General features: G+C 60.6%; 53 protein-coding genes (2 of these 53 cut by a window edge). 33 read left to right on the top strand and 20 right to left on the bottom strand.

Translation table 11 applies throughout. The features are described 5' to 3' along the window. From H4I92_RS17095 to H4I92_RS15505, 6 genes are all read left to right on the top strand, one after another. A protein-coding gene (locus H4I92_RS17095) for an O-antigen ligase family protein (protein WP_143512726.1) crosses the window boundary here: on the top strand, nt 1-745 show its 3' portion. Its footprint begins 653 nt before the window's first position; only the last 745 of its 1,398 coding nucleotides appear in the window; its start codon lies off the left edge, out of view; it ends in the stop codon at nt 743-745. An 80-nt stretch (nt 746-825) separates the two neighbouring features. Then, the gene (locus tag H4I92_RS15525) at nt 826-1,710 is read left to right on the top strand and encodes a glycosyltransferase (protein WP_077531435.1); all 885 of its coding nucleotides are present in this window, start codon (nt 826-828) and stop codon (nt 1,708-1,710) included. An 84-nt stretch (nt 1,711-1,794) separates the two neighbouring features. Then, nucleotides 1,795-3,291, top strand: a complete 1,497-nt coding sequence (locus tag H4I92_RS15520) for a lipopolysaccharide biosynthesis protein (RefSeq protein ID WP_179105739.1) — start codon at nt 1,795-1,797, stop codon at nt 3,289-3,291. 39 nt (nt 3,292-3,330) lie between these two features. Beyond that, nucleotides 3,331-3,690 carry a hypothetical protein gene (locus H4I92_RS15515; RefSeq protein ID WP_077531433.1) on the top strand — a complete coding sequence of 120 codons (360 nt, stop codon included), beginning with the start codon at nt 3,331-3,333 and terminating at the stop codon, nt 3,688-3,690. 67 nt (nt 3,691-3,757) lie between these two features. Continuing rightward, entirely contained in the window at nt 3,758-4,984 is a 1,227-nt protein-coding gene (locus tag H4I92_RS15510; protein WP_077531432.1) for a glycosyltransferase family 2 protein, read from the top strand. A gap of 123 nt (nt 4,985-5,107) precedes the next feature. After that, entirely contained in the window at nt 5,108-5,851 is a 744-nt protein-coding gene (locus H4I92_RS15505; RefSeq protein WP_077531431.1) for an FkbM family methyltransferase, read from the top strand. Between the two features lie 84 nt (nt 5,852-5,935). Here H4I92_RS15505 and H4I92_RS15500 read toward each other — a convergent pair whose 3' ends face one another. Next, the gene (locus tag H4I92_RS15500) at nt 5,936-7,054 is read right to left on the bottom strand and encodes a hypothetical protein (protein ID WP_077531430.1); all 1,119 of its coding nucleotides are present in this window, start codon (nt 7,052-7,054) and stop codon (nt 5,936-5,938) included. 191 nt (nt 7,055-7,245) lie between these two features. Between H4I92_RS15500 and H4I92_RS15495 the strand changes: the two genes are divergently transcribed. Beyond that, nucleotides 7,246-8,439, top strand: coding sequence for a glycosyltransferase family 2 protein (locus H4I92_RS15495; protein WP_179105738.1), 1,194 nt, complete (start codon nt 7,246-7,248; stop codon nt 8,437-8,439). 4 nt (nt 8,440-8,443) lie between these two features. Here H4I92_RS15495 and H4I92_RS15490 read toward each other — a convergent pair whose 3' ends face one another. After that, entirely contained in the window at nt 8,444-9,274 is an 831-nt protein-coding gene (locus tag H4I92_RS15490; protein WP_077531428.1) for a sulfotransferase domain-containing protein, read from the bottom strand. Between the two features lie 389 nt (nt 9,275-9,663). Here H4I92_RS15490 and H4I92_RS15485 point away from each other — a divergent pair, with 389 nt between their 5' ends. The 4 genes from H4I92_RS15485 to msrA all read left to right on the top strand — a co-directional run bounded on the left by H4I92_RS15485 (nt 9,664) and on the right by msrA (nt 13,535). Next, nucleotides 9,664-10,575 (top strand): glycosyltransferase family 2 protein, encoded by a 912-nt coding sequence (locus H4I92_RS15485; RefSeq protein WP_077531427.1) that lies wholly within the window; start codon nt 9,664-9,666, stop codon nt 10,573-10,575. A 42-nt stretch (nt 10,576-10,617) separates the two neighbouring features. Beyond that, the gene (locus tag H4I92_RS15480; RefSeq protein WP_179105737.1) at nt 10,618-12,165 is read left to right on the top strand and encodes an exosortase/archaeosortase family protein; all 1,548 of its coding nucleotides are present in this window, start codon (nt 10,618-10,620) and stop codon (nt 12,163-12,165) included. A gap of 279 nt (nt 12,166-12,444) precedes the next feature. Then, on the top strand, nt 12,445-12,939 hold the full coding sequence (gene msrB, locus H4I92_RS15475; protein ID WP_245800948.1) for a peptide-methionine (R)-S-oxide reductase MsrB: 495 nt from the start codon (nt 12,445-12,447) through the stop codon (nt 12,937-12,939). 5 nt (nt 12,940-12,944) lie between these two features. Next, on the top strand, nt 12,945-13,535 hold the full coding sequence (msrA, locus tag H4I92_RS15470; protein WP_245800946.1) for a peptide-methionine (S)-S-oxide reductase MsrA: 591 nt from the start codon (nt 12,945-12,947) through the stop codon (nt 13,533-13,535). Here the strand turns inward: msrA and H4I92_RS15465 are convergent. Next, nucleotides 13,532-14,464, bottom strand: a complete 933-nt coding sequence (locus tag H4I92_RS15465) for a DMT family transporter (protein ID WP_245800945.1) — start codon at nt 14,462-14,464, stop codon at nt 13,532-13,534. The genes msrA and H4I92_RS15465 overlap by 4 nt on opposite strands. Before the next feature lie 97 nt (nt 14,465-14,561). Here H4I92_RS15465 and H4I92_RS15460 point away from each other — a divergent pair, with 97 nt between their 5' ends. After that, nucleotides 14,562-14,942: a PilZ domain-containing protein gene (locus tag H4I92_RS15460; RefSeq protein ID WP_077531804.1), complete on the top strand. Its 381-nt coding sequence runs from the start codon at nt 14,562-14,564 to the stop codon at nt 14,940-14,942. A gap of 14 nt (nt 14,943-14,956) precedes the next feature. Here H4I92_RS15460 and H4I92_RS15455 read toward each other — a convergent pair whose 3' ends face one another. The 3 genes from H4I92_RS15455 to H4I92_RS15445 form a co-directional block, all read right to left on the bottom strand. After that, nucleotides 14,957-16,789, bottom strand: a complete 1,833-nt coding sequence (locus H4I92_RS15455) for a putative bifunctional diguanylate cyclase/phosphodiesterase (protein ID WP_179105736.1) — start codon at nt 16,787-16,789, stop codon at nt 14,957-14,959. A gap of 212 nt (nt 16,790-17,001) precedes the next feature. Continuing rightward, the gene (locus H4I92_RS15450) at nt 17,002-17,499 is read right to left on the bottom strand and encodes a helix-hairpin-helix domain-containing protein (protein WP_077531421.1); all 498 of its coding nucleotides are present in this window, start codon (nt 17,497-17,499) and stop codon (nt 17,002-17,004) included. Nucleotides 17,500-17,574: 75 nt separating this feature from the next. Continuing rightward, on the bottom strand, nt 17,575-19,104 hold the full coding sequence (locus tag H4I92_RS15445; RefSeq protein WP_077531420.1) for a bifunctional GNAT family N-acetyltransferase/carbon-nitrogen hydrolase family protein: 1,530 nt from the start codon (nt 19,102-19,104) through the stop codon (nt 17,575-17,577). 132 nt (nt 19,105-19,236) lie between these two features. On the opposite strand from H4I92_RS15445, the gene H4I92_RS15440 reads away from it, so the two are divergent. Then, on the top strand, nt 19,237-21,123 hold the full coding sequence (locus H4I92_RS15440; protein WP_179105735.1) for a methyl-accepting chemotaxis protein: 1,887 nt from the start codon (nt 19,237-19,239) through the stop codon (nt 21,121-21,123). Between the two features lie 13 nt (nt 21,124-21,136). Further along, nucleotides 21,137-21,673 (top strand): YiiD C-terminal domain-containing protein, encoded by a 537-nt coding sequence (locus H4I92_RS15435; protein WP_077531419.1) that lies wholly within the window; start codon nt 21,137-21,139, stop codon nt 21,671-21,673. A 6-nt stretch (nt 21,674-21,679) separates the two neighbouring features. On the opposite strand, the gene H4I92_RS15430 is transcribed toward H4I92_RS15435, so the two are convergent. Next, nucleotides 21,680-23,686, bottom strand: coding sequence for a transglycosylase SLT domain-containing protein (locus tag H4I92_RS15430; protein WP_077531418.1), 2,007 nt, complete (start codon nt 23,684-23,686; stop codon nt 21,680-21,682). Nucleotides 23,687-24,094: 408 nt separating this feature from the next. Between H4I92_RS15430 and H4I92_RS16975 the strand changes: the two genes are divergently transcribed. From H4I92_RS16975 to H4I92_RS15420, 3 genes are all read left to right on the top strand, one after another. Further along, nucleotides 24,095-24,229 carry a hypothetical protein gene (locus H4I92_RS16975; protein ID WP_262411522.1) on the top strand — a complete coding sequence of 45 codons (135 nt, stop codon included), beginning with the start codon at nt 24,095-24,097 and terminating at the stop codon, nt 24,227-24,229. A gap of 143 nt (nt 24,230-24,372) precedes the next feature. Next, the gene (locus tag H4I92_RS15425) at nt 24,373-25,380 is read left to right on the top strand and encodes an Acg family FMN-binding oxidoreductase (protein WP_218668235.1); all 1,008 of its coding nucleotides are present in this window, start codon (nt 24,373-24,375) and stop codon (nt 25,378-25,380) included. A gap of 1 nt (nt 25,381) precedes the next feature. Then, complete coding sequence (locus tag H4I92_RS15420; protein ID WP_077531416.1) at nt 25,382-26,335, top strand: M23 family metallopeptidase; 954 nt, start codon at nt 25,382-25,384, stop codon at nt 26,333-26,335. A 235-nt stretch (nt 26,336-26,570) separates the two neighbouring features. Here H4I92_RS15420 and acuI read toward each other — a convergent pair whose 3' ends face one another. Both acuI and acuR read right to left on the bottom strand, forming a co-directional pair. Further along, entirely contained in the window at nt 26,571-27,551 is a 981-nt protein-coding gene (gene acuI / locus H4I92_RS15415) for an acrylyl-CoA reductase (NADPH) (protein WP_077531415.1), read from the bottom strand. 46 nt (nt 27,552-27,597) lie between these two features. Beyond that, nucleotides 27,598-28,230, bottom strand: coding sequence for an acrylate utilization transcriptional regulator AcuR (gene acuR, locus H4I92_RS15410; protein WP_077531414.1), 633 nt, complete (start codon nt 28,228-28,230; stop codon nt 27,598-27,600). 161 nt (nt 28,231-28,391) lie between these two features. Between acuR and H4I92_RS15405 the strand changes: the two genes are divergently transcribed. From H4I92_RS15405 to H4I92_RS15375, 7 genes are all read left to right on the top strand, one after another. Beyond that, the gene (locus tag H4I92_RS15405; RefSeq protein WP_077531413.1) at nt 28,392-28,802 is read left to right on the top strand and encodes an ACT domain-containing protein; all 411 of its coding nucleotides are present in this window, start codon (nt 28,392-28,394) and stop codon (nt 28,800-28,802) included. 324 nt (nt 28,803-29,126) lie between these two features. Continuing rightward, entirely contained in the window at nt 29,127-29,342 is a 216-nt protein-coding gene (locus H4I92_RS15400) for a helix-turn-helix domain-containing protein (RefSeq protein WP_077531412.1), read from the top strand. 56 nt (nt 29,343-29,398) lie between these two features. Then, the gene (locus H4I92_RS15395) at nt 29,399-30,589 is read left to right on the top strand and encodes a 1-acyl-sn-glycerol-3-phosphate acyltransferase (protein WP_077531411.1); all 1,191 of its coding nucleotides are present in this window, start codon (nt 29,399-29,401) and stop codon (nt 30,587-30,589) included. After that, nucleotides 30,589-31,341 (top strand): SDR family oxidoreductase, encoded by a 753-nt coding sequence (locus H4I92_RS15390; RefSeq protein ID WP_077531410.1) that lies wholly within the window; start codon nt 30,589-30,591, stop codon nt 31,339-31,341. Before H4I92_RS15395 ends, H4I92_RS15390 begins: the two co-directional genes overlap by 1 nt. Before the next feature lie 113 nt (nt 31,342-31,454). Next, nucleotides 31,455-33,518 carry a TonB-dependent receptor plug domain-containing protein gene (locus H4I92_RS15385; protein WP_179105734.1) on the top strand — a complete coding sequence of 688 codons (2,064 nt, stop codon included), beginning with the start codon at nt 31,455-31,457 and terminating at the stop codon, nt 33,516-33,518. A 110-nt stretch (nt 33,519-33,628) separates the two neighbouring features. Then, nucleotides 33,629-34,480 carry a hypothetical protein gene (locus tag H4I92_RS15380; protein ID WP_077531408.1) on the top strand — a complete coding sequence of 284 codons (852 nt, stop codon included), beginning with the start codon at nt 33,629-33,631 and terminating at the stop codon, nt 34,478-34,480. After that, on the top strand, nt 34,477-36,408 hold the full coding sequence (locus tag H4I92_RS15375) for an ATP-binding protein (protein WP_077531407.1): 1,932 nt from the start codon (nt 34,477-34,479) through the stop codon (nt 36,406-36,408). The genes H4I92_RS15380 and H4I92_RS15375 overlap by 4 nt, the downstream gene beginning before the upstream one ends. An 8-nt stretch (nt 36,409-36,416) precedes the next feature. Here the strand turns inward: H4I92_RS15375 and gorA are convergent, their stop codons facing one another. From gorA to gspE, 10 genes are read right to left on the bottom strand one after another with little or no spacing between them, the layout of a single operon-like run. Then, a complete protein-coding gene (gorA, locus tag H4I92_RS15370; protein ID WP_077531406.1) occupies nt 36,417-37,781 on the bottom strand; it encodes a glutathione-disulfide reductase in 1,365 nt (454 codons plus the stop codon). Between the two features lie 13 nt (nt 37,782-37,794). Beyond that, nucleotides 37,795-38,313, bottom strand: coding sequence for a type II secretion system protein GspM (gene gspM / locus H4I92_RS15365; RefSeq protein WP_077531405.1), 519 nt, complete (start codon nt 38,311-38,313; stop codon nt 37,795-37,797). Between the two features lie 5 nt (nt 38,314-38,318). Beyond that, nucleotides 38,319-39,608 (bottom strand): type II secretion system protein GspL, encoded by a 1,290-nt coding sequence (gspL, locus tag H4I92_RS15360; protein WP_077531404.1) that lies wholly within the window; start codon nt 39,606-39,608, stop codon nt 38,319-38,321. A gap of 34 nt (nt 39,609-39,642) precedes the next feature. After that, on the bottom strand, nt 39,643-40,689 hold the full coding sequence (gspK, locus tag H4I92_RS15355) for a type II secretion system minor pseudopilin GspK (RefSeq protein WP_077531403.1): 1,047 nt from the start codon (nt 40,687-40,689) through the stop codon (nt 39,643-39,645). Then, entirely contained in the window at nt 40,686-41,426 is a 741-nt protein-coding gene (gene gspJ / locus H4I92_RS15350) for a type II secretion system minor pseudopilin GspJ (protein ID WP_077531402.1), read from the bottom strand. The genes gspK and gspJ overlap by 4 nt, the downstream gene beginning before the upstream one ends. Then, complete coding sequence (gene gspI / locus H4I92_RS15345) at nt 41,423-41,812, bottom strand: type II secretion system minor pseudopilin GspI (RefSeq protein WP_179105733.1); 390 nt, start codon at nt 41,810-41,812, stop codon at nt 41,423-41,425. The genes gspJ and gspI overlap by 4 nt, the downstream gene beginning before the upstream one ends. Further along, nucleotides 41,812-42,354, bottom strand: coding sequence for a type II secretion system minor pseudopilin GspH (gene gspH / locus H4I92_RS15340; protein ID WP_179105732.1), 543 nt, complete (start codon nt 42,352-42,354; stop codon nt 41,812-41,814). Before gspH ends, gspI begins: the two co-directional genes overlap by 1 nt. A 7-nt stretch (nt 42,355-42,361) precedes the next feature. Then, on the bottom strand, nt 42,362-42,805 hold the full coding sequence (gspG, locus tag H4I92_RS15335) for a type II secretion system major pseudopilin GspG (protein ID WP_077531399.1): 444 nt from the start codon (nt 42,803-42,805) through the stop codon (nt 42,362-42,364). Between the two features lie 7 nt (nt 42,806-42,812). Beyond that, complete coding sequence (gene gspF / locus H4I92_RS15330; RefSeq protein WP_077531398.1) at nt 42,813-44,021, bottom strand: type II secretion system inner membrane protein GspF; 1,209 nt, start codon at nt 44,019-44,021, stop codon at nt 42,813-42,815. A gap of 3 nt (nt 44,022-44,024) precedes the next feature. Then, on the bottom strand, nt 44,025-45,524 hold the full coding sequence (gspE, locus tag H4I92_RS15325; protein ID WP_077531397.1) for a type II secretion system ATPase GspE: 1,500 nt from the start codon (nt 45,522-45,524) through the stop codon (nt 44,025-44,027). A 96-nt stretch (nt 45,525-45,620) separates the two neighbouring features. On the opposite strand from gspE, the gene H4I92_RS15320 reads away from it, so the two are divergent. The 9 genes from H4I92_RS15320 (at nt 45,621) to H4I92_RS15280 (ending at nt 56,112) form a co-directional block, all read left to right on the top strand. After that, the gene (locus H4I92_RS15320; protein ID WP_077531396.1) at nt 45,621-46,253 is read left to right on the top strand and encodes a type II secretion system protein N; all 633 of its coding nucleotides are present in this window, start codon (nt 45,621-45,623) and stop codon (nt 46,251-46,253) included. 15 nt (nt 46,254-46,268) lie between these two features. Beyond that, nucleotides 46,269-46,901, top strand: coding sequence for a transglutaminase-like cysteine peptidase (locus H4I92_RS15315; RefSeq protein WP_077531395.1), 633 nt, complete (start codon nt 46,269-46,271; stop codon nt 46,899-46,901). Between the two features lie 78 nt (nt 46,902-46,979). After that, nucleotides 46,980-47,363 carry a MerR family transcriptional regulator gene (locus H4I92_RS15310; protein WP_077531394.1) on the top strand — a complete coding sequence of 128 codons (384 nt, stop codon included), beginning with the start codon at nt 46,980-46,982 and terminating at the stop codon, nt 47,361-47,363. Between the two features lie 26 nt (nt 47,364-47,389). Next, nucleotides 47,390-48,553, top strand: a complete 1,164-nt coding sequence (locus H4I92_RS15305) for an isovaleryl-CoA dehydrogenase (protein WP_077531393.1) — start codon at nt 47,390-47,392, stop codon at nt 48,551-48,553. Between the two features lie 3 nt (nt 48,554-48,556). Continuing rightward, nucleotides 48,557-50,164, top strand: coding sequence for a carboxyl transferase domain-containing protein (locus tag H4I92_RS15300; protein ID WP_077531392.1), 1,608 nt, complete (start codon nt 48,557-48,559; stop codon nt 50,162-50,164). A gap of 10 nt (nt 50,165-50,174) precedes the next feature. Next, nucleotides 50,175-50,972: an enoyl-CoA hydratase-related protein gene (locus tag H4I92_RS15295; protein ID WP_218668234.1), complete on the top strand. Its 798-nt coding sequence runs from the start codon at nt 50,175-50,177 to the stop codon at nt 50,970-50,972. Between the two features lie 3 nt (nt 50,973-50,975). Next, nucleotides 50,976-53,021, top strand: a complete 2,046-nt coding sequence (locus H4I92_RS15290; protein WP_077531391.1) for an acetyl/propionyl/methylcrotonyl-CoA carboxylase subunit alpha — start codon at nt 50,976-50,978, stop codon at nt 53,019-53,021. Beyond that, a complete protein-coding gene (locus H4I92_RS15285) occupies nt 53,018-53,908 on the top strand; it encodes a hydroxymethylglutaryl-CoA lyase (protein ID WP_077531390.1) in 891 nt (296 codons plus the stop codon). Before H4I92_RS15290 ends, H4I92_RS15285 begins: the two co-directional genes overlap by 4 nt. Before the next feature lie 230 nt (nt 53,909-54,138). Further along, nucleotides 54,139-56,112: an acetoacetate--CoA ligase gene (locus H4I92_RS15280; RefSeq protein WP_077531389.1), complete on the top strand. Its 1,974-nt coding sequence runs from the start codon at nt 54,139-54,141 to the stop codon at nt 56,110-56,112. Between the two features lie 3 nt (nt 56,113-56,115). Here H4I92_RS15280 and H4I92_RS15275 read toward each other — a convergent pair whose 3' ends face one another. Next, nucleotides 56,116-56,786: the final stretch of a cation:proton antiporter family protein gene (locus H4I92_RS15275; protein ID WP_077531388.1), read on the bottom strand. Its footprint extends 895 nt past the window's final position; only the last 671 of its 1,566 coding nucleotides appear in the window; its start codon lies off the right edge, out of view — the gene reads right to left on this strand; it ends in the stop codon at nt 56,116-56,118.

The raw sequence follows: 56,786 nt of genomic DNA, 5'->3' as shown, positions 1-56,786 counted from the left end.
GCCAACGTTTCTTTACGCGCTTGTCCTCACGAGTTCGCGCGGCGCGTTTATTACCTTTCTCGTACTGTTGTTCTTCATGTTCAGGGATGCGAAGCGGAAAGTGCTTCTCACAGCTGTGGTGCTAGTCGGTGCGGTTGTGGCCTGGGGCCAGATGTCCGATTTCCATCAGGACCGCTACCTGTCGCTGATCAGTGAGGATACGCAAAACAGCGGCACGGTCGAGGGGCGTTTCGAAGGCATGAAGACGGAGTTCCTGCTCGGGCTTCAGCGACCGATTGTTGGTCATGGCGTGGGAACCACCTCGGAAGCCAAGGTGAACAAGTTGGGCGCGCGAAGCCAAGCCGCGCACAACTTCTACGCGGAGCTGCTGATCGAAGTGGGGATCATCGGGTTTATCATCGTCATGACCTATATCGTCAGGCTGTATAGGCTGGTGCGTCGCAATCTGGCGCGATTGCGGGAAGCCATGGAGTCCGGTGCGGAGATCGACAGCTTCAAGTACCGGCTTAACAAGGCGCTTTTGGCGGTTTTCTGGATCTATGCCGTCTACAGCATCAACTATTACGGCCTGTCTCAGGAATACTGGTACCTCTATGGAGGGATTTGTGTCGCCTTTGCTCGTTCCCTTGCCCGCGACTTCTCTCAGGCGGGTGATGGGCTGAGAGACCGTGATACACGAGATTTTCGGTCACGATGGCCTGCGGCCCCGGGCCCACGGACTCGTGAGCCGTTCCAAGGTCAGTGAGCCGATCTGGGCATAGCAGTTTTATCTGAAGTGCTCCATCGGTACGCTGTATCTCGGTTACGCGATTAAGGAAGCGGTTCATGACTAGCGGTCCACTCGTCAGTATTGTGACTCCCACCTTCAACAGGGCCGACTATCTGCGGGTAGCCATCGACAGCGTGTTGGCGCAGACGTACGCCAATTTCGAGCACCTGATCGTGGACGATGGTTCGACGGACGACACGGCGGGCGTCGTCGCTTCCTATGGTGATGAGCGCCTTCGGTATTTCCGTCAGGAGAACCAGGGGCAGAGCGTTGCGAGGAATGTTGGCATCGAGAACAGCCGCGGCGAGTTCATCTGTTTTCTGGACTCTGACAACGCCTGGATGCCTGACAAGCTGCGCCAGCAGCTCGAGGCCTTTGAAAGCCATCCGGAGGCCGGTGTCGTCTACGGTGACATCATCTCCATTGATGCGGAAGGCAATGAGTTCTCCAGGCGCAACATGCGGCGGCGCAGCGGCTGGATCACCGAGGCCCTGCTCGGTGATAACTTCGTGAGCATGAACACCACCATGACGCGCACTGAGCTATTGCGCCGGGTGGGCGGCTTCGACCCCGCCGACCGCTATGCGGAGGACTATGGCCTGTGGCTGCGTGTCTCACTCCATGCGCCCTTCGCCTACGTCCCCGAGTGCTGGGCCTACTACCGGATCATGGAAAACCAGATCTCCAGCGACAAGTTGACTCGCCTGGATGCAAACGAGTCCCTGATTCAGTCGTTCATCCAGGAGCACGCCGATCAACTGGATGCCCGGCAGGTGCGCGACGCACTATCCCGTTTTCACGAGCGCAAGGGGCGTCATGAGGCCAGCGGTGGCCGGCGACGGGGAGCCCTTGCGTCAGGCCTGCGCACTGTGCGCTATGCGCCCGGCCGAATGGGGGCGTGGCGGTCATTCCTGCGCATTCTGTTTGATGTGGCCCGTTAGTATGATGGGCATGCTTGGAGTTCCCTGCCGAATTCTGTGCCTTGTAACCGCGGCTGCGGGGCACTGATGCTTCGAAGCCTCCTCATGAGTACTGCGTCCAACGGTTCCCGCTTCGCCGTAACGACGATCATCACCCTGGTGATGACGCCGGTGTATATCCATGAACTGGGGAACTACGACTACGGCATCTGGGAAATCATGATGTCCGTGGTCGGCTACCTCGGCCTCCTGGATATGGGGTTGCGGCCGACCATCTCGCGCTTCACCGCCTACTTGAACAGGAGTGATGATCCCGCAGAACAGAGTGCGCTCTTTGCCACATCGCTTTGCATGATGGCGGCGGTGGGCTTGCTGATCAGCATGGCGCTACTGACCTGGTCGATGACCTTTCCGGGCGTGCTTGCTCCCGATAGTGATTCCGCAGGCCGTTACGCGACGCTGATCCAGATCTTCGCGGTTCACGTTGTTCTGTCGTTTCCCTATTTCTCGCTCGAGAGCACGTACGAGGGGCGGCTCTTCTATACAACCAAGAACAATATCTCCATTGGCCACTCGATTATCAGTGCAACCTTTCTCTACCACTATCTCCCGCAGTTCGATCCACTGCTGTTGCTGATTACGGTCAATGTTGTCGTGACCGCATCGAAGCTGGTGCTGCTCTTTGCCATCCTGCACGCACCTTCCTATGGCGCGTATCGATTCCATCCCGGGCACTTCAGCCCATCGATGATGTTCCGTATGCTCCGTTTCGGGGGCAAGGCCCTGGCGCAGGGAATCGCCGGACAAGTGTCAAAACGCGCAGACCCGCTCATCATCGGGGCCTTTCTTGGCCCGCAAAAGATCGTCTTTTTCAACCTCGGTTCCATGCTGCTGGACAGGGTCAAAGAATCGACGCAGATCATGGGTCATGCATTCATGCCCGCGTTTTCGACACTACATTCCGCAAGTGACCAGAAAACGATGGATCAGTATTTCCAGACTGGTACGAAGTACATTTATGGCCTCGCGGCGGCTTCCTGTGCGGGGCTGGCTGCAATAGGGGACATATTCATCAGTCTCTGGATCGGCCCGGAGTACGGCGAAGAGGCGCGCCCGATTATCTGGATCCTGGCGGCGACTGCACTGGTCGGGGGGGCGTTGCCGCTGCACAATCGCTTTCTCATGGCGCTTAACAGCCATGGGATACTGGCAATCATTTACTCAGCGCGAGCGGTGATCAACGTGGTTCTGACGCTGCTACTGATCGGGCCGTTTGGCCTTGTCGGGGTCGCATCCGCGACGCTCATCGCGCATCTCGTGACGGCACCATTCGTGTGGGCTGCGGTTTTCAGGCATTTGGCCATGTCTCCGACAACCTATGCCCGCTCCACTCTGTTGCCGATCCTTGTGTCAACAATGATGATGATGACCTGTGTCGTTGTCGCGCTGCAGCTCTTCCCAATGGATAGCTGGTACCAGCTTCTGGGAATCGTTGCTCTTGGTGTCGTTGTCTATGTTCCGCTTTTCGTCTTTGGTGTGCTCGATTCCGATGACCGACGCAACCTGAGCGGGGCCATCGGGAAGATCAGAAAGGCCTTTTGATCGTGATGATGCTTTCATGACTGAGAGTGAAGCGCCGCTATGGCAGCCCGCCCACTCATCAGTATCGTGACTCCGGCCTATAACTGGGCCTATTATCGCGTCATGGAAAACCAGATCTCCAGCGACAACCTGACCCGCCTGGATGCGAACGAGTCCCTGATTCAATCGTTTATTCACGAACACGCCGATCAACTGGATGCCCGGCAGGTGCGCGAAACGCTATCGCGCTTCTACGGCCGCAAGGGGCGTCATGAGGCTAGCGATGGCCGGCGCTGGATCGCTCTTGTCTCAGGGATGCGCTCTGTACGCTATGGTCCCGGGCTAAAAGAGGCGTGGCGGTCATTCCTGCGCATTCTGTTTGATATCGTCCGTGGAAACGGGGTAGAACCCGTGGGCTAATAGCAAAGAAGTTGTTTTATGCTAGCTTAATAAACTGAGCCTTCTGTGCGACAAGCAAAGGAACAGCATGTCCAATTCATCAGTAAGTGTGATCATCCCAACATTCAATCGCGCCGGCTACCTGGAACAGGCGCTGAAGAGTTTTCTTCAACAATCCATGGTGCCGGATGAGATTATCGTCGTAGATGACGGTTCTACGGACGGAACGCGTGACGTACTGGATAGGTGGTCATCGAACGTCGTTGTTCTGTATCAGGAAAACGCTGGTAGGCCCAGGGCATTGAATAACGCGTTGCAATACGCAACGGGGGATTATCTTTGGTTCTTCGACGATGATGATCTGCCATTCCAGGATGCGCTTGAGCGGCATATGGAAGCGCTTTCATCGGACCCCGGCGCCGGTTTTACGTACAGCCCCCCTTATATTTCCGATACAGACGAGCAAGGCCAGATAAAACCACGTCACGCTTCAAGGCTCCCGGAGTTTGAAAGGGATTACCACCTGCTTGAGGTGATGTTTCGCATCTTTTGTCTGCTACAGGGCTCGCTCTTTCGTGCAAGTGTGATTTCGGATATAGGCGAGTTCAGGGAAGACCTGATCCGTAATATGGACGTTGATTACGCCATCCGAGTAGCGAGGCGGTACCGAGGAGCGAGGATTGAAAATCCAACCTTCTATCTGCGTAAGCATGAGGGCGCTCGGGGAACAGCGAATCAGCGCTTCGATGTGCGTGATAAAGAACGTCATTGGTTCATGGCGGACCAGGTGATATATCCTCATTTCTATAAAGTCATGGACTTGGAGGAGTATGTCCCTGCCTCGGCGAAGAACGGTCTCAATCAGAAAGAATGTGAAAGCCTGGGCCGGCTGATACGCGCGAATATCATGGCGCGTCGAGGCCTGTGGCAATATGTGTACTCCGATCTTGAATCCCTGCCCAGCGACATTGGCCCCAGGGTACGTAACAGTCCGGCGCTGCGCTTTTGTTTAGCACACCCATGGATTCGTCCACATGGGGCTGCGGCACTTGCACGTGACAGGTCAACGATTCGAACGTTGCGACGTCTTTTTAAAGAAAAGTCGCTCGAAAGTATGGCGAGCCAGTGGGTAAGGTCGATGTATTACAGTTTGCGGAAGTCGTCGATTACACAATCACGAATAGCGTACGCCAGACTATTAATGGCCGTCTTGTCCCTGGTCAGTGTTCCGCGGGCGCTGCATTTGGGCCGGCGACGAGCCGCAGGTTTCTTTCGACCAACTTTCGGTCGTGCTTCGAGGCGCAGTGGCCGTTGAAAAGCGAATAATAGGGTCTGCTTGCTAAAGGTGATGAGGGTACCGGCGGCGGCCCTCCTACCTCTACCCAGCCACACCAAAGTGCTGCAGTTATCACCTGAACTCAGAAAAGGGAATTAAATCATGGCACTACGAAAGGTACTTCGTAATTTTTTCTTTTTAATAGCAAGAAAGTTAGGAGTTGTAGCTATTCCCGAATGGCGGTTAGACTCATATTTTCTTGCAATGAGGATCAGAAAAATAATCTCTGAGTATAAAATTGACTGCATTTTCGATGTTGGCGCAAATATTGGTCAATATCGCGATTTTCTGAGAACAAATGTAGGCTATGATGGTTTAATAATTTCCTTTGAACCAGATCCTCAAAATCTTGAAACACTTCATGAGGCGCAGAAAAAAGACAAACAATGGTTCGTTTATGACTACGCCCTTGGCAGGGATAGAAAACCGCTTGATTTCCATATAATGAAAAAAAGTGTTTTCAATTCATTTCTTGAGCCTGATAGTTCGGAGACAGAAAAATTTAAGAATAACTCAGTAATAAAGACAATAAGACTTGAAACAGTCAGGCTCGATGAAGTAATCGAAAATATAAAAAAGACACATACATTTAGAAATGTATTTTTAAAACTCGATACGCAGGGGTTTGATCTGGAAGTGTTCGATGGAGCATCTGGGTTACTTAATCTAATTCAGGGGGTTCAAACTGAAGTATCAGTCATGCCGATATATAAAAATATGCCAACTTTTGAGGATTCTCTCGAAGCATTCAAGTCAAAAGGCTTCGAAGTAAGCGGGTTATATTCGTTAAGTGAATCAAGATTTCCACACGCTATCGAGTTCGATTGCATTTATCTACCCAAGTGAGTGCGTTAATGGGCTACGGAACCTCTGTAAAAGTCCTCGAATTTGCAATAATTGCTCTAGATTGCTGAATTCAGGCCCAAAAGGTCATGAGTTACGCGCCCTTTGGCGCCGATCCCAGGCAGATAAAAAGCGATCCGCAATGAGTGCGAGGCGGCGCTTAAACGTGCGTTGGTGTCTTAGGGGATTACCCTCCACATCGTAGCCCCGCGTATACAGGTTACCTCGGAGGAATCTGCGAAAGAGCCTATAGCCGTGTGAAAGTAGGGACCGGATATAACGGTGCCGCAAAGAACGGGCGCACCAGTCGTTGTATCCGGTAAGAGCAGTGTTTTCAAAAAAGGCGATCCATTCGTCCTCGATGTCCCGAAAACTGACGGTTTCGCCGAGTTGCTCGGCGCGCAGACGTAAACGGTGGTACAAGCCAGGTGTTTCTTTGATAACCCTTATGTGATCCAGTAATTCTTCGGCATTGATGACGTGGATGAAATCGTCTTCTGATTGTCGGTAGTGATGGAAAGCGGGTTCAGAACCGACGAAGGCTAAACACCCAGCGCGCCAGGCGTTGAACAGTTTCGCAGGCGGCTTGCCGGCCAGGAAATAGGGCAGGCCGTCCCGGACGGCGATGACAGCGTCGATGTCCGAGTAATCGTGCCATTGCTCTCGTTCCTCCTGGATGACGAGCTCGACGCCCAGGGCCTGGAGTTGTTCGGTAAACTCCGGGGTGCGGAAGCAGGCTGCGAGGTTCTTTCTCGGTCCAAAGAAGCCAATGCGCTCAAACCTGTCGCCGCGTTCAGGATCTCGCGGGATCAGTGCCGGTTGTGGCCAGTGCGGGAGATAGTAAACACCCGGCGCGTCGACGACGGCAGGGCTCTGGACGACTTCCAGGTCCGAGACGAAGGTCCGCTCTCGATCTGCGCGAATGGCGACGTTAAAGGAGCGCCATAACCCGGGGGCATTGGCAATATCGTCTCGGTGAGCGATACAGAGTGCGCCGGGAACAAAATGATCAACTAGTTTTACCGGATAGCCACGGCGACGCAATCGCGTATAGGTACTGATAATCCAGGCATCCTGACCATTGCGGCAGCCAAGAAGCACTTGATCGAGCCCGTGGCGATCGATTTTCTGGTCCAGGTTCTGCCAGTCCGAAAGGCCTCGATGTACAAAGTATACGGGTTGCTCCCGCCATGGATTCTCAGTCATCCCCAACTCTATTCCTTGTTGCGCTCACAGTATCCGTTGCATGGACCTCATGCTGGGCAGCCGCTACCATGCCATTCGAGCTAAAGAGTGCCATCAAGATACGTTATCTGTGCGGTCGGTGCCAATGAATCCAGTCTTGATCAATGCCCCTGCTTGGATTGTCCGCCGTACGTAAACAAGGAAATGCGCTAATGAGACCTCTTGTTTCCATCGTCATGCCGGTATTCAACGTAGAGGATATCCTGCGGGAGTGTCTGGACTCCGTACTCGCGCAAACCTTTACCGATTTTGAGCTCATTTGCATTGATGATGGCTCCACGGATGCCTCGGGCGAGATTCTTGATGCCTACGCGGCTTCGGATCAGCGGATGCGTGTGGTGCATCAGGACAATCGGGGGCAGTATCCGACTCGCAATGTGGGTCTGGAGCTGGTACGCGGCAAGTATATGCTCTCCGTCGACTGTGACGACGTGGTGGCACCCGCATTCGTCGAGCGGCTTGTTCACCGTGCAGAGACGGATAGCGCCGATATTACCCTGGTGGGCTGGGACTACCTCAGTGGGCCTTATCGATCACCGGACGTCCGCCGCTGGAATCTCCGGAAGTGGCAGCGCGGGGAATACACCGACGGCTTCCCCATGGCTTTCGGTTATGTCTGGATGAAACTGTACCGCGTGGACTTTTTGCACCGGCATGGCCTTCGGTTCCGTGAAGAGTTCTACAGCAAGGCGGACGTAATCTTCCACTGGAAGACAATGTCCCTGGCGGAACAGGTAAGCGTGGTGCCGGAGCCCCTGTATCACTACCGCGTGCACGCGAACTCGGTGACCGGCACCATCGGGCCAAGGTTTATCCAGGTGATTCATGTCATGGAGGCGATAAGGGAGGATCTCCAAGAGTTGGGGGATCCCAAGGGGCTCCTGCGGGCATGGTATCCGTTTGCACTGGGGTTCATCCGTGGCGCTTACTTCCAGCTCGCCCCCGAGCACCGTCCTGCGATGGAGGAGGAGCTGAGGAAGTTCCTCCAGCGCCTCGGTGGGGAGGGGCGGGCGATACTGCGGCGGCCGGGGAGCGTTCCCCATGATGTGCGCTATTTCTACCGCGCCCTGGAGTCTCCTGGCAACGCCTTCTGGTTCGGGACGCTGTATGGCTGGCGCAAGGCGTTGGCCCAGGCGTTGCGCCGTGTGCTTCTGCCGCGCCCGGTTCGCCGGCGCCTGCTCTCCGTAGCGCGGGCGCAGTCCTACAACCTCTCAACTTCCTCTATTCACGACCTCAGGGATTCTGTTGATGAGCTCAACGAGACGGTGGATCGTCTGGCGGCGGAGAATTATCGGCTGCGCCAGGCTGCTGGGGAGCAATCCGTTGAGAGCGTAGCGTCTCGTTAGCGGGTTACCAGGGCAGTTCCCGGTCGAGAAGATGGGCCAGTCGCTGGTTGTGGGGTGCGTAGTAGCGACGCAGCTCTTCCATTTCGTCCTCGGATACCGAAATGTCCCAGAATCCGCTTTGCTTGACCCACTCGGGAACGTACTCGCGGGCCAGACGCTGCAGCCGGCCCGGAAGCCGGGACAGGCGGTAATCAAAGGGGGATCGGCGCTTGTTGTAGCGCGCGTCCATATGTTCCGGCTGGAAGCTGTCGTCAACACCGATGTGGCGGAAAACCCCGTAGAGCGTGTCCAGGCGTGCATCGCCGGTGAGATCGTCCTCGTAGATCAGGATCTGGAAACGCTCCCGTGGGAAATACCTGAACCACCGTTCCAGGTTTTCAGCGTAGTGGCCCATGGAGAGAATTCCCCACTGGTCACCCACCTCGCTGATGCGTCGGTTGGGGCTGACTCGGTTGGCGCCGATGTGGTGGAAGTACGAGGAGACAGCACGGCTCACCGGATCCCGCAGGATGGCGATGAGCTGGACGTCCGGAAAATGCTGGGCCACGCGGGCGGGAACATTCGGTGTTGCCTCGAACCCGCGCGCTTCGCTGTGCGCTTCCCGCACCCAGAGGTAATCCGGTGTGAACTCGCCAACCGCCCTGGTTCGTTCATCGCCCTGGAAGTGAGCCAGGTACCAGTCGAGGCCCTTTTGGTAATGGCGATTGAAAAAGTGCGGCTCTTTGGGGTTCGCACAGCAGACCTCTGGGTGCTGTTCTACCATGCGGTAGAGCCACGATGTGCCGGCCTTCTGTATGCCGATGCACAGGAATGTCGGTTGCGCGCCTGAATTCATGTTGTCGCTTTGGTTTGAATGGTTTGATGACCTTCAACGATGCCTGCGATTGGCCTGAGTTTCCAGTTGGTTTGAGAGGCCATTATCCATTGAAACGGTCTTCGTGCCAGCTCTCCAGAGCTGGAATCGTAACACGGCCCCTCAACGGTAACCAGCGTGCCGTCCCTCCCAACACTGCGGAACATCTTCTTTCGAGAGACTCTCCTGCAAGCTCATCGCGGCAGTATCATGGTCCTCGCTCCCGGGTGGTGCGTCGTCTGCGCAAAGCTTCCGAAATGCATTTCGCAGCAAGCGCTTAGTTTGGAAAGATGAGATGAGGCGTTATCAAGAGAATGATACTGTGGTTCGTGAAATAGTCAGGGAAGTAGAGTGCCTAGTGGAGATGACCCATGAGCGGTGACCGTCAGGGCGGTGAAAGGCCTCTTGTCAGCCTTATCCTGGTCACGGCAAACAGGGCGGAATGGCTGGACGACGTACTGGATGCCATTCAAGCCCAACAGGAAGACCTTTGGGAGCTGATAGCGGTGGACTGCGGCTCCGAGGACGGTACATTTGAGGTGCTTGAAGGGCGCGCTACTGGTGATTCCCGTTTCCGGGTACAGTCCATTGACGAGACGGATAAAGCCATTGGGCGGCGCCAGGCGCTCAGTAAGGCCAGGGGGCAGTACCTGGCATTTCCAGACCCCAACAGTCTCTGGTCTCCTGAGTTTCTGACCCAGCTTCGCAAGAAGCTCGACCAGAGCCCTGAAAAGACGGGAATAACCTGTGCGCCATCGGATGTACTTGGAAGCGGGGACGAGGTACGTTGGACGTTTCCGGGAGATCTCCGATACCAAACCATGGTCCAGGATCTGTTCGAGAAGCCCCAGCTTGTGCTTTCGGCGTTAATGGTCCGCCGTAATGTCTTAAAGCCTTTGGAAAAAACCGGGATGCGGTTCTGGTTAGCTAACGACCATGCGTTGTTGATCTGGCTGACGTTCAAAACAGCCCTTGAGCCGTGTGGGGGGACATCACTGGTGAATATCCGGCCCATTCAAGGTCAATGTCCGGCCTATCTTGACCCTGTTTCTGAAGCTCGGGGAGAGGCTCTGGAATATGCCCTGGAAAACCTTCCCAGAGTGGTCCCATCCCGCTTTGCCCGCCGCTGTCTGGCCGGTTTTTACAGGAGACGCTCAGTTTCCCTCGTTGTGAATGGAGGCACGGGGGATGCCTTGGGTTGTGCTTTACGGGCATTAATGTACCGCCCTCTGTGGCCCCGCGCATGGAAGCAGCTTCTGTCTATTGTTGTGAAAGGCCACTGAGCGCAGAATCCGGTTAACAATTACCCACAGGGAATGACGCACATGGAGGGTACCCCAAGCAGCTCCGGCCGCTTGAATCGTTTGGCCCCGGCGCTGATGCTTCTGGCACTGCTTGGCAGCACGGCCGGCTCCTGGTGGCTGACCATGGACCGCTGGATGAAGCTCGACGAATCCTATTCCCATGGGTTCCTTCTTCTGGCGGTTTCCCTGTTCCTTACGTGGCAGGCGTGGCGCCGGGAACGCCCTGTAGTGGGCTTTTATCCACTCTGGCTGGTTCCCTTCGTTCTGGGGCTGGCGGGGTACGCAATAGGGGATCTGCTCGGGGTTCAGGCACTGCGTCAGCTTGCGCTCGTCCCGCTGATACTCGTGGGCCTGGCCGTTCTCTGGGGCTGGCGTCAGCTTGTGCCTTTCCTGATCCCCATAGGCGTTCTGTTCTTTGCGATGCCGGTCTGGGATTTCATCAGCTGGCCGCTGCAGCTCATGACGACCTCCGTGAACCAGCTTCTTCTTGGTGCCTACGGGGTCGATTTTGAGGTGGAAGGGGTTTTTGTCTACCTCATCGGTATTGGTGCCTTCGAGATTGCCAATGGCTGCTCCGGGCTGCGGTATCTGCTGGTGGGGATGACCCTGAGCGCGCTTTACGGCCACCTGAACCTCCAGCGCTGGTCCAGCCGCATTCTGCTCCTGGTTGTTGGCGTTGCCTTTTCGTTGATGGCGAACTGGATCCGCGTATTCATCATCATCCTGGCTGGCTATCTGACGGATATGGAAACCAGCCTGATTCAGGATCATGACGCCTTCGGCTGGTGGGTGTTTGCCGGCACGCTGGTGCCGCTGTTCCTGATCGCGCGCCTGATTGAGGGCAGGCCGGGTGAGCGCGAGGCCCAGGTTGACGACGGTGATTGCGCTCCGGCCCAGCCGCTTCGCCGGCACAGTGATCGTTGGGCCATGGGCGTTACCGTGGCGCTGCCCCTGGTCATGGTGCTGTTCTTCTCCAGCAGCCAGGCCCAGGTTGAGACGCGGATGCAGACCTATTCGCTGGACCCGCTATCCTCGGAGAGCTGGGCCCCTCTGTTCCAGCGGCAACTGGCCGATTGGCGCCCACATATGAAGGGGACGGATCGCTCTCTGGAGAAAACCTTCTTCCGTAAGGACAGCGGGGAGCCGGGGGAAGACCGTGTGACGGGGTTTGTGGGGCTCTACACCTACAAGCCCCAGCGGGGTGGGCATGAAGCAGTGATGTACGGGAATCGGCTGTATGATCGGGGAAACTGGCTTCCGGAGAAAACCTTCAGTGTGGATGCCGGCGACGGCATTCAATGGCAGGGCCTGACCCTCAGGCGTCGTGGCACCGATGAGCAGTACCTGCACTTGGCCTACAGCTATTACGTGGAGAGCTTCTGGGAAACCGACGAGATCCGCGCCAAGCTGGCGCAACTGCTCGGTACCTTCAATGCCCGTTCGGACGGGTCACTGATGGTTGTGGGGATTCACTGCGGTGAGTGCGATGGTCAGGCTACGGTTTCCGAAATGGCTGCAGAAGTGCGGCCTGAACTCCGGCAAGCCGTCGACGGATTCGCAAGCGAGTAGCTCGATTTTATCGATGCCGAATATCCGGCTGTTTGCTGCCTCTATCCGTTTTATTGACAAAAACTCAGACCCAAGCAATAACCCCCCTCTCGCTAACCGCCTGCAGTCGAAGGCCTCCATCCATCACTGCAATCCCTTTGCCCGCGTAGTTAAGAATGGGCCGATGGCCATTCCAATCCCAACCCCACTCCTTGTTCGTATAATGGGGAACCAAACCGGATCAGAGAGACGAGCATGAGGCGCAGGAATTTCATTACAGCTCTTCTCGGGGGCGCAGTGATGGCTCATTTTCCAGCCACATGGGCCTCAACACGTGACGTCCGCTATTTCCATGATATGGCCGTGCCGGGTGACCAGCGTGACTCGTTGGCCCGGGAAGCAGGGTGGTGGCGGGGAAAAGTATCGGAAGACGCCTGGCGGATCTTGTTCGAAGAGGCAACGGAGCCGGCTGGCTCAAGCCCACTGAATGGGGAGGACCGCAAGGGCACCTTCGTCTGCGCGGCCTGTTATCTGCCGCTGTTCAGCTCCGACACCAAGTACGAATCCGGCACCGGCTGGCCGAGCTTCTGGGCTGCATACGAGAAACACATGGATACCAAGACGGACTACAAGGCCTTCTGGCCCCGGACGGAGTATCACTGCGTCCGTTGTGGTGGCCACCAGGGGCACATTTTTGATGACGGCCCGGATCCGACCGGAAAACGCTGGTGTAACAACGGTCTGGCGCTTAGATTTGTACCGGAAGGTGAAGCGCTTCCGGCCTTGAGGGGGTGATGACAATGCGGATTCTGATCCCGCTGTTGTTCTCGTTGACGGTTATGGCGGGCCATGCCCAAGACCAGGACGGAACCAGAACGGCGGTATTTGCCGGGGGCTGTTTCTGGTGCATGGAGCCGCCCTACGACAAGCTCGACGGCGTTACGGACACCACTAGCGGCTATGCCGGGGGTGAGCTTCAGGATCCCACCTATGAAGAGGTGAGTTCCGGGAAGACGGAGCACCTGGAAGTGGTCCGGGTGCGATACAACCCGGATGAGGTCACCTATGAAAGGCTGCTGGAGGTGTTCTGGCGCAATATCGACCCCCTGGATGATGGCGGGCAGTTCTGTGATCGGGGTTACCAGTACACCACGGCAATCTTTACCCAGTCTGGGGCTCAGCGGGAGACGGCCGAAGCCTCAAAGCAGGCACTGGTTGAGTCAGGGCGGTTTGAGCAGGAGATCGTGACGCCCGTGAGGGAACTGGAAGCCTTCTATCCGGCCGAGGACTACCACCAGAACTATTACGACAAGAACCCCGTCCGCTACTGGTATTATCGCACGAGCTGCGGGCGTGATTCCCGGCTCGAGGAACTCTGGAGCGAGGGCTAGACGCCCCTGAGATCCTGTATGAGGGCGCGCACCGTGTGCCAGCGGTTGACCAGCAGCGCTGCGAGGATCAACGCGCAGCCGGCGACCTGCTGCAGTACCATGGTTTCGCCGAACCATCCCGCCGCAAAAAGCGCAACCCAGACCGGTTCCATGGAAAGGATTACAACTCCGTGGCTGTGTGCGGCCAGGCTCTGGGCCCAGGTCTGCACGAAGAACCGGGCCGCAGTTCCCACAATGGCACTGAGCACGATCCAGAGCACCAGATTGCTGCCGAAGTCACTGAACGTCGGTTGCCAGGGTTCCAGCAGTAGTGAGAGCACCAGGGTGACGATGCCCACCATGGTCAGCCCGATCGTGGTCAGCGGGAAGACGGGCAGGGCGGCTCGGTGTGACCGGCGGCCCGCGGGGTTGCTGTTGGCGGCCCTGGAATTGAGCGTGAAATAGAAGGCGAGGATGACGGCGGCGAGCAGGAAAAACAGCTGGCCCGCTTCCGGATCGAACCCGTCATTGAGCGAGAGCAGGCCAAGGCCTGCCATGGCCACCGGGAGGGCCAGCCAAGTGGTGATGGGCTGTTCTTCGGCGAACACGAGTCGCGCAATGATGGGCACGAAGACCACGTTCAGACTGATGATGAAGGCGCCTTCGCCGATGTGGCTGGTCAGGTGCAGACCGGTCACCCAGCAGCTCATGCCGGCACCAAAGACCACCCCCACGCGCGCGGCCCGGAGGAACTGCTCACGGGTCAGGCCTGCAAGCTGCTGCCAGCCGAAAGCGGCCAGAACACCACCGGCGAGCAGGAATCGCAGAGACAGGAACAGCAGCGGCGGCATGGCGAGCACGGCTTCGCGCGAGAACATCCAGCTGATGGCGGCCAGCAGTGCCGCTGCAACAAACAGCAGGTCGGATTTGGCGGTATTCGAAACGGGCAAAACAGCGGCCACTTCACAGTGTAAATGGAGTGCGGACTTTACCCCCTGAGAACCCTCGACCACAATACAGAAAGATACCGACAGGAGACTTTTCAGGATGAACGAGCGCCGTCGTGAGCAGCGACTGCCATGGGTATCCATGGATGCCAGGATCAAGGTCCGGAAGGGGCTTATTGGGTCCGCATGGGTTGACGTCGAGGTTGTGGACTACAACCGGCTTGGCATTGGGATCATTGCGGCGGATGATCTGCTCAAACCGGACAGCAGGGTACAGGTCAGCCTGCGTCTGAATACGGAAGTGGGCGAGATCACTGTAGACCAGGTGGCGGCCAGTGTTCGCCACTCCCAGACGGATGAGCACGGCTATTTCTTTGGGCTGGAGTTTGAGAAAGAGCCTTCCGAGGGCGTGCGTGAATCACTGCAGCGCATCGAGGGGATTCTGAACCGCCATCAGGGGCTGGCGGAAAAAGTGCAGTAACCCGTTTCCGGGGCTCAGGCCTTGAGTTCCCGCTCGCTCTCGTCGCTGAAGTAGCGATAGAGTTCGTCGAAACTCATGGGCGGGGCGTAGCGGTAGCCCTGTACCAGTGAGCACCCGTGCATGCGCAGGAAGTACTCCTGCTGTTCCGTTTCCACGCCTTCTGCCACCACCTGCTTTTCCATCTGCTGGGCAATGCCGATGATGGCGGTGGCGATGTCCGTATTGGGGCCATCTTCCGGGATTTCCTTCACAAAGGTCTGGCCAATCTTGAGCATATCCACAGGCAGCGATCGCAGCTGCTGAAGGCTGCTGTACCCTGTTCCGAAGTCATCAAGGGTGATGGTGGCGCCGGTCCTCCGGATACGCGCAAGCTGACCCCGCGCCACCTCTGGTTCTTCCGACAGCATGCCCTCATGGATGTCGATCTCCAGAAAGCGCGGCTCCAGGCCGGAGGTGCGCAGGGCAAAGTCGATCACGTTCTCCAGCCCCGGATCCCGGAACTGGCGGGCGGAGATATTGACGGCCACGCGCACGCCACGGCCCAGCAACTGGTGCAGCAGCTTGATCTGCATGCAGGCCTGCTGCAGCACCCAGTTGCCCAGGGGCATGATCAGGCCCGTCTCCTCGGCGACCGGTATGAACTCATCGGGCAGTATCTCGCCCCGCTCCGGGTGCTGCCAGCGTATCAGGGCCTCCATCGCGGTGATGTCGCCCGTGTTGAGATCAACCTGCGGCTGGAACAGCAGGAAGAATTCTTCGCGCCGGAGCCCGTGGCGCAGCTCGCGCTCCAGCGTCATCAGCTGCTCGGCGCGATCATTCAGGCTCTCGGTATAGAAATCGTACTGGTCACGGCCCTTGTCCTTGGCGCGGTACAGGGCGAGGTCGGCGTTTTTCATCAGCGTCTCGGGTGATTCACCGTCGGCCGGCGCCGTGGTGATACCGATACTGGTCGAGATAAGTACTTCCTGGCCCTTGAGCCGGATCGGTGCCTTGAGGCTGGCCTGGATGTTCTCGGCGATCATGGTCAGATCCTTGGTATCCGAGACATCGTGCAGGAGTATGGTGAATTCGTCGCCGCCCAGGCGCGCGACCGTATCCTGGGCCCGCACACAGGACTTAAGGCGGTCGGCCACTGTCAGGAGCAGCATGTCCCCGGCATCGTGGCCCAGGTTGTCATTGACCTGTTTGAACTGGTCGAGATCCAGAAAGAGCAGGGCGATCTGGTTCTGGCGACGGACAACGCTCTGCAGCGCCTGCTCCAGACGGTCCTGGAACAGGCGCCGGTTTGCCAGGTTGGTCAGGCTGTCGAAGAGTGCCAGCTGTTCCATGCGTTCATGGGCCAGCTTGAGCTCTGTGATGTCCACTGCGGAGACGATGTAGTTGGCGGGTTTGCCGTCATCATCAAGTACGGAGGAGGTGGTCACCGCGGTCCACAGCGGTGTGCTGCCATTGGTGCGGCACAGCAGTTCGCCCTTCCAGTGCGGCTGGAGGCAGTCCAGGAAGTTGGTCAGAACCCCGGTTTCAGTGCCGGCGAGGTTCACCGTGGCACTGAGGATAGCTACCGAGTGGCCAAGGACCTCGTCCCTGGAGAAGGCGGTGAGCTGGCAGAAACGGTCGTTGACGAACTCGATGTGGCCCTGGGCATCCGTGATCAGGATCATGGCGCCGCTGTTCATGACGGCGCTGGAAAACTTGGTCAGCGTGGTTTCACGTTCGACCTGCTCCCTGCGTGAACGTGCGAGCCGGAAGCTGAGCACAACCGTGGCCGCAATCAGGGCTACGGTGACCACGACGGCCGTTACCGTCGCGGCCAGAGTCAGCCAGACTGGAAGTGTTCCCAGTGCCATCAGCGCCATCCTTTGTTATTTCCTTGTGCGGATGCTTCAGCTTCCACACTAGACAAGATCCTTTCTATCGTAGGGAATTACGTCACACTTGGCTTGGCATATACGAAGATTTTACGTGTTAACGCACGTTAATGGGTGTATCCAAAGGTAACGTTTGCCCTGGTAGGAAGGAAACCGGGGCCATGACTGGCCCCGAGCGCAGGTGCTGGTGATTACAGCAGCTTTTTCGCTTCCGCCTGCCAGTTGGGAAAGCTCTTGAGCTTGCGGAACTCTTCGAGCTTCTTGCTGTCATCCTCGGAGGGATTGGCCAGCTGGCTGATGGAGGTGATGCCCTTGGCCTGCATCTTCTTCGCAGTAGCCGGCCCGATGCCCTTGATCTGAGTCAGATCATTCTTGCCGGCCGTGCTGGACTTTGCGGCTTTGCCGGAACCAGAGCCCGCCTTGGAAGCGCTGCTGCTGGAGCTGCTTTTGCCCGCAGACTGCTTCTTGCTGGCCGTGGACTGGCTTGCGGCCTTCGGCTTGGCGCCACCCGATGCACCGGATTTCTGGTTATCGGAGGGCTTGTCGCTGAAGCCGGCCCGTTCCATAAGCTGTTCACGCAGGTCATTCACCTGATTCTGCAGGGTATCGATCCGCTTGAGCGCATCGTTGACCAGCTGTTCCACACGCTCGACCAGCGAACTGATGCCGAGTTTCTTTTTCTTGCCCATCGGTATTTCTCCCTGAATATGCCTGTGAGTCAGAGCCCTTAAAGCTCGATCAGTCTAACATTTCACCAGCGTGGGTCACCCCCGCCATTTGAGTTCGTAGAGATCCGGCCGACGATCCTTGAGATTGGTTACGGACCCCTCCGCCCGGATCACCTTCAGCTTGTCCAGATCCAGGTCCGAGAACATGATCATCTCGGTATTCGGTGTGGACTCGGACATCACCGCATCATGGGGGAAGGCGAAGTCACTGGGCGAGAACACCGAGGACTGGGCGTACTGCACGTCCAGGCTTTCCACCCGGGGAAGGTTGCCCACGCTGCCGGTGATGACCACGTAGCATTCGTTCTCCACGGCCCGGGCCTGGGCACAGTTGCGCACGCGCAGGTAGCTGTTCTTGGTGTCCGTCCAGAAGGGCACGAAGATGATGTCCACGCCGCCTTCCTGGGTCGCGGCGATGCGGCTGAGCTCCGGGAATTCCACGTCGTAGCAGATCTGGATCATGACGCGGCCGGCGTCGGTGTCGAACACGCCCAGCTCGTTACCACCTTCGATCACCCAGTCACGGCGTTCGTGGGGCGTGATGTGGATCTTGCGCTGTTCATCGATCCGGCCATCCCTGTGGCACAGGTAGGAGACGTTGTAGATGCGGTCGTCCTCAAACAGCGGCATGGAGCCCGCAACAATGTTGATGTTGTAGCTTACCGCCATCTGTGACATTTCATCCCGGAACTTCTCGGTGAAGGCGGCCAGGAAGCGGATGGCCTTGGTCTGGTCGGTCTGGTCCGTCAGGCCCATGAGCGAGGCGTTGAAGAATTCCGGGAAGACGGCGAAGTCACTCTTGTAGTCGGACAGCGCGTCCACGAAGTACTCCACCTGGCGCAGCACCTCGTCCACGGAGTTGAATTCCCGCATCTGCCACTGCACCGCGCCCAGGCGCACCTGGCTCTTGCGGCTCTCGAGCACCGAGGAGGGCGGCTCGAACATGATGTTATTCCACTCGAGGAGCGTCGCGTAACCCTTTGATTTCTCGTCTTCGGGAATGTACTTGTGCAGCAGGCGCTTGACCTGGAAATCGTTCGAGAGCTGGAACGACAGGATCGGGTCGTAGATTTCCTTACGGTGGACCTGCTTGATGTATTCCGCCGGGTTCATCTCATCCGCGTACTGGCGATAGCCGGGGATGCGCCCGCCGGCGAGGATGGCGCGCATGTTGAGGCTGCGGCACAGCTCCTTGCGTGCATCATAGAGGCGGCGCCCCAGACGGTAGCCGCGGTAGTCCGGATGAATGAACACATCCAGCCCGTAGAGGGTGTCGCCCTCGGGGTTGTAGAGGATGCGGTCATTCTTCATGACCAGGTCGTCGTAGGTGTGCGGGTTGGAGAAGCGCTGGTAATCCACGCGCGCTGTGAGCGCCACCGCCACCAGCTTGCCGTTGTCCTCGATGCAGATCTGGCCGTCCGGGAATTTCTCGATCATGTGCTTGATGGTGTCCCTTGGCCAGGCTCCACCGATGTCGTCGTAGACCCTATCCATGAGCTCACGCAGCTGCGGGTAGTCACGCAGCTCCAGGTTGCGCGTCTGGAGGTGGAGTTCATCATGGGCCATCAAGCTGGTTCTCCTTACTCGGTGAGTCGGTATATGCACGCAGGCCATCATAACTCAGGTTCAAGCTCAGGCGATGGCTGCCGTTAAAGACTATGCTGTTCAGGAATTCCTAAAGAAAATCGGAGCGCCTCCATGAAATCGCTGTCCTTCAGCCAGAAACTGCTGATCGTGTTCGGTGCCCTGCTGGTCCTTGCCATGCTCGCGACCGCCGTCCTCAACAACAGCCGCCTGAGTGCCCATACTGAGCGCAACCTCAATGCGCTGACCGAGCAGGTAGTGGACCAGAGTACCGCCACGATCGCGCAGTGGCTCAATACGCGGCTGGAGACCACCCGGAGCTTTGCCGAAGCGGCTGAGTCTGTTACCAGCGATGATGACATGCGCGATCTGGCTGCAACCGCGGCCGACAGCCTCAACCTCAAACACTTCTACGTGGGGACTGGCGACGGCACCATGCTGATGGAGAACCGAGAGGCTGAAAATGCTCTGCCGAGCGGGTTTGATCCCTCCCAGCGGCCCTGGTTTGAGAAAGCCCGCAGTGAAGGCGCCGGATTCACGGCACCCTACGAGGACGCCGCCGGAGGTGGCCTCATCATAACCGCGACAGCCCCGGTAAACGCGGGGGACTATGAGGGGGTCGCTGGCGCCGATATCAGCATGAACGCCGTCAATGATGTGCTCGCTCCCGTCACCATGGCGGGTAATGGCTATGCCATGCTCGTCAACGGTGATGGCAAGGTCCTGTATCACCCGGAATCCAGCCATATCAATGCCCCGCTGGCGGACGTCCTGGGCGCGGACGTTTCCATGGATGGCTCCCGGCAACAGGTTCAGGTCAATGGTGAGTCCTACCTGGCCAGCTTCCACCCGATTTCCGGGGCCGAAGGCGTTGACTGGTACGTTGGGCTGATGGTGAACGAGAGCCAGGCCTGGGCGCCGGTTATCCAGGGGCGCTGGAACGCACTCGGGAGCACTGTTGTGGCGCTTCTGGTCACCCTGGGCCTGATCTACGTCAGCCTCAACGTGCTGCTCAGGCCGGCGCGGCGCCTGCTCCGGGCCATGAATGAGATTGCCTCTGGTGAGGGAGATCTGACCAAGCGCCTGGACGTCGAGAGCCGGGACGAATTCGGGCAGCTCGCGGAAGCCTTCAACGGCTTTGTTGAGAATGTACGCGGCGTCGTGGCGGAAGCCCAGGAGAGCGCCGGCGAACTGCAGCAGCACGTGTCGTCGCTGCGCAACGCCAGCGCTACCAGTCGCGACAGTGTCACGCAGCAACAGCAGGAGATCGACCAGGTCGCCACCGCCATCAACGAGATGTCGGCGGCGGTTAACGAGATCGCCCAGAATGCCCAGAGCACCGCGGATTCCGCTGGCAACGCGGATAACGACAGCAAGGAGTCCCTGCAGACCGTGCAGTCCTCCAACGAGGCAGTTGAACGCCTGGGCCGGGAGATCGGTGAGGCGGCCCAGGTGATCGACAAGCTTGGCAACGATGTGAGCGAGATCACCGGCATCCTGGAGGTGATTGAGGGCATTGCCGAGCAGACCAACCTGCTGGCCCTGAATGCGGCGATCGAGGCGGCACGTGCCGGTGAGGCGGGCCGCGGCTTTGCCGTGGTGGCGGACGAGGTCAGGGCGCTTGCCAAGCGTACCCAGGACAGCACCGAGCAGGTGAATAACATGACCACCCGGCTCAAGGAGGGCGCTGACAAGGCTGTGAGCGTCATGCAGGAGTCACAGGCGGTGAGCAACATGAGCATGGAGAAAGCGCGGGATGCCATGGAGGCCCTGGAGCGCATCAGCCAGTCTATTTCCGACATCAGCGACCGGACGAGCCAGATCGCCACCGCCTCCGAGGAGCAGACCTCGGCTGTGGATGAGCTCAACAGCTCCATCACGCGGATTGCGGACCAGGGTCAGGATGCGGCTGAAGCCGCCTCGGAAAACGACCGTTTGAGCAGTGAAATCAGTGAAGTCGGAAGCACACTTCATGATAAGGTAGCGCGTTTCAGGGTCTGACAGAGGACGCGTCATGAAGGTGTTCAATACGGTTGCGCCCCGGGTCCGGGGCTATTTCGGGCAGCTTGAGGAATCCGGCCGTCCCATCCCCGGGCTGGCCCGGTTCGAGAAGAAACTGGGCTACGGCCTGCTCAACCGCCTCATCGCGGCCAGTGTGCCGTTCACCCGCCGCAATGGCTTCAGTGTGGTGGAGCTGCGTGATGGCTATCTGCGTGCGCGGCTGACCCGCAAGGGCAACCGCAACCACCTGGGTACCGTCTATGCCGGCGCCCAGTTCCTGCTTGCGGAGATTCCGTTCGGGGCCATGGCGCTGGTGGAATTCGAGGGGCGGCTGATTCCCGTCCTGAAGGATCTGCACATCTTCTATGACCAGCCGGCCCGCACGGATCTGGAGGTGGAACTGACACTGGATGCCGAACGCAAGGCGCGCATCGAGCAGGATGTTGCGGACAACGGCAAGGCCGAACTCATCATTGAGCTCGACCTCAAGGACACCGATGGCGAGATTGTTGCAAGGGCCGAGGCGAACTATCAGGTCCGCCCGCTCTGATGCCGGCTACTGCACCTCGTCGAGGCACATGCACGCCAGTTCACGCTCGGTGAGCAGGTGCCCCGGCGGCTCCCCCCGCCGATAGCCGTAGATCACCGTATACGCCATAACGTTGCGCACGTACTGGCGTGTCTCGTGGTACGGCATGGTCTCGACCCAGATGTCGGACGCCAGGTCCCGGGTATCCTCGTCAATCCACTGGCTCACCCGGTATTCGCCGGCGTTGTACGCGGCCGTGGCAAGGATGCGGTTATTGTCGAAGCGCTGCAGAAGACCGCTCAGGTGGGCGCTGCCGAGCCGGATGTTGGCGGCGGGATCGAGCAGGGTGGCGATGCCGTTGAAGCTGAGCCCTGCCTCCTGGGCCGTTTCGCGGGCGGTTGCCGGGAGCAGCTGCAGCAGACCGAAGGCCCCTCGATGGGAGCGGGCATCCGGCTGGAAAGCGCTCTCCTGGCGGGCGAGCGCATAGACCCAGTTGACGTCCAGGCTGTACTCCCGCGCCGCGCCATGGAAGCTCTGTCGATGGGCCAGGGGGAAGCGCATGCCCAGGTGATCCCAGGCGCTGACGGCAATGGCCCCGTGAACACCCTGTTCATGCCATCCCCAGCCCTGGGCGATGCGTGAGGCCACAAGCACGTCCCGCTTTTCCAGTTTCCCCATTGCCTGTCGCCATTCCGCCCGGGCGGCGTCCAGCCGGTCCAGCCGGTACAGCTCCAGCGCCCGCTGGACGCCAGGGGTGGCCCGGACCCGTTCGATGGCCTCATCGTTCATGGCGACGCCCTGGTGGTTCAGGGAATAGGGCTTGCCGAGCTGGTCAGCTGCCATAAATCCATAGAAAGTGCGCCGGTCGGAGAGGGTCTCATAGAGGGCCTGAGCTTCCGCCGGTCTGTCCATCTGGTCCAGCGCGCGCGCCTGCCAGTACTGCCACCTGGGCTTTTCCTGGAGTTCCCGGCCCATGGCGCTGATGCGTTCCAGGACCTTGGGCCAGTTCTGGGCCCTGAGTGCCACACGGACCTGCCACTCGCGCAGGGCCTCATCCTCACCATGGGACAGTGCCCGCGCCAGCCAGGTTGCCGCTTCCGGGTGGAACCGGGTCGCGAGCAGCAGCCCAAGGCGCTTGTCGATGGCCGCAACGGCACCTGACTCGTAGGGGAAACGCCCGCGGTAGAATGGCCATATTGCTGCGGCGCGTTCAGGGTCCTGATTCACCAACCGCTGCATGCCATAGGCCACAATCTGGCCGACGCGCTCGTCGTTGCGGTCAAAATCACGGGCTTTGCGCAGCCGCTCCGGTTGGCTGTGAACGCTCAGCAGCAGACGGGAAAGCGGCCGGTCGTCCTGATCCAGGTAACGCCGCAGGTAGCGCGCGAGCCCGAGATTGCCGTTGGTCACCGAAAGATGGAAGCGCGTCCAGGCGAGTTCCCGCGTCAGGCCGCCGTTTTCGCGCCAGTAATCCAGAAGTGGATTGCACGCCTGGGGCAGTGAGTAGCCTTTTTGCCAGAGGTCCGGAACCTGGTTCATGACCAGACTGTGCCGGCCGTCCTTGAGATGGGCGCGCAGTGACAGGCAGCGCAGCCGATCGCCGCCACTGGTACCGTCATGGACCTGCCGGAGCGTTGACCACTGGCCGCTGCGCCCCAGGTGGATAAGCCATTGCCGACGCAGTGCACGGGCAAGGGGAATGTCGCCGTACTCCGCCATCATTGTTTCGATTTCCGCCGGAGTGGCGACAAAAAGGCGCTTACTGAGGTGTTTCAGTTCGAGGTATGGGTGGAGCGGGTAGTTTTCGAGGCCCTCGCTGAGCGACTCGTAGGTGTCGATGTCCAGCTTCTCCAGGGCGTCTTCGGCCTTGAGAAAGCGCTCGCGCTGCCTTTCCAGTGACTCGTTTGCGTCTGTCGAGCGTACCACCGGAACCGTCGGCGTACCGGAAAGCCCGGGTACTTCCAGTACCGCCTGGGCAACCGGAGCGCCGGTCAGTGCAACTGCTGAAGCAAGAGTAACAATGAGTCGCCGCATCCCTGATCAACCTCGTGGTGATCGATTGGTGAAACCGATGGGTAAAAGGGCTGCGCGGGACAGCATTCCATGCATCGCAGCATTGTCTGTTATAGCAGAGTGCGCTGGGGAATGCTGGAAATCGTAATGTATGTGAAAAGCAACGACCACACAAAGTACCAAATTCCCCCTCTTGACCTGAGTCAATCCCAATGCCTCACCCCCTTGCTAAGTTGAAGCGTTACCTATCAGCCACCCCAGATAAGCCGATGGAACCCCCGGAAAAGCCTTCCCTGAGTCACCACCGTTCGGCGCTCATTGCAGGGCTGATTTTCATTGCTGTCGTCCTCGGGATGCTTTCGGGGGGCTTCACTGATCCGGGGTCGCATAACTCCGGGACTGCATTCCGAGGCCAGTTTCAGAGCCATGATGACCGGTAAACCCGTGAGCGAGGACCGTGAGGGGGTCACCTACGGGCTTGGTGTGGTCATCGAGCCCACACCGAACAATACGGCGAGGTCCGTGGTCACCGGGGATGGATACCAGGCTATGTTTCTGCACTGAGGTATTACCTAGATTACGATATCTCGATTGCTCTGCAGATCAATTCGGATATTGGCGTGTTGGGCGAGCAGGGAAGCCTGACGCAGGTGGAGGCCAAGGTCACCGAGGTCATCCTCACCCCGCACATGCAAGGAGAGTAAACAGTGAATTACTCGCAAAAAGTCAGAGAAATATGGGAGCCCCCAGAGCCGCAAACTGGAACGCCGGATTACAGGGAGCTTGTGCGCTACGCGACCCTGGCCGCATCCAGCCACAACACCCAACCCTGGCTATTCAAACTGGAAGATGGGCGCATACGGATCCTTCCTGATTTTTCAAGGCGTTGTCCCGCCGTGGATCCGGATGACCACCACCTTTACGCGAGCCTGGGCTGTGCCGCCGAGAATCTGATTCTGGCAGCGTCAGCGGCGGGGCTAAAGGGCTACTGCTCCTACGACCCCTCAACCTCGGGTGTACAGATTGATTTCGAGGAAACCACCCCCTTTCAGTCATCGCTATTCAAGGCAATTACCGAAAGGCAGTGCAGCCGCGTCGAATACGATGGATCGCCGCTCACTGCTGAGCAGTTACAGCTGCTGGAGCAAGCCGGGCAGGGCGATGGTGTCTCCATGACGCTGTTGACGGATGATGAGCAGAAAGAACAGATAGCCCGGTACGTCACCAAGGGTAACTCCGCTCAATTTGGCGACTCTGCATGGGCCCGGGAGCTCAAATCCTGGATTCGCTTTAGTGGGCGAGAGGCGGCAACCAGTGGTGACGGCCTGTATGGACCAGTTATGGGCAGTCCCAGCGTTCCTCGCTGGCTTGGGTTGTTAGCGATGCGATTCGGGTTTTCTGCGGAGAAGCAGAACCAGAAAGACGACCGGCACATCCGCAGCTCGTCAGCTATTGCCGTACTGGTTTCCGAGTCTGACGACAAACCCCATTGGATTGAAGCGGGCCGGTGCTATGAACGACTTGCCTTGCAGGCGGCTGCGTTGGAGCTCAAGACGGCCTTCATTAACCAACCGGTTGAGGTCCCGGAATTGCGCGGTGATTTCGCGCGCTTCCTGGGGATCGGGAATCGCCGTCCCGACCTGGTGCTGCGGATTGGGCGCGGGCCGGCGGCACCCCGATCGTTGCGCCGCCCGGTGGAAGAGGTTCTTATCTGAGATGCCCTGGATTACGGCAATCACCCAGTTGCTCCTGCCAGTCCTGCTGTTGGGTTGGCTTGCTCTGTTTCCGGCGGCGGGCACACTGGCTCTTGTTCTCCAGGGACTGTCTGTCGGTCTAGTGCTTTTCGGGCTCAGCTTTGCGGCCCTGTGGGCTCTACCTCCGTTCTGGGTGCCTTATCTGTACGGTCTGGTTTTTCTGTTGATCGTAATCCGGCAACTGATGACCATTCGTTCCTCCACCCATGGCCTCTGGCAGGCGTCAGTTGGATCGACCGTGCTTATCGCTGTAGTCGCCGGACTCGGACTACTTGGGGGGTACATGGGTATAGCCGCCATTCAGGGGCGGGTTACACCCAACAGCGACGTGGTGGCTATCGCGCCGCCGTTTGCCGCCGGTCATTTCCTGGTCGCGCATGGCGGGTCAACTGAGATGGTGAACGTCCATCTCCAAACACTGGATGACTCCGAAGCGCGTTTCCGGCCGTGGCGGGGCCAGAGCAGGGGGCTGGATATCTTTCGCATTACCCCCTGGGGATGGCATATGAACGGATGGTGGCCGGCGGATCCGGCCCAGTACACGACTTTCGGTACCCCTGTTGTGGCGCCCTGCAGCGGAAGGGTAGCGAAGGTCGTCGATCGGTTTGAGGACATGACCGTTCCAGAAATGGATAGCGCCAACAAAGCCGGTAATTATATTGCCGTCGACTGTGGTGATTTCGTGGTGATTCTGGCGCACCTGCGTCAGGGAAAGATGGCGGTTGCTGAAGGAGATCAGTTACGTGTTGGGGATCGTCTGGGCGAAGCGGGCAACTCGGGAAACAGTTCCGAACCGCATCTGCATATTCACGCCCAGCGCGGGTTACCCGCGGGGTCACCCTTGGGCGGGGAGCCGTTATGGTTGACCATCGACGGCCAGTTTTTGGCACGCAACGAAAGACTCCACGTCCCGTGATTGCCGGTCCTGTTCTGGTAAACCCCACCAGTTATCGGAATCGTTTTGCTCTGGGCACCAGCGACGACGCTCACCGCACTCAATAGCGCAACGGCGCCGGCCCGCAGCTTGGCTGCCATTGTTTGGATAGGATTCAGCCATGCGTTCTTAAGGAAGGTGACGGTCCTTTTAGCATAGAACAGAAAAACCAAATCCGTTGGATCGCCACTTCCTGCTCGCATTTGGCACTGCCAGGTCACGTCATATCAACAACGACCCTCCCTCTGATCTTTCCTTCCAGCAGGTCATCGGCAGCACCGATCGCCTGGTCCAGCGTAAGGGACTGAGTAATGGTAGTCAGCTGTTCCGGATCAAGAAGCTCACCCAGTCTGCGCCAGGCCTCGACTCGGTAGGCCAGGGGCTTCATGACGCTGTCGATACCTGCCAGCGTGACACCACGCAGTATGAAAGGTGCGACGCTGGCTGGTAAATCCATGCCTTGGGCCAGGCCACAGCACGCAACGGTCCCGTCATATTGTGTAGACGCGAGGACGTTGGCAAGCGTGTGACTGCCAACACAGTCGATTGCCCCGGCCCAGCGTTCCTTGGCCAATGGGCGCCCCGGCTCGGAGAGTTCGTGGCGGTCAATCACGCCCTCTGCGCCCAGCCCACGCAGATAGTCTGACTCGTCCAGGCGTCCCGTAGAGGCAACAACGTGATAGCCCAGCCGGGCCAGCAGAGTAATGGCATAGCTCCCCACGCCACCGTTGGCACCAGTGACGAGGATTTCCCCCTGATCCGGAGTAACCCCATGGTTTTCCAGTGCCATAACCGCCAGCATGGCCGTATAACCGGCCGTACCGATCGCCATGGACTGATGGGGCGTGAAAGCGGCGGGCTGGGGGATCAGCCAGCGGCTATCGAGCCGTGCTTTCTCTGCCAATCCACCCCAGTGTTTTTCACCCACGCCCCAGCCGTTGAGCAGCACCGTATCGCCAGGCTTGAAATCGGATGCGGAGGACTCCTCCACGACCCCTGACAGATCGATTCCCGGCACCATGGGGAACTGCTTAACGACAGGCCCCTTTCCAGTGATGGCGAGCGCATCCTTGTAATTGAGCGTACTGGATTGGACCCGCACAGTAACGTCGCCATCGGGGAGTTCTGATTCATCCACCGACTTGATCGCCACCCGCTGCTCACCATCCTGCTTATCAATATGAATTGCGTTGAACATTGGTTACCTCTTTTTGTAGACGAGCGTCTATTAATCAATAAAAAATTTACCGGGGCAAACCGTCGAGAAAGGTTTCGACAAACGTATCGAGCGGGCGGGCCGTAGCCTCCAGCCTCGCCCGCATGACGGCCCCTTCCCAACCGATCCAGAACGCTTCTGCCAGGCGATCACAGTCGGCTGATTGAGACAGTTCACCCGTTTGCTGCGCCTCACGCAGACAGGATGCCATCCGCTGTTGCCAGTCTTTGAGCGTTGCCTGCAGCCAGGCTCGATAGCCTTGGGGCAGCACGTTCGCTTCCTGCCCCAGGTTTCCCACTAAGCATCCACGTTGGAAGCTATGCCGTTCCATGCCTTCCTTCGCGTCAGCAACGAAGGCATTTATTCGTTCCAGCGGGGGCAGGGAATCATTAAGCAAATGGCGGTCAAGCTTCTTTGCGAAATAATCCGCGTAATGCTCCAGGATCGCGTGCCCAAAGGCTTCTTTGCTTGAAAAATAATAGTAGAAAGAGCCCTTAGGGACGCCGACACGCTTGAGAATGCCGTCGATTCCTGAGACAGCGAATCCCTGTTCGGTCAGCACTTCCGTCCCGCTTTGAATCAGCGCGACACGGGTTTCGACGTCGTTGCGAGGAACCTTTGGAGGGCGTCCCCGTCGTTTTTTGGGCAGCGTTTCATCCATTGCGATAATATAGACCAGCTGTCTATAAAAATAAACCCAACCGGCAAATGACCCGTCAAACCACTGGATTGGGTCGGTGCGGACATTTTTTGCTCAGGAAGAGCACGGAAAATGGTAGATTTTCAGAATACCCAATCCATTCCGCTGAAGGATAGTTAGCGATGAAGCGACCCCAGTTTCTCCAGGACCTGATCAAGAATCTCTCACCAAACCTGGACCCGACGCCTTATGTGTACTGCACGGTGGCTCACGCAAAGTATGGTGAGCTGGAAAAACTCAGACCCATTGTCAGTATTGCTGAACTGGAAGGGCTGACTCTGGTTGTTCCGCTTGAGCAGGCCAAAGCCGAAAATCTGGACTACTACCGGGTCTTCCGGCGCATAACCCTCAAAGGCCATTCCAGTCTCGAAGCTCTGGGGCTCACGTCCGTGGTAACAAGCCTGCTGGCAGAACGGGGCATTACCACCAACGTGATTGCAGGGTTCTATCACGACCACATGTTTGTGCCCAGTGATCGCAGCGAGGAGGCCATGGAGGCACTGAAGGAGCTTGCGAACAATCCGGATAGCTGAGCTCCGGGGCAGTCATGTGTGGAGAGATCTTTTGCATTCCCATGGGTGGAATCTGTTCTTTTGCCACGACACAGCGTATTTAACATAATATACATTATGCGCAATTATGGCTTGTCGGCAATCAGTGGCAGGTCCATGGAGACCGCCCGGCCAAACATCACAGAAACTTTCCTTATCGAACTATTTGTGGAACTATGCAATCAATTAGGGACGCAAAACAACCAGATATAAAATGCGGAAAAATCGCTGAGCAGTCAGAGGATTATAGACTGTAGCGCCACAGAGGCAGAATCGGGATAGTTTCGGCCGCATGAGAGGCGAGTCATGAAATACAACGCAAATAAGTTTGGAAGCAACGTCCGTGAGATCCGCAGAGCCAAGGCTATTTCCCAGGACCAGCTCGCACTGCGCGCCGGGATTGACCGCAGCTACATGGGGCGCATTGAACGCGGACAGGTGAACATCACGCTGGAGAAAGTCTACAGGCTTGCAGAGGCTTTGGACTGCGACGTCCGGGAACTCCTGCCGCTGGGGACATGACGTCGGCCTGAAAGATGGCTATCCTGCCCGTCTGAATTCGGCCAAACGGAGCGGCAATGTCTCATTCAGACGATATCCGGCCCTTTTCGGATGATGAGGTTCAGCCTGTTATCAAACGTCTGATCAGCCAGCCTGAATTCCAGGATCTGATCGGGCGCTTTCGCGCGGAACGGCTTCACCGCGTTCTGCCTGGTCCGGTCCGGTTGTGGGTTCGGTGGCAGCTGCGGCGTCTGCTGGGCAGCATTGATTCCGTCGATGAGCTCCAGCACCGTGTGGCACCGCTGATCGGGCGCGGGCTGCGCAATACCACCGATGCCATCAGCTGGTCCGGCCTGGATAACCTCCGCTCGGACCGTCCCTGCCTGTTCCTGTCCAGTCACCGGGACATTGTCCTGGACCCGGCACTGGTCAACTTCGTGCTCTACAAAAGCGGCCATGCCACAACGCGTATCGCTATTGGCGACAACCTCGTGGGCGATCCCATGGTTGCGGATATGATGCGGCTCAACAAAAGCTTCATCGTTCGGCGCAACCTCTCCAATCCCCGTGAGATGCGTAATGCCTTCCTGACTCTTTCCAGCTACATCCGGGAATCGCTCGGCGACGGGCATTCTGTATGGATGGCCCAGCGCGAGGGGCGCGCCAAGGACAGCATTGATGTTACGGATCCTGCCATCATCAAGATGCTCCACATGAGCCATAAGCGCGATGGCGTCAGCCTCGCTGAGGCGGTACGGGATCTCAATATTGTGCCGGTTGCCATATCCTACGAATTCGATCCATGTGACGGTGACAAGGCGCGGGAGCTTGAGTCCCACTACCGCAGCGGCAGCTACAGCAAACGGCCGGGAGAAGACATGGAAAGCATCGTGCGCGGTATTACCGGCCATAAGGGGCGCGTCCATGTCGCTTTCGGTGAACCACTTGGCACAGGCCTAGAAACCGCCCAGAACGTGGCGGCCGCGGTGAATTCCCAGATTCTTGGGCTGTTCCGGTTTTTCCCGGTGAATTATGCCGCGGCGGAAAAGCTCGCCACCCGCAACCAGGCAGCCGCTCTTCCCACCAGCGTTGAAACGCCTGAAAAGGCGGCGCTGTGCCGGGCACACGAATGGCTGGATGGGCGCATGCGCGAAATACCCCCGGAACAGCACCCCTGGTTTCTTGGCGTCTACGCCAATGCGCTTCTTAGATCATCCAATCTGGACGTGCGCCAGCTTCAGGATCCACTTGCAGAGGAGGCATCGTGATGGCCTCCGTGGTACTCATTACCGGAGCCAGCTCCGGACTTGGAGAAGGCATGGCCCGCGAGTTTGCGGCCCGCGGCTGCAGTCTGGCCCTGTGTGCCCGGCGGATCGAGCGTCTCGAGCAGCTTCAGGCCGAGCTCCAGCGGGATTATCCGGGCGTTGACGTTCGGGTGGCCACACTGGATGTGAATGATCATGACGCTGTTTTCCAGATATTTGATTCATTCTGCGAGCAGTTCGGGCGGATCGATCGGGTGCTGGTCAATGCCGGCATCGGCAAGGGGCAGCCCCTGGGCACCGGGCGCTTCGATGCCAATCGCGAGACCGCGCAGACCGATTTCGTGGCGGCCCTGGCCCAGTTCGAGGCGGCCATGACGATTTTCCGCAGACAGAATCACGGGCATCTGGTGGCCGTTTCCTCGATTTCCGCGGTGCGTGGCATGCCGGGCAACATGACGGTCTATGGCGCCACCAAGGCTGGCGTGGCCTCGTTGGCTGAAGGACTCCGAGTGGAACTGCGCAAAAAGGCATCGCCTATCCGGGTTACCACCCTGCTTCCCGGCTACATTCTCACGGCCATCAATGAGGACGTGAAAAATGCGCCCTTCCGGGTGGATCTTGAGACGGGCTGTCGCGCCATGGTGGCAGCCATCGAGAAAGGCAGGCCCGTTGCCTGTGTACCGCCTTGGCCCTGGACACCGATCGCGTTTCTCCTGAGGCGATTGCCAGAATCGATACTGGCCCGTATGTTCTGATCACAGAGGACCTTGCCATGCGACATGCCCCGCTGCGCTTGTTGAGACACTCCACTGCCCTTTTTGCCCTTTGTCTGGTGTGGGGGACTGCCACAGGCGTGGGAGCCGCTCAGGTGAGCAGCGGTGCCGGTCTGCTGGAAGATGCGGAAACCGACGCCCTTCCCCAGGTTTTGACTACCAGCCGTCTCAGGCAGTCCAAGGCGAAAACGCCGGGCACAGTCACCATCCTGGAAGGCGAGCTGCTGCGTGATCTGGGGGTGCTTAACCTCTGGGATGCCTTCCGTCTGGTTCCGGGGATGACCGTTGGTTATGTCGGCAGCAATAATCCGGTTGTGTCCTACCACGGGACGGTCGCGGTTCAGCAGCGCCGCCTCCAGGTGCTGGTGGATGGACGTTCCTACTACAACGCCAGCCTGGCGGACATGGACTGGACCAATCTTCCCGTGCCCATCGACGCCATCGACCGCATCGAGGTTACCCGTGGGCCCAACGCTGCCGCCTATGGGGCAAACTCCTTTCTTGCCGTGATCAACATCATTACCCGTTCTCCCAGTGATACCCACGGCGTTGAAGTGCGTGGAACGGAAGGCCTGCGCGGTGACGACGGCTTTGGCCATTACTACGGCTCGGTGGGCTCGCGCACCGGGCCACTGGACTGGCGGCTTTCCGTCAACCAGCGCCGCAGTGATGGGTTTGACTTCCGCTACAGGCGGGATGAATCAGGCGGCCGTACCGATCGCACCCGCAACAGTCGGGATGGGTATGACACCCTCTCCATCAATTACTCAGGGGAGCTGGCTCTGGGAAAGACCGACCGATTGGCCCTGGAGACTGGCTACCATGAGGTGGATGAAGAAGTCGACCCATCTGAATACGACAGCTTCAACCCTCTTACAAACCCGGACATCACTGGGGAGGATTGGCACGGCTCCATCACTTGGCATCATGAACCGTCCTCGGATCGTTTCTTCCATCTACAGGTCTACCATCAGACCAGAAGCCGTCGCCAGGACTGGCGTGCGTCCTTTCCGGATCCGGATGCTGTTCTGGATGATGAATCCCTGCCTGATGGCGTCACCATTCCCGCATTTGCAACCGATGTTAACGAAGACCTTGAAGAGGCACGTACCCACATCGAGTTCCAGCAGACCAACATTTTTACGCCCGCCACACGGGTGGTGTTCGGTGCCAGCTACAGAGAAGACCACTATGAGTCGGACACTTTTTTCAATGGCAGCGGGGAAACCAACCGGAGCCGGGTATTCGCTAACCTGGAACACCAGCCGACACCCTGGCTGACCACGAACCTTGGCGGTATGTGGGAGGACGACAGCCTGGGAGGCTCTTTCTTTTCCCCCCGCGGGGCGGCTAACATCCATTTCAGTGCCAACCAGACGCTGCGTTTCGTCTTCTCCCGTTCCCATCGCCTACCAGACCCTTTTGAGAGCCGGCCTGACTGGCAGTACCGGGGTGAGAATGTAACTCCGGAGGAACTGCGTCCCTTTCTGGAGGGACAGAGGCGTGGGCCAAGCCTGAGCGCGGCCAGCCCCGAGGTCAGACCGCTTGAAGAGGAAACGATAACCTCTCGGGAAATCAGCTACCTGTATCAGAAGCGCCTGGTTACCGGGCTGTTTCAGAGTGAAATCAAACTGTTCCGCGACTCGCTGGATAACCTCATTTCGGGAGTCACCAACCTCGGGTTGAATGAGAATGACGAATCCCGGTGGGACCTGGAAAACAATGTCGACCAGACCCAGAAAGGCTTTGAGGTGGAAGCAAACCTTGAGATCCGGGGAAGCCGGTTGCGGCTTACCTATGGTTACCTGGATACTGAGGGCCACTATACCGGAGAGAGGGAAAATGATCTGGAGAGACAGCGCGCGCTTGTCAGCCTGGAAGAGCGGTTGAATGCTCGCCACAGTGGCAGTTTTGCATGGATTCAGCGTTTCGGGAGAGGCATTTCGGGCGCAGTGTCGTACTATTTCACGGACCAGCTCAGGGACTATCACTTCGAACGCGTTGATGCCCGCCTCTCGCGGCGCTGGCATCTGGATACAACCATGGTGGAACTGGCCGGTGTCTATCGTCATTATCTGACGGACGACCCGCTTTACCGCAAGGACAACAATTGGGCAGATCAGAACCACCTGTTCGCGGAGGCGCGCCTTCGTTTCTGAGGGATCAGGCTATGGTTAATCGAATCAGGCAGGCAGGGAAACGCCTGATCGCACGCCAACCGCGGCGGCGACAGGGGCATGGGAGCGCATGGATTTTAAGTCTTGCGTTTGTGGCACTGCTTTACCCGGTCACCGCCCTACCCGATTCACGGCAGACCGTCCACATTGCACCCGTGGATCACCCGCGTTTCCAGCAGGTACAACGCCTGCTCAACGACGAAATCAGTGACGCGGCCTTCCGTGCCTGGTCTCCAGGTTCCGGTGCCGGTGAGCTGGTGATCACCCTGGATCGTGCAACGCTTTCCGAGATCCGGGCCAATGCGCCGGAGCAGCCCGTTCTGGCGCTGTTCACGCCCTACCGGGCCATTGAGGCCATCATCCAGAACCGGGAACGGTTTTCCGCCGTCTATTCAGATCCGCCCCTGCTACGTCAGGCCCGGTTGGGCCAGTTGATCATTCCCCGGGCCGGAACCGTAGCCATACTGGCCTCACCCGAACAGGCGGGCGACTACAGCGAACTCCGCAGCAGGCTCAGTGCCATTGGCCTGGACTCGCGGGTTTTTGTGATTCCCTCCCAGGATCAGCTCATCCGCAACCTTGCGCGGGCGCTCAGCTTTGGGGACTTCCTCCTGGGAACGCCGGATCCCGCCGTCTACAACCGTGAAACCGTCAAGCCGCTGCTGCTGACCAGTTACCGCAGCAACCGGCTCGTTATAGGCCCCTCCCGGGCCTTCGTTGACGCCGGCGCGGTCGCTTCAACCTACAGCACTCCCCGGACCCAGATCCTGGAGGCGGGTGAGTTGATCCGTCACTGGCTGGATCACGGTGAGCTGCGCAGCCCCCGTTATCCAGAGGGATTCAGTGTGGCGGTCAACGAACAGGTCGCCCGCTCCATGGATCTGCTGTTGCCAACTGAAGAAAAGCTGCGCCAGATACTTGAGCTTAAGGAGGTAGAGCCATGAGGCCCGTCCGCTGGACCCTCTATCACCGTCTCCTCCTGCTGGGCATGCTTCCAGCCGTGGCCATGTTCGTGCTGATGCTGCTGTTCTTCACCCAGGCACGATTGGAGGATGCACGCCAGAGCCTGTTCCGGAGTACCCAACTGACAGCGGACAATCTCTCACCTGCTCTTGAATTTCCCCTTATTGCGGGTAACCAGGCGGAACTTAAGGGCATCATCACCCAGACGCTGGAGCGTTCCGCGGCTCATCGGATCGAGGTGGTCAACCGCGACGGGGAGATTGTGGCGGCGGTCTCGGAACAGACACCGCCGGATACACCGGTTCACCGATTCTCAAGCCCGGTGCGCCAGACCGCCATCAACCTAGACGGGGCGGCCACCTCGACCAACCCGATTACATCAGGACGCTGGGAGAACAGCAATGGCCGGCGCTTGGGCGAGATCCGCATTGCGGTTTCCGAGGCCGAACTTGCTGGCGAGCAGGAAGAAATACTTTGGACCTCCGCCGGTATCGGCCTGATTCTCTTCGCGGCTACGTTCCTGTTCTCGGGCCGTCTTGCCCAGCGGCTCAGCCGCCCCATCGAGCGCCTTGCCGACACGGTTCAGAAACTGCCCGATGAGGATCCGGATTTCACCCGGCGTGACACCCGCGTGGCACGGGAACTGCAGTCCCTGCAGCAGGCCGTTGACGCAATGGCGCACCGCCTGCGGTCGGCGGAGGCGGAACGCGAGGTCAGCTTCCGGGAACTGGGCCAGGCCAGGGATAAGGCCGAACAGGCCAACCGTGCCAAGTCGGATTTTCTCGCCATGATGAGCCATGAGCTGCGCACGCCCCTGCATGGTGTGATCGGCATGCTCCAGCTCCTTGAGGAGGAACCCCTGAACAGCCGGCAGGCGGATTACATTGTGACCGCACGTCGTTCCACAGAAGACCTCCTGGTCATCATCAATGATCTCCTGGATTTTTCCCGTATTGAACGGGGCCGCCTGGAGCTTGAGGATGCGCCCTTTGATCTGCGCAGCGTCATTGAGAACTGTTTCGCTTCTTTCCGTCACGATGCCGAAAGTAACCAGCTCACCTATCAGCTGGAACTCGACGGTGACTGGGACAAGACGCCGGAGGTATTCGGGGATCCCGGCCGCCTGCGGCAGGTGCTGGCGCATCTGATCGGCAACGCCATCAAGTTTACCCCGGAAGGCGAGGTTACGGTCAGTGCCACTTGGCGCCTGGACAGTGAATCCGAGGGCACCTTGATCTGTCAGGTAAGCGACAGCGGCTCCGGGATTCCTACTGAAAGGCTGGGCGACATGTTCAGCAGCTTCGAGCAGATGGATATCTCGGCGTCACGCGGTAACGGCGGTACAGGCCTTGGACTGCCTCTGGTCCAGCGTCTGGTGGAGCTGATGGGCGGACACGTTGCGGTGGATTCGGAGCCGGGATGCGGCAGCCGCTTCCGGTTTGTCATTCCCATGAAAGTGCACGATCATCCCCCAGTGCAGGAGGAAGCAACGGTTGCACCTGCCGTCACCCCCGCTATTGGAGCACGCACACGTGAGGCCCTGGTGGTGGAGGACAATCCCGTTAACCAGCGGGTTGCCGCCCGGCAGCTGGAAAATCTTGGTTTTCACGTGCGCTGCGCCTCCAGTGGCACGGCCGCCGTGGATGACGTCTGTGAAAACCAGAACAGGTACGATGTCATTCTGATGGACTGCCAGATGCCCGGTATGGACGGCTGGGAAGCCACGCGACGACTGCGTGCCTGTGAACGTCAGGCGCAGGGCCGGCGCACGCCCATCATTGCGATGACCGCGGATGTGCTGGAGGATACCGAACAGTCCTGCCTGGAAGCCGGCATGGACGCCTATCTGCCCAAGCCGGTCCGGCGTAATGGCCTGAGGGACACATTGAGGGGGCTGCTGCCCCTCTAGGCGCAGTATCAGTCGCTGACCGGCTCCCGCATGGTCACGAATTCCTCTGCAGAGGTCGGATGGATGCCGACAGTGGCATCGAACACCGCCTTGGTGGCGCCGGCCTTCAGTGCCACGGCGATGCCCTGCATCATTTCGCCCGCCTCCGGGCCGACCATGTGCGCGCCCAGTACCCGATCCGTATCCGGATCCACCACCAGCTTCATCAGGGCCTTTTCCTCGCGCCCGGACAGGGTGTGCTTCATCGGGCGGAAGGAGGTGCGGTAGACAGTCACTGAATGGCCAGCTTCCCGGGCCTCCTCCTCGGTCAGGCCCACTGTGCCGATCGGCGGCTGACAGAACACCGCTGTGGGAATATTGGTGTAATCCATGCGCTTGAGCCCGGTGCCATAAAGCTGATCCACCATGACCATGGCCTGCTCGATGGCAACCGGGGTGAGCTGCGGCGTTCCGATCACATCGCCCAGGGCGTGGACGCCCGGCACACTGGTGCGGAACTGGTCATCGGTAATGATGGCACCACCCTCGTCCGTTTCCACGCCAACCGCCTCAAGGCCGAGGCCACTGGTGCGCGGTACACGGCCGGTTGCAGCCAGAACCAGACCTGTCCGATGGGTGCTGCCGTCTGTCAGCGCCAGTTCATAGTCATCACCGGACTTCGTGATGGATTCAATATTGGTATTGAAACGCAGGTCGATCCCTTTGCCGGCCATTTCCTGGGCAACGTGATCGCGGATGTCTCCGTCAAAGCCGCGCAGGAATCGCTCCCCACGATAGATGAGCGTGGTCCGGACGCCGAGCCCCGCCAGGATGCCGGCAAACTCCACGGCAATGTAGCCACCGCCCCAGACCGTTGCGGTCTCCGGAAGGCTGTCGAGGTAGAACATGTGGTCGGAGACCAGCGCGTGTTCGCTGCCAGGGATCTCCGGCACAACCGGCTGGCTGCCGGTGGCAATGGTGATCCTTTCGGTGGTTACGGCCCTGCCGTCGACCCAGACCGTGCCGGCGTCTTCAATGCGCGCCGTGCCTTCGATCAGGGTAACGCCCGCGTTGTCGATCAGGCGGCGGTAGATGTCGTTGAGGCGCCGGATTTCACTGGTCTTGTTGTCACGCAGCGTGGCCCAGTCGAAACGGATCGCTTCGTCCGCCACATCGAACCCGTAACCCCTGGCATCCTCGATGTCCTCACGCACATGGGCGCCGTAGACAAAGAGCTTTTTCGGCACGCACCCCACATTGACACAGGTGCCTCCGAGGTCGGCGGACTCGACAATGGCCACGCGGGCTCCCGCCTGGGAGGCCATGCGTGCGAGCCGGACACCACCGGAGCCGGCGCCGATGACAACAAGATCGTAATCAGGGGATTGCGACACTCCTACCTCCACATCAGGGTTCAAGGGTCAGGCGGGCATCCACCAGACCGGGTTCGTCAGTTCTGTCCAGAGAGGCCTGGTCCACGGCCAGTCCGTACTCACTCTGGAGATGGCCCAGCCACTGGGTCAGGTCCGTGAAAGGCACCGCCTCAAGCCAGAGACGCATGGCGTCATCACCGCTGGGCTCAAAGCGCTGCAGCGGGAGCCCGGAGCGGTCCGCTGAATCCGTGACTGTCTTGAGCAGGTCCGCATCACCGAGTGAACCGCCCTGCCCGGATTCATTCGCCTCTGAGAGACGCTCGAGCTCCTGTTCCCGGGAGCTGATCCAGGCAACCTGCTCGCGGGACTGCTGCATGCGTTCGTAGCCCTCGCTGCGGAACTCAACAATGGGCTGCCAGATTCCGAGGTACAGGATGGCCACAGCCAGTGCGGCGACCATGATCTGCAGGGCGCGTCGGTCGCGGTGGCTCAGCTGGTCATACTGGGCAATCGCGGCGCGTACCGCCGGGATCCTGCGGATTGTCTCACGCATCTGTCTCAACCTCCCTGCCTGACCGTGAGCCGGGCTTCGGTGCCGTCGTCACTGTTCACCACGGAGCCGATGCGGGCACTGAATCCGGAACTGCTGAGTCCGTTGCGCATGGCATCCAGTTGGGCAAAGCTCTCGCCGCGCAGCTCAATACGGAGTTCACCCCGGCTGCGGCTGAACTGGATGGTATCAAAGCGCAGGCTCTGCGGATCATCAAGCCCCTGATACTGTTGCCCTGTGGCTCTCAGCATCGCCAGGAAGTCACCACCGGACCCTCCATCGCGAGCCGCGCGGATCTTGCCCTTGGTCACACGCCTCAGGTTGTCGGCATCGGTACGGCTTTCATCAGGAAAGTACTCGCGGTAGATCGCAACCGCCTGCTCATTAAACCGCTGTGCCTGATTCCGGTAATAAACGCCCTCCGCCACCATGAAACCGAGCTGAGCGGCAATGCCAATCGCCGCCACGATGGCCACGGGCCGCCAGCGCCGCAGGGGGGAGTGCCCGCTGGAAGCGGGTGCGTAATCACCCTGGCACAGGTCGACCGCTTCCGCATTCCCCCCCACCAGGCTTTCGACCATCAGACGTAGGGGGGGCTGTTCCAGAGTTTCCACGTGAATCAGGGCGTCCGGGTGCTGCTCCAGTGATGCTAAAGCCATCCGGTGCTGTTCCGCCGCGTGCGGTGTTGCCAGAACGCGAGCGCCCTGTGGCGTCTCGGCGCCGTAGGATTCAATGAGCGAATCCAGAAATACGGACAGCCCCTCAACGGGCACCTGGTACCAGCCGCTGCCGTGCTCCTGGATCAGCGCCTGGCTTTCCTCAACAAGGATGGTCCAATGGTGCTGGACGGCGGGCAGCAGCATCGCGTCCGCGTGGATGGCCCGAACCGGGTACCCGAAGGTATCGAACCACGCGGCATAGGCATCCATCCGCTCACGGTCGATGGCAGCAACCTGCCACTCATTGCGCGTCTGTGTGCCCAGTGCGAGATGGACCGAATCGATGTCCTGAGCCAGCTGTTCCTCCACAGCGAAAGGTAGTGCCTGGCGAATCATGCGTTTCTGGCGACCTGGGATGCGCGCGGAACAGGGCGTGACATCCAATGTTGGAATGATACCGATGACCTCTGCCGCTTCCACGCCGATGGCCTCAAGCCGGGTCTCCAGGTTCTCCCTCGAATCGCCCTGCCCCTCACCACCGAGGTTTCCGGACGCATCCAGAAGCACCCAGTCAAAACCGTCAGCATCGGAACCTTCACCGGCCTCGGCTCCTGCTCTTATGTAGAGTTGATAGGCCATATTAACCGTCTTCTCTGATCCTGTTCACAGGCGCCTACTCGGACGCCTGAACCTGTTCCTTCGTGATCAGTTGGCTTCTGCCGGTGTCCCGGGACAGAATCCGTATCGTGCCATTGCGTGTGCGCTGGGCCTTGGAAACCAGCCGATACACTGTACCACTGACGCTGACCCTTGCGGCGATCTCGAAGAAGTTCGTGCTCACACCAAGCCCGTCCGACTCCAGCCCCAGACCGGCGAACTCCGGCAGCGCAAGGAACTCCTCCACACTTTCAACCGGCGATTCCCGCAGTGTCTGCCGGATGCTTTCCGCCTGCCCCTGGCTGATGCGGTCATGCAGTGAGCGTAGCACGGCGGTCGAGGCGAAGTTGACGTTGAGCATGTCATCCCGGTTCGGCAGTGCCGTGACGTGCGGTCGCAGGCGCTGATAGGCCGCTTCGGTCATGCCATCCAGAAGCCGCACTTCGGTCACGCTGACAAAGGGCTGATCGGCCGCCCGGTAGGGTGGGTCGAGGAGCATGTAATCGCTGTCCTCGGCGCCGGCCGCACCGGTGCGCTCGTCATCCGCATCCACCCAGTCCACAAAGGTTTCCGGCCTGACATTCCGGATTTCCAGAACGCGCAGGAGCCGTTGCAACCGGTTGCGCTGGAGCTGGTTAATGCTCCCGTCCACCTCTGTCAGGGCATTGAGGTTGAGCCGGCCCTGCAGGTCGTTGATCTGGGCTTCAATGACGCCTTTGTCCACCGGCAGCGCCAGCGCCGACCGTGCCCATTCCTCGCTGGGATGATCCACTTCGCGGCGGGTCGAGGTTCCCTCCTGGTCAGTGCCCTGACTGCCCTCCTGGTTTTCCTCCGGGGTATTACCGCCGCCCTCAAGGTCCCTTGCCAGGAACTGGCGGGCAAAGGCCTCTGCGCCCAGCGCCAGGCTGCGGGCGTCATTCTGGGCCAGGTAGGTGGTGGCGCCACGGATCATGATGCTCTGGCGGCTCAGCATACCCGAGGCCAGGATCGATCCGAGGGCAAAGGCCATCAGGACGATGATCAGCGCCACACCATGCTGACGTGTAAAACGGCGGGCGCTCATTCGTCGTCCTCTCCGTTTTCGTTGTCCCCGGTATCACCATTGTCCCCGCTCCCCTGGCTGCCCATGGGCGGAACCTGCGGACCCATCGCCATGGGTTCGCCCAGTGCGACCAGACGCCGAAGGGTACCGAAGCGCTCATGGTCGATGACCACTTCCACTGCGCGTGGCATGGGCATCCGCAGGACATCCGTGCCCTCCGCTTCGGCAAATCCGCTGCTGTCGCCACTGTCACCCGGCCACTGGTTGAGCCACTGGCCGTTGGTGTCCCGGAACTGGACCTCCACGGATTCCACGTTTTCAAGCAGTTCCTGCTCGCGGCTGCGCGTGTTCTGGGCGCGGTCCAGGACCGGCCAGTATCGCCGTATCAGGCGCTCTTCCAGTTCGTCGTATTCCCAGGCCACGCGCTGGAGTTCACTGCGTTTGTCTCCCAGAGGGTTGCGCCAGCCCTGACGCGTAAGCTCCAGCTTCGCGTCACTGATACGGCTGGTCAGCGCGGGCAGGCGCTCGCCGTAGGCATCCTTTACGGGGCGCTTAACCGCCTGCAGCAGATCCCGTTCCAGCAGTGACACGGTTTTCTGTACGTCCCGGAAGGCTCCGGAGACCCTTTCGATGCCTTCTCGGGAATTCACCAGGGTGTTCATGACCTGCCATACTCCCAGCGAGATCATGCTGGTGATGAACACCGCAATCAGAACCTCAAGCAGCGTGAAGCCCTTTTCCGGATGCGTCCTTCTCATCGGTTGCGCTGCCCCAGAAAGCCTGTAAAAACCAGCTGCTGCACGGGATCGCCCCTCTGGTCCACGCGGTAAAGCGTCATCTCCACCCGCCGTATCGCCGGATCCTCGGTGTCGCTGACCGCCGTCTCCACTTCCCACTCGTGGCCGCCGAATTCCACCTCATCGTCGGATTCACCGGTTGCGGGCATCTGATCCTGGAGGCGCATCTCCGTTAGGCGGTTCTGGGCGATCCAGGAGGCCATGGTCTGGCTTTCGATCCGCCGGTAATTGTTCATGTAGCCGGAGGCGACCTGCTGCAGGGTTGCTGCCAGAAGGCCGAAGATCATCAGTGCGATCATCACCTCCATGAGGGTGAAACCGTGAGCGCGATGGGGCGTTCCGGGCATTAAAGACGCTCCCTGTAGTCCGGGTCGCCGGGCTGAAGCCATTCAACCCCGGTGGCGCCGTCACTGGTCAGAAGCTGGGCGCTTCCATCATCGGCGCCGTCCCACCAGAGGTAGAGATCGAAGGCGGTGGACTCGCCGGAGGAGAAAAACACCAGGTCCGGTTCCGGCTGGTCTTCGTCCTGGGTTTCCAGCGCATCCGCCTCGCCACCGTCAGTGTTCAGCTCCAGTTCGACCCATTCAGGAATGCTCGCCCCGGTGAGACCGCCACGCGGGAGCGGGGTCCACTGGGCCTGGTCGCGGTCCAGCTGGACAAAGCCATAGCTGTCATCCCCAAACCGGACGCCGATCTCCCGGTTGGTCATGACGGCTTCCTCCGAGGCCGCCTGCATCCTGAGATAGAGGCTACGGGTCATCTCCTCAAGTTCCCGCCGTTCGCCGCCACCACCAATGCTGAGCCCGACCAGGCTGATCAGCAGACCAACCATGACCAGCACCACCATCAGCTCGATGAGCGTGAACCCCGCTAACCGCCGGCGCCCCATGCCGGACTTACTCTTCCACGTCCCAGACGCTGATGTCCGCATTCACGCCTTCGCCGCCCTCGCGGCCGTCCGCACCATAGGAGTAGAGGTCGTAAGGGCCCTCGGAGCCGGGCTGGACATACTGGTAGTCATTGCCCCATGGATCCTTGGGGATGGCGTTCATATAACCCTCCGGGTTCCAGTTCGAGGGCTCGGGGGAACCGCTGGGCTTCTCAACCAGTGCCTCGAGCCCCTGCTCCGTTGACGGGTAATGGCTGTTGTCCAGCCGGTAAAGATCCAGGGCACTGCTGATGTTGCGCAGCTGTGCCTCAGCGGCTGTTACGCGCGCCTCATCCCCGCGGCCCATGATGTTCGGTGCCACCAGCGCCACCAGGAGCCCGAGTATCACCATTACCACCATGATCTCAATCAGCGTGAAACCACGACTTCGATCTGCATATTGCTTCGTCATTAACGTCTCAACCCATCAGTTGGCTCATGTTCATAATCGGCAGCATGATCGCTAGTACGATGATCAGTACCACCCCACCCATCACCAGCAGCATCAGGGGCTCGAACAGCCCGACCAGCGCGGAGATCTTGCCCTGGAGATCGTTTTCCTGGTGCGTCGCAGTGCGTTCCAGCATCCGGTCCAGTTCGCCACTGGCCTCGCCACTGCCAATCATATGGATCATCATCGGCGGGAAATACCCGGTATTCTCCAGAGCATTCTTGAGTGACCCACCCTCGCTCACGGATTGGGTCGCTTCCCGGATCCGTTCCTTCAGGTATTCATTGGACAACACTTCGCCGGCGATACGCATTGCCTCCACCAACGGAACGCCACTGGTTGTGAGGATACTCACAGTACTCGCGAAACGGGACGTGTTCAGACCGCGGACGAGTCGGGAAATAAAGGGGATGTGAAGCAGCTGGCGGTGAACCTTGAGCCGGAAGGACGGGCGCCGCAGTGCCAGACGGAACCCGATGCCCGCAGCCACCAGTAATACCAGCAGCAGCCAGCCCCAGTCCACAAAGAAACTGCTCACGGCCAGCAGCCCCTCGGTCAGCGGCGGCAACTCCTGACCGCTGCGTACGAAGACCTCAATGATGTCCGGCACCACATAGGTCAACAGGAAGATCACGATGGCAATGGCCACGAACGTCAGGATGACCGGGTAGATGGCCGCAAGCTGGATCTTCTGGCGTGCCTCCTGGCGCGCTTCGGTGTAGTCCGCCAGGCGGTTCAGGACCAGATCCATGTGGCCGGCATGTTCCCCCGCAGCGACGGTGGCGCGGTAGAGGTGAGGAAAGGCGGACGGGAACTCGCCCAGGCTGCCGGCCAGCGTATGGCCTTCCAGAACCTTGGCGCGGATGGCCAGCATCATGCTCTTGATGCGGGGCCTGTCCGCCTGGTTGGCAATGGCCGAAAGGGCCTGCTCAACCGGGATGCCGGACTGGATCAGGGTCGCCAGCTGCCGGGTGACCAGAGCAAGGTCCGCCGCTGACAGGCCGCGGCCCAGTGTGAATCCGGAGCGCTGCTGGCGTTCACGGGTTGGTGATACCTCGAGCGGCGCCCAGCCACGGTCCCGCAGCTGTTGTCGAACAGCGCGCGCACTGTCGGCTTCCAGAACGCCCTTTTTCTGCTTGCCGCGCGTGTCGAGAGCCCTGAATTCAAATGCCGCCATGGATCATCCCCGGTGCGTCACCCTCAGTACTTCCTCCACCGTGGTGGTGCCGTTCAGGATCTTGGCAACGCCGTCGGCATGGATGCTGGGGCCTCGTTCGCGCGCCGCCTGTTCAAGGGCCTGTTCAGCGGCACGGTCGTGGATCAGCGTCCGCAGGCCCTCGTCGATCCCGATCACCTCGTAGATGCCCATGCGGCCCCGGTACCCCAGCTGATTGCAGGCATCGCAGCCGCCGTGATGATAGATGGTGGGCGGGTTGTCTGGGTCGGCGCCCAGGAAGCGGCATTCGGTGGCATCCGGCGTGTAGGCTTTGCGGCATTCCGGGCACAGCACCCGTACCAGGCGCTGGGCCACAATGCCGGCAAGACTGGAGGAGATCAGGAAGGGCTCCACCCCCATGTCGATCAGCCGGGTGATGGCACCGGTGGCAGTGTTGGTGTGCAGTGTGGAGAGCACCAGGTGCCCTGTCAGACTGGCCTGGACCGCAATCTCGGCGGTCTCCAGGTCCCGGATCTCACCAATCATCACCACATCCGGGTCCTGGCGCAGGATGGCGCGCAATCCTCGGGCAAAGGTCATTTCCACCTTGGGATTCACCTGGGTCTGGCCGATGCCCGGGAGGTTGTACTCGATCGGATCCTCAACAGTGAGGATATTACGCGACCGGTCATTGATCTCGGACAGCGCGCCATAAAGGGTTGTGGTCTTACCGGAGCCCGTTGGTCCGGTAACCAGGAGAATGCCGTAGGGGCGATTGACCAGATCCTTAAGCAGGCTGAGGTCACGATCGGCCATGCCGATGGAGTCCAGCTCCAGGAGCCCCGCCTCCTTGTCCAGAAGCCGCAACACCACACGCTCGCCATTGGATGAAGGCATGGTGGAAACACGGATGTCCACTTCGCGGCCGGCCACGCGCAGCGAGATGCGCCCGTCCTGGGGAACCCGTTTCTCCGCGATGTCCAGCCGCGCCATGACCTTGATGCGCGAGACCAGCAGTGGCGCCAGCGCCCGCTTGGGCTGCACGACCTCCCGCAGGACGCCGTCCACCCGAAAGCGCACAACCAGGCGCTTCTCGTAGGTTTCAATATGGATGTCCGAGGCGCCGCTCTTGATGGCTTCGGTCAGGATGGCGTTGATCAGGCGGATGACCGGGGCATCATCCTCCTGCTCCATCAGGTCCTCGGTCTCGGGAACCGATTCCGCCAGGCTGGCCAGGTCCATGTCCTCGCCGATGCCCTCAACCATCTGCATGGCTTCTTCGGAATCGTTCTGGTAGGCGCGGGTCAGTGCCTCATCAAACGCCTCGGCCTCCATTTCCCGGATGCGTGCACGGCCACGGCTCAGGCGCGTCGCCTCGGCAATGGCCCGTGCCGAGGCACCAGGGCGCACCAGAAGCTCCAGCTCGCCCTGATCGTCCGGGGTCAGCACAACGCCATTGCGTCGGGCAAAACTGAAGGGCAGTCTAGCGTCCTTGGAGCGGGTTTCGTTCAGGGTTTCGCCCATGTCGCAAACCGTGCGTTGTTGGTTTGTGGTTACGTTAGTATCCCGGGATAATGAAGGCAACCATCATTCCTGGCCACCGGAAAGGGCTGATTGTCCATGGAAAAACGCATCAATGCCATGCCCGTGATCACAGCAGTGACGCTTGCTGTGACTATTGCGGCTGTGATTGGCTGGCAAGGAGTACGCGTGGGTGACCGTATTTCCAAGACGCCGCAGTCAGCTGCCGGGCACAACAGCACGGGCGACAGCACTGATGGCGGCAAAGGCGAGGCGCCGAAGCTTGAAGAGCTGGCTTTTTTCGGAACGCCGGGTGAGGAAACCACGGGGTCCGTTGAACGTGCGGAAACCCTTCCCGAAACCAACCTCCAGCTTATGCTGCGGGGCGTGATGGCCGGCGATACGGAAAACCGCGACAGTGCCCTGGTGGAGGGGCCTGACGGCAAGACCGAGGTCTACCGCGTTGGGGACGCCCTGCCCGGCAACGCGAGCCTGCGCGAGGTGCGTCAGCGCCGTATCGTCATTGAGCGTGCCGGTGCCCTGGAAACCCTTACCTTTCCTGAAAGCCAGGGTGGAAGGCTGGCCTTGAACGGCAACCAGCAGTCATCGACCAGCAACAGCAGCAGTGATACGGCGGACGAAGCGGCCACGGATACCTCCACGCCCAGTGAGCGTTCCAGTTCGGATGTCCGTGGCCGGCTGGAAGAACTCCGTAAACGCCTGAGCAACTGACCGGGTAATCCGCCCATGCGCCTGGCTGTATTAATGGTGTTGCTGATCGCAGGCCTGGCCCACGGCATTGACCTTGGACGGGATCTGCTTGCCTACGTCGAGCAGCAATTCGGTGATGAGGCCCGCTCGCGGCTGACGGCCTGGGAGCAGCTCGTGGCCGAGCACGAAGGTGCCAGTGAAGTGCGCCAGATCCAGGCGGTGAACCACTTCTTCAACCAGCGCGAGTTCGTTACCGACCGAGCACACTGGGGGCGTACGGATTACTGGGCCACACCGGTTGAATTCCTGGCCACCAATGCCGGTGACTGCGAGGAATTCGCCAATGCCAAGTACATGACGCTGCGTGCCATGGGCGTTCCCGAGGAACGTCTTCGCATCACCTATGTGGACGCCATCCACCTGGAACAGGCGCACATGGTGCTGGCCTGGTACCCCGAGCCGGGTGCTGAGCCCATGATTCTCGACAATCTGGTGAACCGCATCCAGCCCGCCTCCCGGCGCCAGGATCTCAGGCCCGTCTACAGTTTCAACGGCACAGACCTCTGGCTCAGCCGGGACGAACGCTCGGACCGTCGTGTCGGCAGCGCGGACGAAGTCGAACAGTGGCGTCATCTCCGCAATCGTATGCTCAACGTTACAGGTAACTGATCCCGCCCTTCCCCATTGATCAATTGCGCCGTATTCGGGTTTACGTTAACGTCAACGTTAAACATGATGGAGTCCTGCATGACGGCTGTAACCCAGACCACCTACACCATCAGCGACCTGGCGCGGGAGTTCGACATCACGACCCGCACCATCCGCTTCTATGAGGAGGCCGGTCTCCTCGACCCCCACCGCGAGGGCCAGCAGCGGATCTACAGCGACGCCGATCGGGTCAAGCTGAAACTGATCCTCCGTGGTAAGCGTCTGGGCTTCAGCCTGGCGGAATCCAGGGACATCATCGAGATGTACGATCCGTCTTCCGGTAACGAACGGCAACTCAATGCGTTACTGAGCAAAATTCGGGAACGACGTGAACAGTTGAACGAACAGATGCGCGAACTCCAGCTGATGCAGGTGGAGCTCGACGAGGCGGAGAAACGCTGCCTCGATGCCATGACCCCGTAACCAACAACAAGAACCCGGAGCGCCCCATGACCTACCCCGGCCTCAGCTTCAATCTCGACGACACCACCGCCATGCTCCAGGACCAGGTGCGCCAGTTCGCCCAGGGGGAGATTGCCCCGCGTGCGGCGGCCATCGACAGCGAGAACGCCTTCCCCCGTGATCTCTGGCCCAAGCTGGGCGACATGGGCCTGCTCGGCATGACGGTCTCGGAAGACGACGGCGGCACCGGCATGGGGTATCTCGCCCACGTCATCGCAATGGAGGAGATCAGCCGCGTCTCCGGCTCCGTGGGCCTCAGCTACGGCGCCCACTCGAACCTCTGCGTCAACCAGATCTTCCGCAACGGCAACGCGGAACAGAAGGCAGCCTACCTGCCGAAACTGATGACCGGCGAACACGTGGGCGCGTTGGCCATGAGTGAGCCCAATGCCGGCTCGGACGTGGTCAGCATGAAGCTGCGCGCCACCCGTGATGGCAACGGGTTCCGCCTCAACGGCAGCAAGATGTGGATCACCAACGGCCCGGACGCGGACGTCTACGTGATCTACGCCAAGACCGACCCGGAAAAGGAAGCACGGGGCATAACGGCCTTCCTGGTCGAGCGCGACACGCCGGGCTTCACCCATGGGCCCAAGCTGGACAAGCTGGGCATGCGCGGCTCCAACACCTCGGAACTGATCTTCCAGGACGCCTGGGTGCCCGAGGAGAACATCCTCGGCGCAGAGAACGACGGCGTGCGGGTCCTGATGTCCGGGCTGGACTACGAGCGCGTGGTGCTGGCCGGCGGCCCTGTCGGCATCATGCAGGCCTGCCTGGACCTGGTCCTGCCCTACGTGCACGAGCGTAAACAGTTCGGACAGGCCATCGGTGAGTTCCAGCTCATCCAGGCCAAGGTTGCGGACATGTACACCGAGCTCAACGTCTGCCGCTCCTACCTCTACACCGTCGCCGCTGCCTGTGACCGGGGCGATACCAGCCGCAAGGACGCCGCCGGCGCCATCCTCTACTGCTCCGAAAAAGCCACGAAAATGGCGCTGGAAGCCATCCAGATCCTGGGCGGCAACGGTTACATCAACGAATACGCCTCAGGCCGGCTGCTGCGCGACGCCAAGCTCTACGAGATCGGCGCCGGCACCCAGGAGATCCGGCGCATGCTGATCGGCCGGGAACTGTTCAAGGAAACGGAGTAAGCCATGGCCATCCTCGAAACCTCCGTGGATACCCAGGGCAGCCTCTTTCAGGAACGCCGTGAGCACATGCAGGCCCTGGTCGACGATCTCACCGAGAAACTCGCCACCATCAGCGAGGGCGGCGGCGAGAAGGCCCGGGAACGCCATCGGGCCAAGGGCAAGCTGCCGGTACGCGAACGCATCAACCGGCTGCTCGACCCGGGCTCCCCCTTCCTGGAGCTGGCGCCCATGGCCGCCTATGAGGTGTACGACAGCGAAGTGCCGGCCGCGGGCGCCGTGGGCGGTATCGGGCGGGTGAATGGCGTTGAGTGCGTCATCCTCGGCAACGACGCCACCGTTAAAGGCGGCACCTACTTCCCGCTGACCGTCAAGAAACACCTGCGGGCCCAGACCATTGCCGCCGAGAACCACCTGCCCTGCATCTACCTGGTGGATTCCGGCGGCGCCAACCTGCCCGAGCAGGACGAGGTTTTTCCGGACCACGACCACTTCGGCCACATCTTCTTCCGCCAGGCCAACCTCTCCGCCAACGGCATCCCCCAGATCGCCGTGGTCATGGGCCCCTGCACCGCCGGGGGCGCCTACGTGCCCGCCATGGCGGACGAGGCGATCATGGTCGAGGGCCAGAGCACCGTCTATCTCGCGGGACCACCACTGGTGAAGGCCGCCACCGGCGAAACCGTCTCCGCCGAAGAACTCGGCGGCGCCGACATGCACACCAGTACTTCCGGCCTCGCGGACCATCTTGCCCACGGCGAGGAGGACGCCCTGGAACGGGCCCGCGCCTGCATCAGCAACCTCAACTGGCAGAAAGGCGACTGGCTGACCCGGCGCGAGCCCCGGGAACCACTCTACCCCGCCGAGGACCTGTACGGCATCGTGCCCACGGACCTGAAAACCCCCTATGACGTGCGCGAGGTCATCGCGCGGCTGGTGGACGGCTCCGAATTCGACGAATTCAAGGCCCGCTTTGGCACCACCCTGGTGTGCGGCTTTGCGCACTGGGCCGGCATGCCCGTGGGCATCATCGCCAACAACGGCATCCTGTTCTCGGAATCGTCCCAGAAGGGCGCGCACTTCGTGGAGCTGTGCTGCCAACGCGGCATCCCGCTGGTGTTCCTGCAGAACATCACCGGCTTCATGGTCGGGCGCGAGGCGGAACAGGGCGGCATCGCCCGCCACGGCGCCAAGCTGGTCAACGCCGTGGCCTGCGCCGGCGTGCCCAAGTTCACCGTCATCATCGGCGGCAGCTTCGGCGCGGGCAACTACGGCATGTGCGGTCGCGCCTACGAACCCCGCTTCCTGTTCATGTGGCCCAACGCGCGCATCGCCGTCATGGGGGGCGAACAGGCTGCCGGTGTGCTGGCGGACGTGAAACGCGGTGCCATCGAGCGCCAGGGCGAGACCTGGTCCGAGGAGGACGAGCAGGCGTTCAAGCAGCCCGTGATCGACCAGTTCGAGCGCCAGTCCCACCCCTACTACGCCAGCGCCCGGCTCTGGGACGACGGCATCATCGACCCGGCAAAGACGCGCGAGGCCATTGCCCTTGCCCTGTCCGCCGCCCTTAACGCGCCCGAAGCCGACACCCGTTACGGCGTCTTCCGGATGTAAGGAGCTCCAGATGAGTAACATCGACAATGCGGTGCTCGTCGACACGCCCCGGGCAGGACTGCGCCGCATTCGGCTGAACCGCCCGGAGAAGCGCAACGCCTTCAATGCGGCGATCATTGCCGAGCTGAGCAACGCCATTGAAGCGGCCACCCGTGACAACACGGTACGCGCTGTTCTGTTGGCTGCCGAAGGCAAGCACTTCTCCGCCGGCGCCGACCTGGAATGGATGCAATCCACCGCCGCCATGAGCGCGGAGGAGAACCGTGAGGACGCACTGGCGCTCGCCCGCCTCATGCGCCTCCTGGACGAATGCCCCAAACCCACGATCGCCCGGGTCCAGGGGGCCGCTTTCGGCGGCGCGCTGGGGCTGATCTGCTGTACCGACATTGTCATTGCCAGCGAGGACGCGAAATTCTGCCTCAGCGAAGTGCGCCTCGGCCTCGTGCCGGCAACCATCGGGCCCTATGTGGTGCGTACCCTCGGCCAGCGCCAGGCCCGCCGTTACATGCTGAGCGCCGAACTGATCGAGGCGGAACAGGCACGGGCGCTGGGGCTGGTGCACGAGCTGGCGGACCCGGAGGCCCTCGATAAGCGGGTGGACGCCGTGGCAAGCCAGCTCATGCAGGCCGGACCGGAGGCCCAGGGCGAGTGCAAGCACCTACTGCGCCAACTGGACGACCCGGCGGCGGAAGACGGTGTGGATGAATTCACGGCCGCCATGATCGCCCGGGTTCGCACCGGTCCCGAGGGCCAGGAGGGCCTGCGGGCGTTCCTGGAGAAGGACACGCCCTCCTGGCGGGAGACCTGAACCATGGATAATCACACCCTGCTGATCGCCAACCGGGGCGAAATTGCCGGCCGAATCATCCGCACGGCGCGTCGCATGGGCCTGCGCACCGTGGCCGTCTATTCCGAGGCGGATACGGACGCCCCCTTCGTGCACGCTGCCGACCAGGCTGTCCCCATCGGCCCCGCCTCCGCCCGGGAATCCTACCTGGCCCCGGAACGCATTCTTCAGGCCGCCCGGGAGACCGGTGCCGACCTGATCCACCCCGGCTATGGCTTCCTCTCCGAGAGCACAGAGCTGGCCCGTCGCTGCGAAGCCGAAGGCATCCGGTTCGTGGGCCCGGGCGCCGACGCCATTGCCGCCATGGGCGACAAGACCGCTGCCAAGCGCCTGATGGAGGAAGCCGGCGTGCCCCTGGTCCCCGGCTACCACGGCGACGACCAGAGCCTGGACCACCTGGAGTCCGAGGCCCGGCGCATCGGCTTCCCGATCCTGATCAAGGCCAGCGCCGGCGGGGGCGGCAAGGGCATGCGCGTGGTGCGCGAAGCCAGTGAGTTGCGAGACGCCCTTGATGGCGTCAAGCGCGAAGCCAGCGCCGCCTTCGGTAACGACCAGGTACTGCTGGAACGCTTCGTGGATGAACCCCGCCATGTGGAAGTCCAGGTCCTGTTCGACCATCACGGCAATGGCCGCCACCTGTTCGACCGCGACTGCTCCATACAGCGCCGCCACCAGAAGATCCTCGAGGAAGCCCCGGCCCCCGGTCTCACAGAGGCCACCCGCGAGGCCATGGCCGACGCCGCCCTGCGCTGCGCCCACGCCATCGGCTACCGTAACGCTGGCACCGTGGAATTCCTGCTGGGCCCGGACGGCAACTTCTACTTCATGGAAATGAACACCCGCCTGCAGGTGGAACACCCGGTCACCGAGGCGATCACCGGCCTGCAGGTGGAACACCCGGTCACCGAGGCGATCACCGGCCTCGACCTGGTGGAATGGCAGATCCGGGTGGCCCTGGACGAGCCTCTGCCCTGGCCCCAGGAAGCGCTGACGATCAATGGCCATGCCGTGGAGGCGCGCGTTTACGCCGAGGACCCGGATCACGGCTTCCTGCCAACCAGCGGCCGTATCCAGTACCTGGCCGAGCCCGAAGGAATGGCGGGCGTGCGTATCGACTCCGGCATCGCCACGGGACTGACCGTCTCCAACCACTACGATCCCATGCTCGCCAAGGTCATCGCCCACGCCGCCACTCGGGTCGAGGCCATCAACCGCCTTCGCGAGGCGCTGACCCACTACCACCTGGGCGGCTTCGCCACCAACGTCGGCTACCTGTGCCGGATCCTGCGCCATGATGCGTTCATCAACAGCGATCTACAGACGCATTTTGTGGAAGAACATGAAACGCATCTCGCGACACCGGCTGTTGATGAAGACAGCACTCTGGCGCTGGGACTGCTCGGCTGGCTCTGGTTCCGGCAGTCGGAAGCAGCCTCAACGGACCCCTGGGATGCCCTCACCGGCTGGCGTTTGGTCGGCGAGCCCTGGCAGCGTGCTGAAATCCATCACGCCGAGCGCCACACCCTCGAATACGCCCTGAAGCCATCCATCAGCGGTTGGCAGAAAGCCCGGTTGCGCGGTCTGAACACACCCCTGACCCTGCACTGGCAACGCCACGGCCACCAGGGCACGGTGCGGATCGAATCCCCGGGGCAGGCTCGCCGGGAAGTCACCCTCACCGCCATAAGCCGTCCCCCGGCCGACGTCACCCTCTTCGCCAGCGGTGAATCCTGGACGGTGCGCGTCAACCACCCCGAAATGGACCTGGCCGAGGCCGATACCGGCAACCTCACAGCCCCCATGCACGGCCGCGTTGTCGCCCTGCACTGCGCCGCCGGCGACCGCGCCACCAGGGGCCAGCCGCTGGTGGTGATGGAAGCCATGAAGATGGAACACACCATCACCGCCCCGGCCGACGGCACCGTAACGGAACTCTACTGCAGCGAGGGCGACAGCCTGGGCTCCGGCCAGACGCTGCTCGCCTTCGAACCGGACGGAGAGACCCCATGAGCGACCACGCCGAAATCGTCGAAGTCGGCCTGCGCGACGGCCTCCAGAACGAAGCCACCCCCGTGGATGCCACCACCCGCGCTCGCTGGTTCAACGCCCTGGCCGATGCCGGCCTCAACCGCATCGAAGCCGGCAGTTTTGTCTCGCCCAAATGGGTGCCCCAGATGGCCGACACCGACCAGGTCATCACCGGGATCCATCGCCGTTCCGGCCTCTCCATCGAGACCCTGGTCCCCAACCAGAAAGGTCTCGACACCGCCCTGGCCGCCAACGTCCACCGCATCGCCGTCTTCACCGCCGCCTCGGATGCGTTCGCGCAGAAGAACATCAACTGCAGCGTCGCCGAAAGCCTCGAGCGCTTCGCCCCCCTGATCCAGGCCGCCAAAGACGCCGGCCTCGCGGTACGCGGCTACATCTCCACCGTCGTCGCCTGCCCCTACGCTGGCCCCATCGCCCCTGGCGCCGTCGCCGACGTCACCGAACGCCTCCTCGAACTCGGATGCGACGACATCTCCCTCGGCGACACCATCGGCGTCGCGCGCCCGAAGGAAATCAACGCCGTCCTCGACGCCGTACTGCCCCTGGTTCCCGCGGCGCGCCTCGCCCTGCACTGCCACGACACCTACGGCCAGGCCCTCGCCAACATCCTCCAGGGCCTCAACCGCGGCATCCGGACCTTCGACAGCGCCGTCGCCGGCCTCGGCGGCTGCCCCTACGCCAAAGGCGCCACCGGCAACCTCGCCACCGAGGACCTCATCTACCTCCTCGAAGGCCAGGGCCTGACCACCGGCGTCGATCTCAACAGCGTCTGCCAGATCGGCAACGACATCTGCCAGACACTCAACCGACGTACCCCCTCGAAAGTCGCGCAGGCCATGCAATGTTAAGCTGAGAACAAACCGGCTCCGGCTTTCGCCTGCTCCACCAGGGCGCCATGAGGGGCGGAGCGGGGGAACGCTTTCAGGGAGGCTCGATGGCCAGGACGGCCATCGCGCCAGCGTCCATGGATGGACTCGTAGCGGTCCCTGAAAGCGTTCCCCCGCTTCGACCCAGGCAGCAAACCCCAAGGCTCGAGACAAAACCAGAACCCCCGAACACCAAAAGGGATCCAAACAAAATGACAGACCACCCCATCTGGACCCCGACAGACAACCGCATCCAGACCGCCCGAATCACCCACTACCACAACTGGCTCCAGACCCAGGACCACCACCCGGGCGACACCTGGCAAAGCCTCCACCAATGGAGCACCGACAACCCCGCCGCCTTCTGGGAAAGCATCTGGCAGTACTTCGACGTCCGCGGCCAGTACCAGGCCCGCCGCGTCCTCGAGAACGGCGACCGGATGCCCGGCGCCACCTGGTTCGGCGGCGCCTACCTCAACTTCGCCGAAAACCTCCTGCGCGGCGAACCCGACCGCGTTGCCCTGATCGAACAGCGCGAGGATGGCCGCGGCCGCCAGCTCACCTACGGCGAACTGCGCGAAGCCAGCGCGCGCCTGGCCGGCGCCCTCCAGGAACACGGCATCGGCAAGGGCGACCGCGTCGCCGCTTTCATCACCAACGGCCTCGAAGCCGTCATCGGCATGCTCGCCACCGCCCGCCTGGGCGCCGTCTGGTCCTCCTGCTCACCGGACTTCGGCTTCCAGGGCGTGCTTGAACGCTTCGGCCAGATCCAGCCCAGGGCGCTGATCGCCGTCAACGGCTACCAGTACAACGGCAAGCCCATCGACACCCGGGAACGCGTCCAACAGCTCGCCAGCGCTCTCCCCGAGCTGGCCCTGGAGGTCCGCATCAACAACCAGCCGGATTACCCCTGGGAGCCGGCCGAATCCGCCATGGACTGGGCCGAAGCGCTCCAGAGCGAGCCTGCCGCCGGCTTCACCCCGGTAGCCTTCAATGATCCCCTCTATATTCTCTATTCCTCAGGCACCACAGGGGCCCCCAAGTGCATTATCCACGGTGTTGGCGGCACTTTGCTCCAGCACCTCAAGGAACTGGGGCTGCACACCGATGTAGGCCAGGACGACGTGGTCTTCTACTACACCACCACCGGCTGGATGATGTGGAACTGGCTGGTCAGCACCCTGGCGCTGGGCGCCACCGCCGTACTGTACGACGGCTCCCCCATGGCGCCCACGACGGACGTGCTCTGGAACCTCGCCGAGGAACACGGCATTACGATCTTCGGGGCCAGCGCCAAATACTATGCTGCCTGCGAGAAAAACGGGCTCAAGCCCCGTGAGACTCATGGCCTGGATCCGCTGAAAGCACTCCTTTCAACAGGCAGCCCCCTGGCCCACGAGAGCTTCGATTACATCTACAGGGACGTAAAACCGGACGTCTGCCTCTCCTCGATCTCTGGTGGCACCGACATCGTATCCTGCTTTGCCCTGGGCAACCCGACGCTGCCGGTCTATCGCGGGGAACTCCAGTGCCTGGGGCTGGGCATGGACGTCGCCATCTATAACGAATCCGGCGAAGCGGTCACGGAGGAGAAAGGCGAACTGGTCTGCCGCGCGCCCTTCCCCTCCATGCCTGTCGGTTTCTGGAACGACCCGGACGGGGAGCGCTTCCAAAAGGCCTATTTCAGCCGCTTCGCCAACACCTGGGCCCATGGCGATTTCGGTGAAATCCGCGAGCATCCAGCCACCGACACAACCCCGGCCCAGCAGGGCGTGATCATCCACGGCCGGGCCGACGCCGTTCTCAATCCCGGTGGCGTACGCATCGGCACCGCCGAGATCTACCGGCAGGTGGAGAAACTGGATGAGGTGCTGGAATCCATCGCCGTGGGCCAGCAATGGGGTGACGACCAGCGCGTGGTGCTGTTCGTGCGCCTGCGCGAGGATACTGAGCTATCGGGGGCACTTGCCGAGCGCATCCGCACGACCCTGCGGGAAAACACCACGCCCCGGCATGTGCCGGCCCGGATTGTCCAGGTCCCGGACATTCCCCGCACGCTGAGCGGCAAGATCGTGGAGCTGGCTGTGCGGCAGGTTATCCATGGCGAGACCGTGCGCAACCGGGAAGCCCTGGCCAACCCGGAAGCACTCACCTATTTCGAGGGGCTCCCGGCGTTGCAGGAGTAGCCTTCAGGTGGCCGCGCGAGGCGCCAGATCCAGCGCCTCGCGGGTCTTGTCGGCGATGCCGATGCCGGCACCCGCCATGGCCTGATAGGTCTCACTTACTCCGGCACGCCGCAGCGGGTCCGCCTCATCATCATGGAACGCATTGGCCACGATCGGCCCATCGAAGCCCATTTTCCGCAGATTCCGCGCCGCGATCAGCTTTCCTTCCAGGTGCGGCATGGCCAGGATCACGGCCCTCAATCCCGTGAAATCAAGGCCCTGCCAGAGCTCAATGTCCTCGGCGTCGGCGTAGACCACATTCCGACCCTTGCTGCGCTGCTTCTCAACCTTGTCCGGGTCCGCGTCCATCCCGACGACGGTTAATCCAGCCCGGTCCACCGACGCGAAAGCCGCCTGGCCGGTTCGACCCATGCCCACGACCAGGATTTCCGCGACCCCGATGGAGACCGGCTGCTCATCGGGATGGTAGCTCTTCCGCTCGTACCGCCTGAGCCGGGATTCAAGCCGGTCAAACAGCGGATGGGCAATCCGGTTCAGGGGCGCCGCGATCAGGAAGGACACGGCCACCGTGATCGCCAGCGGCACCAGCCATTCCTCCAGCACACCGGCAGCCACGATCAGGCCGAACTCGCTGTAGCTGGTCAGGCTGAGCGCGCCGAGGAAGGCGTTCCGCG

Source organism: Vreelandella halophila (assembly GCF_019903425.1).
GTDB classification, from domain to species: Bacteria; Pseudomonadota; Gammaproteobacteria; order Pseudomonadales; family Oleiphilaceae; genus Halospina; species Halospina halophila.
This window is presented reverse-complemented; position numbering and strand designations above follow the sequence as displayed.

What these genes read in the sequence shown, in the direction of transcription:
- msrA (WP_245800946.1), top strand. Translation starts at nt 12,945, where the DNA reads ATGCGGATTCTGATCCCGCTGTTGTTCTCGTTGACGGTTATGGCGGGC.
- H4I92_RS15510 (WP_077531432.1), top strand. Translation starts at nt 3,758, where the DNA reads ATGTCCAATTCATCAGTAAGTGTGATCATCCCAACATTCAATCGCGCC.
- H4I92_RS16975 (WP_262411522.1), top strand. Translation starts at nt 24,095, where the DNA reads ATGACCGGTAAACCCGTGAGCGAGGACCGTGAGGGGGTCACCTACGGG.
- H4I92_RS15525 (WP_077531435.1), top strand. Translation starts at nt 826, where the DNA reads ATGACTAGCGGTCCACTCGTCAGTATTGTGACTCCCACCTTCAACAGG.
- H4I92_RS15375 (WP_077531407.1), top strand. Translation starts at nt 34,477, where the DNA reads ATGAGGCCCGTCCGCTGGACCCTCTATCACCGTCTCCTCCTGCTGGGC.
- H4I92_RS15505 (WP_077531431.1), top strand. Translation starts at nt 5,108, where the DNA reads ATGGCACTACGAAAGGTACTTCGTAATTTTTTCTTTTTAATAGCAAGA.
- H4I92_RS15515 (WP_077531433.1), top strand. Translation starts at nt 3,331, where the DNA reads ATGGCAGCCCGCCCACTCATCAGTATCGTGACTCCGGCCTATAACTGG.
- gspM (WP_077531405.1), bottom strand. Translation starts at nt 38,313, where the DNA reads ATGCGTGAGACAATCCGCAGGATCCCGGCGGTACGCGCCGCGATTGCC.
- H4I92_RS15455 (WP_179105736.1), bottom strand. Translation starts at nt 16,789, where the DNA reads ATGGCACTGGGAACACTTCCAGTCTGGCTGACTCTGGCCGCGACGGTA.
- gspK (WP_077531403.1), bottom strand. Translation starts at nt 40,689, where the DNA reads ATGAGCGCCCGCCGTTTTACACGTCAGCATGGTGTGGCGCTGATCATC.
- H4I92_RS15315 (WP_077531395.1), top strand. Translation starts at nt 46,269, where the DNA reads ATGCGCCTGGCTGTATTAATGGTGTTGCTGATCGCAGGCCTGGCCCAC.
- H4I92_RS15320 (WP_077531396.1), top strand. Translation starts at nt 45,621, where the DNA reads ATGGAAAAACGCATCAATGCCATGCCCGTGATCACAGCAGTGACGCTT.
- gspF (WP_077531398.1), bottom strand. Translation starts at nt 44,021, where the DNA reads ATGGCGGCATTTGAATTCAGGGCTCTCGACACGCGCGGCAAGCAGAAA.
- H4I92_RS15500 (WP_077531430.1), bottom strand. Translation starts at nt 7,054, where the DNA reads ATGACTGAGAATCCATGGCGGGAGCAACCCGTATACTTTGTACATCGA.
- H4I92_RS15305 (WP_077531393.1), top strand. Translation starts at nt 47,390, where the DNA reads ATGACCTACCCCGGCCTCAGCTTCAATCTCGACGACACCACCGCCATG.
- H4I92_RS15420 (WP_077531416.1), top strand. Translation starts at nt 25,382, where the DNA reads ATGCCCTGGATTACGGCAATCACCCAGTTGCTCCTGCCAGTCCTGCTG.
- gspL (WP_077531404.1), bottom strand. Translation starts at nt 39,608, where the DNA reads ATGGCCTATCAACTCTACATAAGAGCAGGAGCCGAGGCCGGTGAAGGT.
- H4I92_RS15395 (WP_077531411.1), top strand. Translation starts at nt 29,399, where the DNA reads ATGTCTCATTCAGACGATATCCGGCCCTTTTCGGATGATGAGGTTCAG.
- acuI (WP_077531415.1), bottom strand. Translation starts at nt 27,551, where the DNA reads ATGTTCAACGCAATTCATATTGATAAGCAGGATGGTGAGCAGCGGGTG.
- H4I92_RS15405 (WP_077531413.1), top strand. Translation starts at nt 28,392, where the DNA reads ATGAAGCGACCCCAGTTTCTCCAGGACCTGATCAAGAATCTCTCACCA.
- H4I92_RS15460 (WP_077531804.1), top strand. Translation starts at nt 14,562, where the DNA reads ATGAACGAGCGCCGTCGTGAGCAGCGACTGCCATGGGTATCCATGGAT.
- H4I92_RS15390 (WP_077531410.1), top strand. Translation starts at nt 30,589, where the DNA reads ATGGCCTCCGTGGTACTCATTACCGGAGCCAGCTCCGGACTTGGAGAA.
- gspH (WP_179105732.1), bottom strand. Translation starts at nt 42,354, where the DNA reads ATGGGGCGCCGGCGGTTAGCGGGGTTCACGCTCATCGAGCTGATGGTG.
- H4I92_RS15445 (WP_077531420.1), bottom strand. Translation starts at nt 19,104, where the DNA reads ATGGCCCATGATGAACTCCACCTCCAGACGCGCAACCTGGAGCTGCGT.
- H4I92_RS15300 (WP_077531392.1), top strand. Translation starts at nt 48,557, where the DNA reads ATGGCCATCCTCGAAACCTCCGTGGATACCCAGGGCAGCCTCTTTCAG.
- H4I92_RS15490 (WP_077531428.1), bottom strand. Translation starts at nt 9,274, where the DNA reads ATGAATTCAGGCGCGCAACCGACATTCCTGTGCATCGGCATACAGAAG.
- H4I92_RS15295 (WP_218668234.1), top strand. Translation starts at nt 50,175, where the DNA reads ATGAGTAACATCGACAATGCGGTGCTCGTCGACACGCCCCGGGCAGGA.
- gspG (WP_077531399.1), bottom strand. Translation starts at nt 42,805, where the DNA reads ATGACGAAGCAATATGCAGATCGAAGTCGTGGTTTCACGCTGATTGAG.
- acuR (WP_077531414.1), bottom strand. Translation starts at nt 28,230, where the DNA reads ATGGATGAAACGCTGCCCAAAAAACGACGGGGACGCCCTCCAAAGGTT.
- H4I92_RS15495 (WP_179105738.1), top strand. Translation starts at nt 7,246, where the DNA reads ATGAGACCTCTTGTTTCCATCGTCATGCCGGTATTCAACGTAGAGGAT.
- H4I92_RS15440 (WP_179105735.1), top strand. Translation starts at nt 19,237, where the DNA reads ATGAAATCGCTGTCCTTCAGCCAGAAACTGCTGATCGTGTTCGGTGCC.
- H4I92_RS15400 (WP_077531412.1), top strand. Translation starts at nt 29,127, where the DNA reads ATGAAATACAACGCAAATAAGTTTGGAAGCAACGTCCGTGAGATCCGC.
- H4I92_RS15485 (WP_077531427.1), top strand. Translation starts at nt 9,664, where the DNA reads ATGAGCGGTGACCGTCAGGGCGGTGAAAGGCCTCTTGTCAGCCTTATC.
- msrB (WP_245800948.1), top strand. Translation starts at nt 12,445, where the DNA reads ATGGCTCATTTTCCAGCCACATGGGCCTCAACACGTGACGTCCGCTAT.
- H4I92_RS15280 (WP_077531389.1), top strand. Translation starts at nt 54,139, where the DNA reads ATGACAGACCACCCCATCTGGACCCCGACAGACAACCGCATCCAGACC.
- gspI (WP_179105733.1), bottom strand. Translation starts at nt 41,812, where the DNA reads ATGCCCGGAACGCCCCATCGCGCTCACGGTTTCACCCTCATGGAGGTG.
- H4I92_RS15450 (WP_077531421.1), bottom strand. Translation starts at nt 17,499, where the DNA reads ATGGGCAAGAAAAAGAAACTCGGCATCAGTTCGCTGGTCGAGCGTGTG.
- H4I92_RS15520 (WP_179105739.1), top strand. Translation starts at nt 1,795, where the DNA reads ATGAGTACTGCGTCCAACGGTTCCCGCTTCGCCGTAACGACGATCATC.
- H4I92_RS15285 (WP_077531390.1), top strand. Translation starts at nt 53,018, where the DNA reads ATGAGCGACCACGCCGAAATCGTCGAAGTCGGCCTGCGCGACGGCCTC.
- H4I92_RS15430 (WP_077531418.1), bottom strand. Translation starts at nt 23,686, where the DNA reads ATGCGGCGACTCATTGTTACTCTTGCTTCAGCAGTTGCACTGACCGGC.
- H4I92_RS15310 (WP_077531394.1), top strand. Translation starts at nt 46,980, where the DNA reads ATGACGGCTGTAACCCAGACCACCTACACCATCAGCGACCTGGCGCGG.
- gspE (WP_077531397.1), bottom strand. Translation starts at nt 45,524, where the DNA reads ATGGGCGAAACCCTGAACGAAACCCGCTCCAAGGACGCTAGACTGCCC.
- H4I92_RS15480 (WP_179105737.1), top strand. Translation starts at nt 10,618, where the DNA reads ATGGAGGGTACCCCAAGCAGCTCCGGCCGCTTGAATCGTTTGGCCCCG.
- H4I92_RS15290 (WP_077531391.1), top strand. Translation starts at nt 50,976, where the DNA reads ATGGATAATCACACCCTGCTGATCGCCAACCGGGGCGAAATTGCCGGC.
- gspJ (WP_077531402.1), bottom strand. Translation starts at nt 41,426, where the DNA reads ATGAGAAGGACGCATCCGGAAAAGGGCTTCACGCTGCTTGAGGTTCTG.
- H4I92_RS15435 (WP_077531419.1), top strand. Translation starts at nt 21,137, where the DNA reads ATGAAGGTGTTCAATACGGTTGCGCCCCGGGTCCGGGGCTATTTCGGG.